Here is a 57,671-nt window from a genome sequence, read left to right on the forward strand (position 1 = left end):
ACGGTTTCAGGTGCTATTGATTTGCGTACTACCGGCTCGTTAGATTTGCGTGGTGATTTATTTTTAGATCAGCATGTAACGTGGTCTAGCAGCGGTAAAATTTATGGCCGTGGCAATGCCATACATCTTGGTGGCTCTTTGAGCTTGCCAACGGATACGATTGTACAATTTATTGATGATACCGTTATTGACGGGCATGGCCATATATTAACGCTCGGCGCCCATGCACAGCTGTTGCTCGCTTCTGACGTTTCGTTGACGCTCAAAAATATGACACTCAAAACAACACGCAACAGCTCCAATATTCCTATCATTCGTTGTTTTGACCAAAAGGGGCATGTGACGCTAGACAACGTTGAGCTGGCCCTGGCAGATGACTTTCCGTTCAGGACAGGTCGTATGTTTTTTAATAACGATGTTATGGTGACCGGTACGTTATGTTTTATTTATCAATCAGTGATGCAAAGTTATGTTGCACCACAATCGCTTTTAACGTTCGATCCTGGTACTACGCTTTATTACTACCCAAGTTCAACAGATAAAGACTTGATTCAGCTTAAAGATAAATCTTCAGGAATTTATTTGAAGGGCAGTGCAACAACGCTGCAAGCCACACACACGGGCATGCGTTTGAGCAAGGGTCGCTTCTGGCTTGACAATAAAGTAACGTTAAGCACGTGTGCAGCAACAGTTGCTAATGGCTTTACGCAACTTACTACCGCAAGCTATGGTACGTATGTGAATTCGGTAGATTGGAGTCCTGATGGTAGATATTTGGCCGTTGGTGGCTTTGGCCCAACGAATGGTAATGAGTTTCAAATTTACCGTTTCAACGGCTCAACGCTTACGTACGTTACTGGTGATAACTGGACTGGTGGTGGTACTGAAGTGTGGCGTGTGCGCTGGCATCCAAGTGGAAGATTTGTAGGTGCTGTTGGTGATGCAACTAACGACGTGAGAATTTACAGTTTTAATGGCACAACGCTTACTACCATTGCTGCAACTGATCTTACCGCAACCGATAACGTTAAAGGAATTGCTTGGAGCCCGTCGGGAGAGTATGTTTTGTTTGGGTCTACCAATGATGCAACAATTGAACAGTTGCAGGTTTACCGATTTGATGGTCAAAAATTAACATTTATTGATGGTAATGGAATTGGGCAGGGTAATGTTAGAGGTCTTTCGTGGCACCCAAGTGCGCGCTTTTTTTGTTCTAGCGGGAGCGCGGGGCCAAGTACTGAAACGCGTACTTATAGTTTTAACGGATCAACACTAACATTGATTCAAGCAACCAATGCTGGACAATCTGGTCGTTCTGCCGAATTTACTCAAGATGGTTTGTATTTTTCTGAAACGATCAATCAAATTGGTGGTGGTGATTCACGATTGAACATACTTTCTGTTAATCCTGGAGGTTCCTTTTCTCTCGTTGCAAGCATTATTTATAGTGGCAATAATGATAGTTTTCTTGAAGCCCGTTGGAGCCCCGATGGGCAGTATTTGGTGGGTGGTGGAACAACGCCAAGTAATGGCAATGAGCTTAAATTTTATCAGTTTATGCGGCCAGGAACATTAACTGAAATTGCCAGTTATAATTTTGGAACATCAATTAATGGCGTTGCATGGAGCCATGATGGAAAGTATATTGCCATTGGTGGAGAGGGGCCTGACGGTGGGCATGATGAGATAGAAGTCTGGAACGTTTCGTATCGTTTTGACACAACAACTCAAGCACTCACCAACGGTTTAATTTTAGGCAACTCAAAACTTGGTTCAAGCTTTGATTTGGATACGTACGTTTTGAGTGATGCTACGGTGAACCTGGCAGGACAGTTATTTTACGACTCAACAAGTTAGAAAACAAAAAAAAAGTAGAAAGTAGTAAAAAGAAAAAAGGGGAGTAGTAATGAAGCGACTTATCAAATTATTAGTTGTGCTTATGTTGTGCTCAACGCAGGTGTGTGCAACAAGTTTAAATGGTACGGCAAGTATTGTGTATCAAGACAAGCATTATGTTTTTCGTAATTTTAACACGGCAAAAGGCTATGTTCGCTTAAACAACGGCTTTACTATTTTGGCTGGCCAGTCGGCAGGGCTGGACACATTTGTAACCGTTTCAGGCGCTATAGATTTGCGCACTACCGGTTCGCTGGATTTACGTGGTGATTTATTTTTAGACGCTCATGTAACGTGGTCAAGCAGCGGTAAAATTTATGGGCGTGGTAACACAATACATCTTGGTGGCCCTTTGAACTTGCCAGCTGATACTATTTTGCAATTTATTGATGATACCATTATTGATGGCGATGGCCATGCGTTAACGCTTGGGGCGCATGCGCAGCTTTTGCTTGCTTCTGACGTTTCGTTAACACTTAAAAATATGACCATTCAAACAACGCGCAACAGTGCACACATTCCCATCATTCGTTGCTTTGACCAAAAAGGTCATGTGACATTGGACAATGTTGAGTTGGCGTTGGCAGATGATTTTGCGTTCAGAACTGGCCGCATGTTTTTTAATAACGATGTAGTGGTAACTGGGACTTCTTGTTTTGTGTATCAATCGGTTATGCAAAGTTATGTTGTGCCACATTCGCTTTTAACGTTCGATCCAGGCACTACGCTGTATTACTACCCAAGCTCGACGGACAAAGATTTGGTTCAGCTGCAAGACAAATCTTCGGGAATTTATTTGAACGGTGCTGCAACAACGTTGCAAACAACGCACACGGGCATGCAGCTGACCAAGGGCCGCTTCTGGCTGGACAACAAAATTACCTTGAGTACACGAGCAAATACTGTTGCCAACGGTTTTGTGCAACTCACAACCGCAAGTTATGGCACGCGCGTGCGCTCAGTTGATTGGAGCCCTGATGGTAGATATTTGGCTGTTGGGGGCTTTGGGCCAACTAATGGTATGGAATTTCAAATTTACCGATTCAACGGTTCAACACTTACCTACGTTACCGGTGATAACTGGACTGGTGCTGGCGTGGAAGTGTGGCGAGTGCGTTGGCATCCTCATGGTCGTTTTGTTGCGGCTGTTGGTGATGCAACAAACGATGTGAGAGTTTATAGTTTTGATGGTACAACGTTGGTAACTCTTGACGTAACTGATTTGACATCAGCTGGTGAAGTAAAGGGGCTGGCTTGGCATCCATCGGGTAATTATGTGGCGTGTGGTATTGACGATGATTTGCCATCGACCGAGTTACAGCTTTATAGTTTTAATGGTACCACCTTAACATTTGTTGATGGTGTTGATATGGGTGCTTCGTTTGGGCGGGCTAATGGTTTGGGATGGCATCCAAATGGTATTTACCTTGGAGTATGTGGAACAGCTACGAGTTTTAATGAAACGAGAACGTTTCTTTTTAATGGCAGCACTCTTACGTCTATTGATGATCGCAATCTTGGTGCAGATGGTCAGTCGCTTGAATTTTCGCCCGATGGATTGTTTTTTGCTACTGCTTTGAGTAATGGTGGCCATACAACAAGTCGTTTCAACATGCAGCAGATTAATCCTGGTGGTAGTTTTCTTAATCAAAATACAACAACGTATAATTCCTCCGCTGATATGTCGACTTTTGAAATACGCTGGAGTCCCGATGGGCAGTATTTGGTTGCTTGTGGTACGGGGCCCGATGATGGCAATGAGCTAAAACTTTATCAGTTTACACGTCCAAGTACAGTAACTCAGGTTGCCAGCTACAATTATGGAACATCAATTAACGGTGTTGCGTGGAGTCGTGATGGTAAATATATAGCCATTGGTGGCAATGGGCCCGCTGGTGGGCACGACGAAATTGAAGTATGGACGGTGTCATACCGTTTCGACACAACAACACAAGCACTGACTAACGGCATTTCGCTTGGTAACTCAGTTCTTGGTTCAACGTTTGACTTGGATACCTACGTGCTGAGCGGGGCTACGCTGAATTTGGCTGGACAGTTATTTTACGACTCAACAAGTTAGAAAGTAAAAAATAAAAAATTTAGAAAAAAGAGTAAAAAAGTAGAAAGTAGAAAGTAAAAAAAGGGAGTAGCAATGAAGCGATTTTTAAAATTATTAGTGGTGCTTGCGTTGTGCCCAACGCTGGTACGTGCAACGAGTTTGAACGGTACCGCAAGCATTGTGTACCAAGACAAGCATTATGTCTTTCGTAATTTTAATACGGCAAAAGGCTATGTCCGCTTGAACAATGGTTTTACTATTTTGGCTGGCCAGTCTGCCGGTTTGGATACCTTTGTGACCGTTTCTGGCGCTATCGATTTACGCACTACCGGCTCGCTCGATTTGCGTGGTGATTTATTTTTAGACGCTCATGTAACGTGGTCAAGTAGTGGCAAAATTTATGGCCGTGGCAATGCCATACATCTTAGTGGCCCTTTGAGCTTGCCAACCGATACTATTGTACAATTTATTGACGATACCGTTATTGACGGTCATGGTAACACGTTAACGCTTGGTGCGCATGCACAATTGTTGCTTGCTTCAGATGTTTCGCTAACGCTCAAAAATATGACCATTCAAACAACGCGCAACAGCTCCAATATTCCCATCATTCGTTGTTTTGACCAAAAGGGGCATGTGACACTTGATAACGTTGAGCTGGCGTTGGCAGATGATTTTCCGTTTAGGACCGGTCGCATGTTTTTTAATAATGACGTCATAGTGACCGGTACGTCATGTTTTATTTATCAATCGTGGATGCAAAGCTATGTTCTGCCACATTCGCTTTTGACCTTCGATCCAGGCACTACGCTGTATTACTACCCAAGTTCAACAACAAAAAGTTTGATTCAGCAGCAAGACAAATCGGCAGGAATTTATTTGAACGGCAGTTCAACGACGTTGCAAACAACGCATACCGGCATGCGCTTGAGTAAGGGTCGCTTCTGGTTGGATAACAAAGTAACGGTCAGTACACGAGCAAGCACCGTTGCGAATGGCTTTGTGCAACTTATAACAGCAAGTTATGGCAGCCGTGTGCGTTCGGTAGATTGGAGCCCAGATGGTAGATATTTGGCTGTTGGTGGTACTGGCCCAACAAATGGTATGGAATTTCAAATTTACCGTTTCAATGGCTCAACGCTGACGTACGTTACCGGTGATAACTGGACTGGTGGTGGGGCAGAAGTGTGGCGTGTTCGTTGGCACCCAAATGGTCGCTTTGTCGCAGCTGTTGGTGAAGCAACCAACGATGTAAGAATATATAGTTTTGATGGTACAGCGCTTACAACGCTTGACGTGACAGACCTTACAACGAGTGGGCAAGTGCGAGGTGTTGCTTGGAGTCCTTCTGGAGACTTTCTTTTGTTTGGTATTGATAATGATAATCCTTCTGATGAAATTCAAGTTTATCGATTTGATGGTAACTCGTTAACATTTGTTGATAGTGCGGATATGAATGTGACTTCAGCTTCAGCTCGCGGTCTTTCGTGGCATCCCAGTGGCAAGTTCTTTTGTGTTTCTGGCAATGCGGGAGCGCTGAGTACTGAAACGCGTGTGTATAGTTTTAATGGAACTTCTATTTCTATTGTTCAGGCATCAAATGCTGGGCAATCTGGACGTTCTGCTGAATTCAGTCAGGATGGGCTTTATTTTGCGATAGCAATGAACATGATAAGCGGAGGGGATTCGCGGCTGACGATGTGTTCATTTACAGGAGCCTCATTTAGTGTTGTGCAGGATATTGTTTACAGTGGTGGCAATGATAATTTTCTTGAAGTCCGTTGGAGCCCTGATGGGCAGTATTTGGTGGGTGGGGGAAAATCGCCAACCGATGGCAATGAGCTTAAATTTTATCAGTTCACGCGGCCAGGAACATTAACTGAAATTGCCAGCTACGACTACGGAACATCAATTAATGGTGTTGCGTGGAGCAACGATGGTAAATATATTGCCATTGGTGGTGAAACTTCTACTGGTGGCCACGACGAGATAGAAGTCTGGACCGTTTCGTATCGTTTTGACACAACAACTCAAGCATTGACAAACGGTCTTGTGCTTGGCAATTCAACTGCTGGTTCTTCGTTTGATTTGGATACCTACGTTCTGAGTGATGCCACCATTAATTTGGCAGGCCAGCTGATGTACGACTCAACAAGTTAGAAAAAAATTTAGAGAATAAAAAAAGAGAAAGTAGAAAGTAGAAAAAAGGAGTAGTAATGAACCGTTTTGTAAAATTATTAGCGGTGCTTGTGTTGTGCCCAACGCTCGCGCAAGCAACAAGTTTAACAGGCACGGTAACGCAAGTTTATCAAGATAAACATTATGTGTTTCGTAATTTTAATACGGCAAAAGGCTTTGTTCGCTTGAACAACGGCTTTACTATTTTGGCCGGCCAGTCTGCAGCATTGGACACGTTTGTAACCGTTTCAGGTGCTATTGATTTGCGCACTACCGGTTCGTTGGATTTACGTGGAGATTTATTTTTAGACGCTCATGTAACGTGGTCAAGCAGCGGCAAAATTTATGGGCGAGGCAACACAATTCATTTGGGCGGTCCATTGAGCTTGCCAACGGACACGGTTTTAGAATTTATTGACGATACCATTGTTGATGGCGATGGGCACACGTTAACACTTGGTGCGCATGCGCAGCTCTTGCTTGCTTCAGATGTTTCGTTGACGCTGAAAAATATGACTATTCAAACAACGCGCAACAGTTCACACATTCCTATCATTCGTTGCTTTGACCAAAAAGGACATGTGACATTAGACAATGTTGAATTAGCGCTAGCAGATGATTTTGCGTTTAGAACCGGGCGCATGTTTTTTAATAACGATGTTATAGTTACCGGTACTTCCTGTTTTATTTATCAATCGTGGATGCAAAGTTATGTTGGGCCTCAGTCATTATTGACTTTTGATCCGAATACAACGTTGTACTACTATCCAAGTACGCCGGACAAAGATTTAATACAGCTGCAAAGCAAATCTGCGGGTATTTATTTGAAAGGCTCTGCTACAACGTTGCAGGCTACGCATACTGGTATGCGTTTGAGTAAGGGGCGATTGTGGTTGGACAACAAAGTGACGGTGAGCACGCGAGCAAATACCGATGCCAGTGCTTTTACTCAGGTAGCAACCGCTTCATATGGTACGCAAGTTGATTCGATTGATTGGAGCAAAGACGGTAGATATTTGGCTGTTGGTGGGGTTGGCCCAACAAATGGTAACGAATTTCAAATTTACAAATTTAACGGGTCGTCGTTAACGTATGTTACTGGTGACAATTGGACCGGTGGGGGCGCGGAAGTTTATATGGTTCGTTGGCATCCAAATGGCCAATTAGTTGTTGCCGTGGGTGATGCAACTAACGATGTACGTATTTATAGGTTTGACGGAACAACCCTCACTACCATCGCTGCGATAAGTTTGACAACTGTTGGTTTTGTAAAATGTGTTGAATGGCATCCATCTGGAGAATACCTTTTGTTTGGTATTGATCAAGATGAGTTTAGTGATGAGTTACGAATTTATTCTTTTAAAGCAAACAAGTTAACATTTTTAGATAGCGATGATATGGGTACTTCGGGAGGGCCTGGGTTATATCCAAGGGTAAATGATTGCGCCTGGCATCCGAGAGGTTTTCATTTTATGATTGCGTGTTCAAATCAGGTTGATTTAGATCAAGCCCGATTATACAGTTTTAATGGCTCATCAATTACTCTTGTTTCTTCGCAAGATAATGGGAATGCTGCCGTTAGTACAGAATTTATGCCAGATGGTTCGCATTTTGTGTTGGCACAAGTTAATGCTGCTGCTACTGCTTATGTCATCAATATGTTTAGATTTAACACAACATCATTTACTCTTGTTGATACTCTGACATACGGAGGAAAGCCTTATGTTCGTTGGAGCCCTGATGGACAAAATTTAGTTGCTGGAGGAGCGTTTCCAAGTAGTGGTGGCGAATTGAAATTGTATCAATTTACAAGGCCTAGTACTCTGACTGAAGTAACAAGTTACGATTACGGGGCAGGTGCTTCCATTAATAGTGTTGCTTGGAGTAGAGATAGTAAATATATAGCGATTGGCGGGGATACTCCTGGTGCTGGGCACGATGAGATTGAGGTTTATTCAGTTTATTATCGTTTTGATACATCAACACAAGCATTAACCAACGGTCTGATTTTAGGCAAATCTGCCTCTGGTGCAACATTCGATTTGGATACGTATGTCTTAAGTGGTGCCACCGTTAACTTGGCAGGGCAGCTGATGTACGATTCAACAAGTTAGTTATAATTTATTATTGAGAATAATGATCAGCTCTTGGTGCGAAAGATATAAAAACGTGAGCAGACCAGCAAGTATGAGCAAATGACGAATAATTTTATTGCGATAACTTTTTATGTGCATAGTATCTTCATTAATCATGAAGGTAAAAAACGTGCCAAGAGCTGAGACTAAAAAAATAAGCCAGTAGGGGTTTGGGTTAGCTATAATGCGATACAAAAGATAGGTTGGAATTGTTTGGTAGTAGGTATAAGGCGCAAAAAAATAAGCAAAAATGTTTGTTGCCACTGCCAGCGACCAGAAAAATGGTTCGGTAAAAATGGGGCGGTTGGTGATAATTCTTAGCGGAAAACCGAGTAAGCGCTGGCCGTGTGCGCCCGGAATGCACAGCACATACGCGCTCCAAATGAGTAATGCGAGCAAGGTGCCCTGCTTGGGGCCGTGAGTTGCAATCAGATAGAAAGAACCAAAAGAGATAAATGTAATGAGTGCAATGTATTTAAGATAAGAAATTTTACTTTTTTCCATCTTTTAACCCCAACATCTTCTCTTTTTAGTAAATGGCCTGAGGCCTGTCCCTCGATACATTTTTTCGCTTCGCTCAAAAACACTCCCCCTGCGCCCTACGTGGCTTCGGAGGACAGGTCGGGGTGAGCGGGATGGCTCACGGCTCTATTTTTTGTATATTTCATTTAAGAAACTGGCCCGCCAGTCGAAGCTACAAGTGCGTAAGCACGCAGAGCGTAGACTGGTGGAGCTAACCGGGATCGAACCGGTGACCTCATGAATGCCATTCATGCACTCTACCAACTGAGCTATAGCCCCAAAACCATTTTTCATTTAAAGTGTAAGAGAAGTCAGAAAAAATCGCAAGTAGTTTTTCCTAAAAGGACCGCATGAAGAACGTTTTTTCATTTTTAAATGATCTAAAAATTTTGGTGCCAATCATACAACGTATCAAGCAGGCTGGTGGAGTGGCGTATTTGGTGGGAGGGAGTGTGCGAGATTTAGTACTCGACTTGCCCGTAAAAGATATTGATATTGAAGTGCATGCATTAGCTCTTGAGCAGCTGGAAAAGGTGCTGGAGCAGTTTGGTAAAACAGAGCTTGTTGGCAAGCAATTTGGTGTGCTGCGCATCTCGCAGTTAAATGTCGACTGGTCGCTGCCGCGCACCGACAGTGTGGGTCGCAAGCCGGAGGTCGTAATAAATCCTAACATGGATATTAAGCAGGCATTGCGCCGGCGTGATGTAACCATGAATGCCATGGCCATCGATTTAAACGAGTTGGCTGACCATTTTGATGCGTTGCAAAAAAAATCTGAATCTGGTGCTAGGTATGATGCGTTGTTTACGATAATTGATCCGTATCACGGGCTTGAAGATATGGCCAATAAACGTTTGCGTGCGGTAGATAAAGATCTCTTTTTAGAAGATCCGTTGCGCTTTTTTAGAGTGATGCAATTTCTTGGACGCTTTGAAATGCAACCAGATGCTGAATTGCAGGAGATTTGCCGGGTCATGGTTTTGCACGATGCAGTCACGTCCTTCGACCCTTCGCCCTTCGACAAGCTCAGGGAGGGCGGGTCAGGGCAGGCGGGAAGGGCCTTTAGTCCCGAGCATCCTGAGCTTGTCGAAGGACGAGGGATCAGGATGACCGGGTTGGCACGTGAGCGCATTTTTGAAGAGATAAAAAAATTATTGCTCAAAGCGCGTCGCCCTTCGCTTGGCTTTCGTTGGTTGGCAAGTCTTGGTCGGCTTAAAGAGCTTTTCCCTGAGTTGTATGCGCTGATTGGCGTTGCCCAACGTCCAGACTTTCATCCGGAGGGTGATGTGTTTGAACACACCATGCAAGCGCTTGATGCTGCCGCTGTGCTGCATGATTATCAAGCAACCGAAAACATGTCGGCTGAAGATGAAAAATTAATGATCATGTTGGCAACGTTGTGCCACGATTTGGGCAAAGCAGTAACAACTGATGAAAATCTTTCATGCCATGGCCATGACGATGCCGGTGAGCCGTTGGCATATGAATTATTAAAGCGTGTGACAGACAATGTGTTTTTACTTAAAGCTGTGTGCAAGCTGGTGCGTAATCACATGCGGCCGTTTACGCTTGCGCGCGACAAGTCTTCACCAAGAGCGTACAAGCGTTTGGCGCTAGCCTTGGCGCCAGAATTAAGTATGCGTCAAATCGCATTGTTGGCACTGGCCGACACGCGCGGACGTAACGCGGCTTCGCACGAGCCGTTGACTGAGTTCATTCAAGAGTATGATGATTTTTTGGAGGCAAGTGCTCGGGCACGGGTAACGCATGCACCAGAAAAGCCGGTGTTGTTGGGTAGGCATTTACTTGGTCTTGTGCCACCAGGGCCAGCAATGGGAGCGTTGCTTGACGCTGCATATCAGATTCAAATTGATGAAGGGATTACTGATGTTGAAGAGCTCAAGCGGCGGGTACTAAATCAGTAGTTATTCCAAAAACTTGCCGCCGGTTTCAGTTGTCATAGCTTTCATGCGTGTTTTTTCGGTGGTGCTAAGCTCGTCACCAAAAACATTGAGCCACACTTCTATGCCGCTTTTGACAATGAAATCTTTCATGCGTTCAATAGCGGCAACAATCCATTCTTTTGGATTGCCAAAAACGCCACCGCCAATCAGCGTTAAAACGACGTTCTTTTTGTTTTTGTATGCAGCTGCTCTGATGGTGCCTTCGTATGCAGCATTCAAAATTGTTTGCGCCCAAGCATCAGCAATTGCGCTGCGTGTGTTGGTAGCGTAAAAGTTTACGCCGGCCGTAAAAACTTGGTTGATTATGGGTAGAGGATCTTGCAGAACAACCTGATTATTGGGGAAATTGACGATGTGCCCAAATGTTGCTTGAGTTTCGCCGTGAAAACCAATTTTCATCTTTTTTAAATCTTCGTTAGTTGGGTTGGTGCCAGCTGCAACAGCGTTGTGTAACAAAACGTAACCGCCTTGTGTCATGCCAATGGTGTCCATGAGATCGGAAAGAAAATTAACTTGACGGGCAGGGGCATTGCCTTGCCACCAGTTTTCACTTGGTGCAGTTTCATTGCCTGGGTAAAAAGCATAATAACGGCGCAAGATTAAACCTGGCGTTGCTGAAATTGAAGCGAAGGGGCCTTGGGTATGGTCGCTTTCATAACCCTGCAGTGTGTGCGCATTCATGTCTGTAACGGCAGTTGGTGAGCCTTCAATTGTTTCTAAGCCATTAAAATTTGATGCGACTTGAAAGACGGTGTCTTGGTTTTTTGGCTCGCCCTGCAAGCCTTGAATATCTGCACGAATGCCGTACATGACTGAGAACGTGCCTTTTCGCTGTGTCATTGTTGTAATGTCGCGAGCATCAATAGCTGCTGTTGCTGCGCGCAAAGCGCCAATTGAAAGTTGCTCGAAATAACCGCACTGATATTTTTTGCCAGCATTATTCTTGATAAAATAAATTTGTTGGCCGTTTTTTGTTTCTGAAGAAAGAGCTGTTTTATAAAAACCATGTCTAAAATCGGTTTCTGAAATGCCCATAACGTCTTGAAAAAATTGAGCACGGGGGCGAATGGCATACGCAGGATTACGAGTTGGCTGGGCAACCAGCGGTGTTGCTGCAGGCGTAGCCACAGAAAGTGTTGCAAGATTTTGTGTTAACACTGCCAGCTTGCTTTTGAGAGCACCAAGTGTGCTCGTGAGCTGACCCAGCGTTGCAGCATGTAAAAAAGAAAAGGGCAGTATGCTAAAAAAGCATACTGCCAACAAGATATTTTTTTGTTTAAGCATGCCGCTTATTTCTTTTTAATGAGGCTCTTCAAGCGAAGCTTGGCATATTTTTTAGCCGCACGACGCAAAATACCGTAGCTTTTAAGTTGAGCAACCATGCGATCAAGAAAGTCTGTGCCGCCTCGTTTGTACTCAGCCAAATCACTTTCTTGAATTTGGAGCCCAAAGAAGTTTGTTGAAGGTTTTGCTACGTGGCCTTCTTTTTCTTGAACAAAAATCAGTCTCACACCAAAAGGGTCGCGGATAGAAAATTCGCGCATGCCGTTATCAACAGACTTGAGTTCAGTGACTATGGTGATCTTCTTTTTTTTGCAGCGATCGTAGTATTTTTCAATACCGGTTTTAAGTTCAATGTACAAACCAACGCTGCGGCTTGCGCATCGTTTGATGAAGCTGAAGTCCGCCAGTTCTTCAACGTGCGGTGCGCGCAACTGGAGCATGCACTTCCCCTTTTTAAGGCGTGCACAAAACAGCGCGCTTGGATCATCTTTTTTTGTTTCAAGGTACGTAACGTCAAAAGCAAGCTTTTCAGTATAAAACTTAACAGCTTTTTCAACAGACTCTACAACAATAATTAATTCTCCAGACTTCATCATACTACTTCCTATTTTTTAGAACCTAGCACTTTTTCTTACGCAACAGCGGGTGTTCTTTCTGCTGCAGCAATTTTTTTTGCTAGTCTGCTAATTTTGCGTGAAGCGGTGTTTTTTTTCAAAACGCCTTTGCCCGCAGCGCGTGCAATTGAAGATTCAGCTTGTTTGAAAAGTTCGCGTGCCTCACTTACTGAATTGTTAGCCAACGCATCAGCAATTTTACGTGCGGTAGTTTTGAGTGCCGTGCGACGTGCTACGTTTTGTTTACGTTTTTTCTCGTTGGTCAATGCTCTTTTTTTAGCAGACTTGATGTTTGCCATGAAATTATCTCGCTTTGATTAATATGGAATAACTTAAATTACTTTTTCAACTTTTCCGCTTTTTACACATTTTGTGCAAATGCTGCCGCGATGTACGTTACGCTCGCCTTTAAATGTGTAGCGCATGGTGTGAACGTTTGGATAGAGCCAACGTCCTGTTCTGTTGTTTGCGTTACTGACGTTGTTAGCAGTGCGTGGACGCTTGTCGCATGCCATACAAATATTTGCCATAGCTTTGATGTCCTTACCTTAAAATAATATTATGCTTATATTCAATTAAAATATGCAATAAAATATACAACCATACTAAACAGTCTAGCAAAAACCTGATTTTTTTAAAGAATTTATAAAAATTGACCTTAATTCGTTATTCCAAATAGAAACTATTAATTAAGGCCTCTTTATTTTTCGCTAAAAAGTGTGGGTTTCTCGTGGTTGAATGCCCAAAAGCTCATAAACTTCCTGAGCCAGCAGGGTCTCTTTTTCAAGCAACGTTTCTGCCAGGAGCTCAAGTTTGTCCTTGTTATCAGTGAGCAACTGGCTACCTTTATCGTAGCATTGCTGCATAATTTTTTCAACTTCGCGGTCTATGCGCTCTGCGGTCTTTTCAGAAAATTCCTTAATATTCTGCATGTCGCGACCCAGGTACGGGTGTTCTTGAGAAAGATTGTAATCAATTGGTCCCAGTTCAGACATACCAAAGCGACGCACCATAGAGCGGGCAATTTTACTTGCTTGTTCAAGATCGTTAGAAACGCCACTGGTTTGATCGTTAAAAATCATCTTTTCAGCCAACAAGCCGCCAAAGCAGACAACAATGCGTGCTAACATTTCGCTGCTTGTTTGTGAATATTTGTCTCGTTCAGGTAGTGACCAAGAAACCCCCAGCGCGCGGCCGCGAGGAATAATGGTGACTTTGTGGAACGGATCGGTTTCAACCGGTTGTAACAAGTTGAGCAACGTATGGCCGGCTTCGTGGTATGCCGTCATTTTCTTTTCTTTGTCGGTAAAGATTAAGGTTTTGCGTTCGGCGCCCAGCAATATTTTGTCGCGTGCCTTTTCAAAGTTTGCCGTTTGAACAGTGGTCTCATTAGTTTTTGAAGCCAGTAGGGCTGCTTCATTAATGAGGTTTTCTAGGTCAGCTCCGCTAAAGCCTGGGGTGCCACGTGCAATTTTTTCTAAACTAACGCTTGGATCAAGTTTAATTTTTTTTGCGTGTACTTCCAAGATTTCTTTTCTGCTCTTCAGATCTGGGTAGGGTACTTCAACAATACGGTCGAAGCGGCCAGGACGTAAGAGTGCTTTGTCTAAAACGTCGGGGCGGTTGGTTGCTGCAACAACAATTACTTGGCCGTGTTCGGTGCTAAAGCCGTCCATTTCAGCCAGGAGTTGGTTGAGTGTTTGCTCGCGCTCGTCGTTACCGCCGCCAAGGCCAATACCTCGTTGACGGCCAACTGCGTCAATTTCGTCAATAAAGACTATGCAAGGAGCATGTTGGCGGGCCTGTGTAAACAGGTCACGCACGCGAGAAGCGCCCACGCCCACAAAAACTTCTACAAAGTCTGAGCCGCTGATGCTAAAGAATGGGCAGCTTGCTTCACCAGCTACTGCTTTTGCCAGGAGAGTTTTACCGTTACCGGGAGCGCCGCTCAGCAATACGCCCCGAGGAATTTTGGCACCAAGTTTTTCAAACCGTTCAGGGTTTTTTAAGAACGAAACAATATCATGCAGATCTTCTTTGGCCTCTTCAATGCCGGCAACATCTTTAAAGGTAGTAGTGATCGTGTTTGGCGAAAAGAAGCGGGCTTTGCTTTTGCCAACGCTAAAGATTTTGCCCCCACCACCGCCGCCACCACCTTGGCTTTGACGGAAGTAGAAGAAGAACATGAGCAAGAAGATTAACGGAAGCAAGGCAAAGAAATAGTAGCCCCAAGTGTTTCTGTCTCGTGGAAACACTTCAACATTTACGTTGTGTTTGTTGAGCAGATCCCAGAAATGTGCTGTTGGTGCAACGTAGCCAATAAAACGTTTGCCGTCTTGATATTCGCCTTGAACATACTGATCTTGGATTTTTAATGTCTTAATGTCGTTCTGCTCAATATGTGTCAAAATTTTTGAATAAGAAACGGTTTCCAAATCTCGGTTCATGCTGTTGTACCAAAACAGATACAGCATGCCCAAGCTCAAAAGTGCAATTAACAGCCACAAAGCATTAGGGCCTTTGCCAGGAAGTCGCGGAGGCATTGACTTGAATGGGCCTTGCTTTTTATTTTTACTCATAGGTTCACCTGTTTTAAAGCGTTCATATTTTAAAAGACATATAATGAATCAGATTTGACTCATCGCTATTTTAATCAAGAAATGTACTTTAGCCTAGAGTTTACTTAAATTAAGCCGTTTTTATTACATTTGATACAAAGAAGTGTTGGTCCAAGCGGGAAAGCTTTTGGGAAAATTGTCGTGCGTGAGGACTCGAATATTTCTGCTGTCACAATTAAATGTAGCAATTTGGGGGATCTTTTTTCCTGTTTCTTCATTTTTAATGTCGTAGGTAAAGGCTATGTAGTGTCCGCACGTTGACCATGTTGGATCAATTTTGTCGCCAGGTCCAAAGGTAAGTTGTTTTTCTACAATTCTGTCTTCGTGCAATTGCATAGAAAACAGTTGAAAGTTTTTGTTAATGTAGCGTGTATAAACAAGCGCATTTTTCTTGGCGTTATAAGCCGGTGCAGCGCAGTATGATTGGCCGTTGGTTAAGCGGCGAATTTTGTTGGTTTCTCTATTGAGATGGTACAGTTGTGGATTGCCCGTTTGAAAATCTGAACAAAAAACAAGCCCGCCGTTTGGCAGCAAGCAGGGCGACGAGTTGTTGCCGTTGTTGTGAGTTAATTGTTTAAAGACTCGTTTTTTTAATTGTGCGCATAGACGTTGGTCGTACAGATAAATTTCTGAGTTGTCGCTGTTGGCAGACATGCACAATGCTACTTGCGTACCGTCTGGCGAAAATGATGGCTGCATATTCAAGCCGTTGTATGCGCAGATATTGTGTTGTTGCTTGCTGGCCATATTAAAAGCCATGAGTCTGCTGCGTGTTTGCGTAAATTGAGAATAAAACAACATTGGTTCTTGTGAATGCCATGACGGTGCCACATTGAGCGTGTTGCGCGTAATCAGGTCTTTTTCACTTTTGCAAGCGTAGTCGGCAACGCAAATAATTTTTTGTTTTGATGATAATTGTTTGCAAAATGCAAGCGTGCTGAGTGCTACGCTTGGTTTACCGGTTAATGCTGGCACCAGGTCGTTGCCAATAATGTGCCCTTCATGAACCAGTGATTCACTGCTGTGTGGGTACGTTTTTTTGAACACCGTTGTGTCTGAGCTAGTATCTTTAACGTGGACATAAATGGTTTTATCTTTTTTTTCTTTCAACAATAAACACAGCGAAATACCCTGATCAAAAAGTTTTTTGAGCGCGCGTTTGTTGGGCCGCTGAGAAGAAGTTTTTAAATCAACATCAAGTTGGTCGGTAAATTCAAGATCAAACTTTATCATCTGCCCAATTTTTGCGACCGTTGGATTTTTCTTTTGGCACAACGCTAAGCACTTGATGGTGCTGTACTTTTTTGCTTTAGCAGTAAAGTTTTTTTCTTGTGCTGCGCTGCATGAACCAACAAGAAAAGCTAGCAAGAAGATTGTTTTGAACATAGAAATCCTTTAATGCGTGGAAACAACTACTGCCTGAAATTGACGGTAAATTTCTTTCCCCACAGATGTCGATGAAATTTAAACTGTTGCGCGACGCGTACAATGCTGAGATCGTAAACTAAAATTTCAGAACGTTGCAATAGTTCGAATTTTTCAACTGAACCTTGCTTGCCAACAACAAACATGAGCGAACATTCTGTACCTTTGGGTACGCCAATGGGTGGTTGCCACAGTTTGGAAATAGTTCGTTGGATACTTTTTTGATACGCCCGTGCTTGCTCGTCCTGGTGGTCGCCATAAACTAAATGAATTGGTTCCCCCCTGCGCTCTTCGTGCTTGCGCACTTGTAGCTCCGGAGGGCAGGCTTGTTCTTGTTGAGCTGTAACAGGTACAGGGACAGGAATTGGTGCCGGAATAGGCTTAGGAGCTTGTACGATTTTCTTTGGTTCAGGTTCTTTTTTTGCGACAGGTTTTATTTCTTTTTTTGGCAGCTCTTTTTGCAGTGTTGTTGGCTTTAGTTTGGGCGTAGGCTTGGGTTTTGGTTCAGGAGCTTTTTTTTGTTCAATTACTTTTGAAATTTCTTCAATTTTTTTTGCCTGTACAATTGGTTTTTGAACAACTGGTTGTGTGACTTGTTGTTTAGTTGGGTCTACAAACGGCACTGCCTGCATACTTTTGTAAGCAGTATGGCTTGCTTTTTTTGAATGAGCGCCGAGCACAAGAAATTTTTTGTGAATAACGCTATCGCCCGGGCCAAGGTAGCAAACCAAAATTATTGCCACATGAACGGCGAGCGATATAAGAAAATGACGACTGGTCAGTGAATTATTCATACCTACTTGATGTTTTATTTTCCGGTTGATGGTTGTGTTGACATGGCAACGTACTTAACGCCCGCTTGTTTTAAGTTGTCTACAATTTCTATAACATTGCCATACGAAACCGTTTGATCGGCGCGCACGTAAATGGGCGTGTCATCTTTGCCTTCAAGTGCTTTTTGTACGGTTGTTACCAGCTCTTCTTTTTTTACCGGATAGCTGTTGAAGTATAACTCATTTTTTTTGTTGAGCGTGACTACCAGTTCTTGTTGGTTACCCGCCTCTTTGCTTTTGCCTTGTGGTAGGTTAACTTTAATGCCATTTTGAACCATTGGTGCGGTAACAATAAAAATGATGAGCAGGGTTAAAGCCGTATCAATCAGCGGCGTGAGCGAGATTTCGGGCAGCGTAAGATGGCGACGTTTGGGCTTTTTCATACAAATCCTTCAACAAGCTTACGCAACAAATTGTTGGGTAACTAGCATTAAAAAGAGGTCATGTACATGTTCAAGTTCAACGTCAAGCGAGCGTAATTGGGTTGAAAAATAGTGAAACGCAATCATAGCTGGTATTGCTACTACCAAGCCTGCCAACGTGGTTAATAATGCTGCTGCAATGCCGGGTGCTACCACAGAAATGTCGGCTGCTTTTTCTTGACTGATGCTTACAAAAGAATGAATGAGACCCCAGATGGTGCCAAACAAACCAATCAGTGGAGAGGCAGTAGCACTGGTTGCCAAAATTGGCAAGTATGCTTCTTCTTCATGCAAAATGTTACCAACTTCTTGTGCCAAAAAGAGTTCAAAGCGCTCAAGTTCTTTTGGTGATAAGCGTGGAGCTGCGTCGCTGGGTTGCGTTGGGTGTTGTTTTTTTTCTACAATGTTTTTGAGTTGCAGAAGACCGTGTTCCAAAAATTTGCCGCCCGCACATTTTTTAAATTCATGAGCAAGTGTTGCCAAATCTTGTAAATTTTTTGCTTGTTTTATACGGCGCATCAGCGCGTTCATGAGTTTTTTTTGTTCTATAAAGAGCATTGTTTTATAAATAACAATTGCGATACAAACGATAGAAAGAATAAAGAGGCCGAGCAAGATAACATATTTGCTAATCCAGTCGGAAATGCCGATCAAATGCCAGATTGGTGATTTGAAAATATTGAACATAGACATCCTTTTTTTGTTCTCACTTTTTTGTTAGCCAACAATAATAAATTAATGGGCAAATGTACAGGATCTGATTATACGGAAAAAAGAAGATGAGGGGAAGTGTTAAACCGATTCGTCAGTGAGTGAGCCGGCTACTTCAACCCGTGCATCGCTTAAAATGTATGCAGAAAGATTGGCAGTGCTGCCTTCGCTTGTTTTGCCAAACGTGAGACCATTGGTAAGCGCCTGCGTTGTTGTTTCAAAGCGGTAAAAAACTTGATGTACTTCTATTTCATCGTGCCCTACTGCTCCTGAAACACCCCCCACAGCAATAAAGTTACCATCTTTGCTCCAGTCAACGCTGTAAGCAATTGCAGTATTGTCAACGCCATAATCAATGCCGGTAAGGTAGGTAAGTGTGGTGCCATTAAAAGAATAAATTTTTACTTCGTTATTAATGCCGGTACCGGTATTGGGGTTTTGTCCACCAATAACCAAATACTGCCCGTCAGGGCTCCAGCAAACTGATTCAATCCGGCTTGCTACGTTAGTTGTATACTCGGCACCGGTAACTGAAGCAAGCGCAGAACCGCTCCATGAAAAAATTTTAAGTTCGTTGGTAGCGCCGCCGGTTCCGCTTGGGTTTTGTACGCCTACCGCTAAAAAGAGATTGTCTGGTCTAAAGGCCATACAAAATGGCCGTGTTGTTGCAATATCGGTGCTCGTTATCTGCGTGAGGGTAGATCCATTAAAGCTGTAGACTTTTAGGTCAGCGGTGCTTGAGTCACCAAAGGCGACAAATCTGCCGTCTGAAGTCCACGCAAGTGTTTCGCCAACAAGTGCGCCGCCAAGGCTAATGGTGGTAAGCGTTGCTACCGTTGCTCCATTGAACGAGAGAATTCTAAGGTTGTTTGAACCTGCTGTATTGGCTGCAAAACCAATAAATTGTTCGGATGGGTGCCAAGCGATAGTCATAACACCAACTGTTGCGCTGTCGGCTACATAATCTTGGCCGGCAATGAGTGAAAGAGTTGTTCCGCTGAAGCGATACACTTGAAGTTCAAAACCGGTAGCGCCTGTTGGGTCAAAGCCGCCAATAGCAATAAATTTACCCGAAGGGCTCCAGGCCACAGTGTTTAATGTTGCACCAAAGTCAACACTAGTTACTAATGCTAATGTTGAGCCGTTCCAGCTAAAAATCTGAAGCTCATTGGCGTTAGTTGGCCCAACCCCGCCAACGGCCAAAAATCTGTTGTCATGGCGCCAGCTAACACTTCTGACCGAGGTGCCAAAGGTATCGATATCTTTTTGTGTAATGCCTAACAGCGTCGTGTTGGCCCGTGTACTGATGGTTACGTGGTTATCCAACCACAAGCTGCCTCTAGAAATTTGCATGCCGGTGTGCGTTGTTTGAAGTGTTGCATTGTTAAAATAAAGACCGGATGTTTTGTCTTCCAAACGAATTAAATCTTTTTGGCTTGAGCTTGGGTTGTAATAAAGTGTTGTGTTCGGGTCAAATGTTAACAGAGCGCCCGACGTGATGTAGCTTGCTTTAATTGAGCGGTACACAAAGCATGAAGTGCCGGTTAGCCGCACGTCGTTGTGAATAAAAAAACGACCAGTTCTAAAATCAAAGTCTTCAGACAGTGATAGCACGACATTGTCTAGGGCCAAGCGACTTGTTTCATTGAGTGCTCTGATGCACGGTCGCGTAAATGGCGAGCGTGTTGTTTGAATGGTCATATTGCGTAGCGTGAGCGTAACGTCGTGATCAATTAAAAATTGTGAATGTTCGGTAAAGGTGAGTGTATTGCCGCAGCCGTCAATAATAGTATCGGTTCTAAACGTAAACATTTTGTCGCGTGGCAGCACTACGTCGCCTTCAAGAATAATGGTATTGCCGTGTCCGCTGATATCAAAAGCGTTGCTGAATTTTGCTTGTGCAGAAAGTTTTAAATCGCCGTTGAGCGTTACGGTGCTGTTAAATTCAGTTCCCCACATAAAGCCAGAAACTGACGTGATGGTGTCCATAATTACTGCCCCGCGCAGCGGTGCGTTAAAGCCGGCATTGAGGCGTACAAAGCCGGTAACGGTATCATTTTTTGCTGGTGAGTAGGGAGTGCTTTGATACACGAGCGAACTAGTGCCATTAAGACTGACAGCAAAAAGATGTGTTGAAAAAAACTGACCAACAAGCGATAGTAAAAAACATATAAACAAAACAGCCATGGTTATCAGTTCTCTTTTTTAAGTTGATGGATCGTAATTTAATAAACCGTTAAGTTGAACATACGCACCTGCTAACAAAAATACGTCTAAATCTGATGTTGAGCCAAGTGCGGTGTTACCAAAAACTAAGCCATTAGAAAGGGCTTGTGTTGATGTGTCAAAGCGATAAGCAACAGAATAGATATCAACGTCGCCATGACCAACGCTTTCAATGCCGCCAAATGCAAGATATTTGCCATCGCGTGACCACGATACTCCTCTTCCATTGTTATACCCGGTGCTAGCAAGTAATGTTAATGAGTTAGGATTAAATCGGTATATGCCGCCATTTCCTAATGCTATAAATTGGCCATCAGGACTCCACGTAAGCCCTGAGCCAGTTGTAGCACTGACGCCAGCAACAAGATTTAGTGTTGATCCGCTAAAAAGATATACCTCAAACTCTGTGTGGCCTCCTGCAGGCGTAGTCCCAACAAGGGCTACAAATAAACCATTTGGACTCCATTCAATTCGCTCAATACGACTACCAAAATTTACACTATCTTGAAGCGTTAAGGTGCTCACGCCATCAAATCTGAAAACCTGTAGCTCATTACCATTGGTAGGGGTAAAGCCTCCGACAGCAATATGATTGCCACTTGGATGCCAAGCAAGAGAATCTATTACTGAGCCGTAATCAATACTTGCGGCAAGTGTTAAAGATATACCATTAAATCGATATACTTGTAATTCATTACCACTTGTTGGATTTCGTCCTCCAATTGCTAAAAAAAGTCCATTAGGACTCCAGCGAACTTCTTCTAAATGGCCATTTGTTGCATAGATAGTCCTATGAATCAAAGTAAGCGCAGTACCCGAAAAGGTGAAAATGCGAACGCCTTGCAAAGAGCCACTATCAAAATCACCAACTGCCAAATATCTATCGTCGGGACTCCAGTGTACTGATAAAGCACCACTGGTTACCGCTGTTGCACCAGCAACTAATGTTAACGCTCCATTCCCAAATCTATAAACTTGTATGTGGTTACCGCTGAGGGGGTTTTCGCCAACAATTGCCAAATAGCGACCGCTATTGCTCCAGTGCAAACCGCGAATGGCATCGCCGTAGCTAAGCGTGACTATTTGTGTTACCGCGTCAAGATTGGTTGATGCTCGTGTGCTCAAGGTTACCTTGTTGTCCATCCACAATCTGCCTTTAGTTAAGCGCATGCCTGTGTGTGTTGTCTGCAATGTTGTAGCAGAGCCTTTCAGATAAATGCCTGAAGATTTATCTTGAAGCTGAATCAGATCTTTGTTCGTTGAGCTTGGGTAGTAGTAAAGTGTAGTGCCAGGATCGAAGGTTAAGAGTGATTGTGGCGCAACATAACTTTGCATGACTGATTGATAAACAAAACAAGATGTGCCGGTAAAGCGGACGTCGTTATAAAAAAACATGCGACCAGTTCTAAACGGAAAATCGTCGGCTAAATCGAGTGTTACGTTGTCCAGTGTTACATGGCCCTTTTGGTCAAAGCACCGAATGATAGGAATGTTTGGACTGTTGCGCGTTGTTTGAATGTACATATTTTTGAGTGTCAGGCTTACGTTGCTTTCAAGTAAAAGCTGTGCGTGGGGGCTGAAAATTAACGTATTGCCGTGGCCATCGATAGTGCCACTAGAAATGAATTGCCAAATACTGTCTTGCGCGAGTGTTGTTTTGGTTCCCAAATGAATAGTGTTGGTGCGGCCATTAATGCGCCCGCCACTTGAAAAGGTAACGTTGGTGCCAAAATATAAATCACTGCGTACGTTGAGTGAGCCGGTAGTGCGCAAATCCATGCCGCTTGAAACAGTTATAAAAGTGTCTAGCGTTGCCGAAAGGCCCGCTAAAATGGTAAAGCCGTTGTTCAGGCGCACAAAACCGGTGCAGGAGTCGAAATTACGAAAAACATAGTGTGCGTTTTGGTATACCAGCGTGCTGGTGCCGGTTAAGTTTGCGGCTTGCAAGCGTGCTGGTAGCCAGAATGCTGCGAGTGGTAAAAAAATAAGTAAAAATTTTTTTTTCATAATTACCGTATTAACTCACATTGTTATAAAATAACTTGCCGTTCAGTTCAACACGTGCACCGGCCAAGAAAAATACGTCTAGGTCTGAGCTTGAGCCAAGTGTTGAGTTGCCAAAATTAATACCGTTGGTGAGTGCTTGTGTTGATGTATCAAAGCGATAGGCAACTGAGTAAACTTCCATGGTTGCATGTCCAGAACCAGGGGTGTTTCCCGCAAGAGCAATTGATTTTCCGTCCGGTGACCAGGACAGGCTATTAATAATGCTGCCATAATTGATACTGGCTAACAGGCTTAACGATGAAGAGCCATCAAATTTTATAATGTGTAACTCATTACTGTTTGTCGGCGTTGTGCCGCCAATGGCTAAAAAAGTTCCAGAAGGATCCCATGCAACTGTTCTAACGTTACCCGAGCTGCTGCTATAATCATATCCAGCTGCTAGCGTGAGTGAACCACCATAGTAGCTATAAATCTCTAATTCGTTGGTTGTTGAAACACTGGCTCGTCTGCCAAGTGCGATAAAGTTACCAGAAGGATTGAATGCTACTGAGTATTCGGTATCGCTGTCAGTGTTTGAGTCTATGAATTGCAGGCTAGACAAGCTGGTTCCGTCAAATGAGAAAAGTTCTAAAACATAGGTGTTGGGGATTGCTGTTAGCATGTCACTGTATATCAGAATGAGAATGGGTATAAAAAATTTTTTCATTATGTGTTCCTTTTTATTAACCTCCAGCATCACCATAAAAGGCTGCAACAATGATTTTTGTGCTGTCAGGATGCCATGAGACTGAGAGAACAAGGCCGGTTGCATCGTAGCCAACAGAGTCGACCAAGCTTGGCGCTGCTGCACCATTAAAGCGATAAATGTACACTATTCCAGATTGCCCGGTACCAACAGCAATGTATTGACCATTCGGGCTCCATGCTAGGCAATAAATTGATGCTTCTGAAAAAACTGTAGTTGAAAGGAAGGTGAGAGAGGTGCCGTCAAAGCTGTAAATGTCCATGCTTCGATTGGTAAATATGTCAGATATGCCAACAGCCAAGTACCTACCATCAGGACTCCAGCCCAGGCACGAGCCTCCATTCAATGCAAGTGATGTGACGAGTGTTTGTGTGTTTGTTTCAGAGATTTTAAAAATTTTTAGATAATATGTGTTGGCAAAGGGTGGGACGTGATAGGTTAGTGCTAAAAATCGTCGGTTTGGTGACCATGCTATTGCTGGTGCGGTGTCGCCATGATTACCGGTTGTTGCTTGTGTAACGCTGTCAAGCATGGTATTGGCTTGAGTACTGAGTGTTATTTTGTTATCCATCCACAAGCGGCCTTTGGTCAAACGCATGCCGGTGTGTGTTGTTTGCAGTGTGGTAATACTACCGTTCAAATAAATTCCTGAAGATTTATCTTGAAGCTGAATCAAATCTTTGTTGGTTGAGCTTGGATAGTAATACAGTGTGGTGCCTGGGTCGAATGTTAAGAGTGATTTCGGCGTAACATAACTTTGCATCCACGATTGATAAATAAAGCGTGAGGTGCCCGTAAAATGTACATCGTTGTTGATAAACAAGCGTCCTGTTCTAAACGGAAAATCATCAGCACAGGCTAGTGTGACGTTATCAAGTGTCACATGGCCCTTTTGGTCAAAACAGCGAATGATAGGAATGTTGGAACTGTTGCGTGTTGTTTGAATGGTTACATTTTTGAGCGTTAATGAAACGTTAGATTCAAGAAGAAGTTGAGCATGCGGCCCAAAAACAAGCGTGCCGCCGTTGCCGTCAATAATCAAGCTGCTGGTTATTTGCAGCGTAGTAAGTGTTGAGAGCACCAAGCTGTCGCTCATAACCAACGAAAAGTTATTGCCAGCCACATAGCCGCCGCTGGTTATATAAGCATTTGAATTCAAATACAAATCGCCTGCCAATACAAGTTTACCGGTTGACTTGAGGGCAATGTTGCCGCTAACGGGAAGCGGGGTCATGAGCGTGAGCGTTTTGCCAGCGTCAACCGAGATACCTGCTTTGTATAAAATAAGTTTGTTGATAGTGGTAGTTGCTTGAAAGCGCGAGTGGTTAGCAACAATTTGAACAGTGTTGCCAATAGAGTTAATGGCGTTGCTGTTTTGAATAACAAGATTGGTAAATCTGGTGGGGTAGGTATTAATAGCCTTACTGTTGTTGCGCACAAGATTAATGGTGGGGGTAAATGAATTTATGGCATTACTGTTGGTCCGAACGAGTTGTGTAAGAGCTGGGCTTGCAAGAACGTTACTGTTGGTGCGAATGAGTGTTGTGAGTGTTGGTGCGGTAATTGCGTTACTATTATTTTTGAGACCAAATAACAGCGCGTTACTGTCGGTTCTTATTTTTAAGTTGAGTAAGACGTTTAAGTTACTATTGTTTTTAGTAAGGCCTAGCGTGTTGAGAGCGACAATGCTATTACTGTTGTTTTTTACCAATTGTCTTATAGAAGTCAGTGCATTATTTGCCAGCGCATTGCTTGTTTGCCTGATGAGCGTTGTTATTGGGCCAGAAGCATTAATAGCGTTACTGTTGTTATAAACCATGTTGGTTGGTGCTTTGCGTCGCCCGGTCCCCAGCACAACGCCGTTGGTATAACTTTCCGTCCAGCTAGTTGAGGCATTGTTGCCGTATGTATCTACAATTGAGTCGTGCCCCCAGCCGGTAATGCTGGCAACTTTGCCTAAACGTACTTTAGTTGTCGTTTGGTCGTTCATTGCCAAGTGAACGTTACGGTTGGCAAAGTCGAGTGTGCATTGTGCTGTGCTTGAGTAAAAAAAGTATGTGAGCAGTAAAAAAATACTTTTTTTCATAATACTCGTTTTTCCCGAATTAACTCACATTGTTATAAAATAACTTGCCGTTCAGTTCAACGCGTGCGCCGGCCAATAAATATACGTCCAAGTCTGAGCTTGAGCCTTGGGCTGAGTTGCCAAAGACCAGGCCGTTGGTGAGTGCTTGTGTTGTTGTGTCGAAGCGATATGAAACTGTCCATACTTCAAGCTCATCATGACCACCATCTGGCCCTTCGCCACCAATCGCAATGTACTTTCCGTCCCGACTCCACGCAACACCATTAATTGATGTTCCGTAATTATAGCTTGCAACTTGGGTAAGCGTTGCCGGTCGTGTAAACTTATAAAGTTTTAATTCATTACCATCATCTGGCAATGTTCCTCCAGCAACAATATATTGCCCATCAGGGCTCCAACGTGCTTCAAGCAGTGAAATCGGCGTTGTGCTATAGCCAATCGTAACAAGATTACTAACCGAAGAGACGCCATTTACCAAGACCACCGACAGTGAAGATGAAGAACTTCTGGTAAGGGTGTGAGCAAAAAATAATCCTTCAGGAGAAAATTCGACACTCACGCCATCAGTTCCCAAATTTTGCTGATTAAGCAAGGTTATAGTATTGCCGTCAAACCTGAATAAGAAGGTCTCATTTACCCCAGGGCCCTGATTACCCGTCATGGTAAATAATGCGCCATTGGGAAACATTACCCCTCCCGGATGCCAGGAGCAACTATTCACCCGAGCCGACCCAACGACAGTACCATTGTTACGACTCGTAACAAAAACAAGCTTGCTTCCTGTAAACCTATAAAGCCTTAACTCGTCACTTGCTTCATCATTTGCTATACCAAACAACAAATAATCACCCGCAGGACTCCAGGCAAGACCTCTCACTTCCCCAATCGTTGTAAGATCTGTAACGTCAAGCGTTGTAAGCGTTGTGTCATTAAAACTGTAAATTCTCACGTCATTGGTTGCATCGCCAACTGCAGCAACAAAACGTCCGCTTGGATGCCACCGCACCCGCCACACTTCAGCACCACCGCCAGCCCAATCGTCACCGGTAACGTACGTAAGTGTTGCGCCGTTGAAACGGTAAATTTGAAATTCATTACCATTTGTTGGGCCAAAGCCGCCAACGGCCAAATATTTGCCATCTGGGCTCCAATCTACCGATTTTACGCGCGTGCCATAACTTGCAGTCGTAAGTTGAACAAAACCGTTGGCAACAGTAGCCGCTCGCGTACTCAACGTTACTTTGTTATCAAGCCAGAAGCGACCCTTGCTCAAACGCATGCCGGTATGCGTAGTTTGCAACGTTGTTGCAGAGCCTTTCAAATAAATTCCTGCGGATTTGTCTTGCGGCTGAATTAAATCTTTGTCCGTTGAGCTTGGGTAGTAGTAAAGTGTGGTGCCAGGATCGAATGTCAAAAGCGATTGTGGTGCAACATAACTTTGCATTACTGATTGGTAAATAAAGCGTGAGGTGCCGGTAAAGCGCACGTCATTAAAACAAAACATGCGCCCAGTTGTGAAGGGAAAGTCGTCGGCTAAAGCCAATTTAACATTGTCTAACGTCACATGTCCCTTTTGGTCAAAGCAACGAATGATAGGAATGTTTGGACTGTTGCGTGTTGTTTGAATGTTTAAATTTTTGAGCGTTAAAGAAACATTTGATTCGACTAAAAGTTGAGCATGCGGCCCAAAAACAAGCGTGCCGCCGTTGCCATCAATAATCAAGCTGCTGGTTATTTGAAGCGTGGTAAGTGTTGAGAGTACCAAGCTGTCGCTCATCACTAACGACAAGTTATTACCAGCAACATAGCCTCCGCTGGTGATATAAGCGTTAGAGCCTAAATATAAATCGCCTGCCAATGCAATTTTACCGGTGGTGTTGAGGGCGATGTTGCCGTTGACGGGAAGCGGGGTCATGAGCGTGAGTGTTTTGCCGGCGTCAACCGAGATACCTGCTTTGTATAAAATAAGTTTGTTGATAGTGGTAGTTGCTTGAAAGCGCGAGTGGTTTGAAACAATTTGAACAGTGTTGCCAATAAAATTTATAGCATTACTGTTTTGGATATTAAGTGGGGCTACTTGGTTGCGCACGAAGACAATGGCATTACTATTGTTTCTTACCAGCGTTGTGAGTGTTGTGCTGGCGGAAGCAAGGTTATTGATAGCGTTACTATTGTTCACAACTCTGCGTGACAACGCAACCGCGGCGTTACTATTGGCGCGAACTCTGAAATTTAAAGAAATAATGGCGTTACTGTCAGATCTTATGAGCCGAAGCAAGGTATTACTATTTGATCTCACTCTGACTGGCAAAGTAACAATGGTATTACTGTTGCTCAGCTCAAGCCGTGCAAGAGCAGCAATTAAGTTACTGTTGGCTTGCGCAAGAGGTGCAATGCTGGCGATAGTGTTACTATTGTTTTTGTTAAGATTCATTGTTGGGACTAAAAAGTTAATTGCGTTACTGTTATTAACAACCATGTTGGTTGAAGGTTGTCTGCGTCCCGTGCCCAGCTCCACGCCGGCGGTATACGTTTCTGTCCAGCTGGCGGCACTTTTAACAAAACTTTTAATAATAGAATCTTGTGTCCAGCCGGTGACTTGCGAAGCATTGGTGAGTTTAAGCCGTGAAACGGTAACTTGACTCAGCTCGTCAATAATCAATGTTGCATCTTGGTTGGCGAAGTCGAGCGTGCATTGTGCTACGCTTGAGTAAAAAAAGTATGTGAAAACTAAAAAAATACTTTTTTTCATAATTACCATTTTTCCTGAATTAACTCACATTGTTATAAAATAACAGCCCGTTCAGTTCAACGCGCGCGCCTGCCAATAAAAATACGTCAAGGTCTGACGTTGAACCAAGTGTCGAGTTGCCAAAGTTAATGCCGTTGGTCAGTGCTTGTGCGTTTGATTCTGAGGTGTAGTTAACTTGATACACAATTACTTGGCCAGGGTTTGAAGAAAGGCCTGCAGCAAGGTATTTGCCGTCAGGTGTCCAGCGCAGGCTAACAACGTTTGTGCCACCAATAGTAAGTGTATAACGTGAAGTTACCGAAGCGCCATTAAATTCGAATATTCTGATGTTGTTAATTAAGCCATTTTCAGTACCTCCTACGGCAATATACCGGCCGTCTGGTGACCAGTCGAGTGTGTAGTAGATAGTAACGCTGGCAGATGAGTTGAGCGAAGAGGTTGCTAAGCTTTGGGTTGAGCCATTGAAAGAATAGACGGCAAGAATGGGGTCGCTTGTGTTGTTGGTATTGTTCGTTCCCACAGCAAAAAATAACCCATCAGCTCGCCAGTCTAAGTCGTCGGTTATGGGAAAACTGGAAGTAAAGGAAAGCGTGCTGCTGCTTTGTAAGGTTAATGAAGTTTCGTTGAAGCGATAAACGCTTGCTTGCGTGATGGTGAAGGTGGTTGTGTTAAAGTACACCCCGAGGTATCTGCCATCAGGAGACCAACGTATGTGTTTTCCAACGCCAGGGGATCCTTGAGAAAAAGCTGCCGTTGCAACGGCGCTTGTTGACAAAGCTTTGCCGTTAAAACGGTAAACTTGTATGGTGTTTGAAGCATCAGCACCATAGGCGGCCAGATAACATCCACAGGGGCTCCAAGCAACGGTGTGCACTAGGGATGTACTATACGTAACTTGAGAGAGTACGCTGAGGCTTGATCCGTTAAAGCTTAAGACGGTGGCTCTGTTTGTTGGTGCTACTGTACGGCGTTCTGTCAAGGCAATAAAGCGCCCACTGGGGTGCCAGTGTACGCTGCTGCAAGGACTGCTACCGGGAGAGGTTACGACATATGAAGCAACTAACGTTAGCCCAGTGGTAGAGACTTGAAATACTCGTAAGTTTTCATTGTTTGAATTAATAGTGGCTAAAAATCTACCGTCTGGGCTCCAGTCGCATAGAACGAAACTTGAACCACTGATGTTGATAGATGAGGTTTGCGTCAAGCTTGAAAAACGCGTGTTGGTTCCTGTTGAAAGGGTTATTTTGTTGTCCATCCACAAACGGCCCTTAGTCAAGCGCATGCCGGTATGCGTAGTTTGCAACGTTGTTGCAGAGCCTTTTAAGTAAATTCCAGAAGATTTGTCGGTTAGTTGGAATAAATCTTTATCGGTGGTGCTTGGATAATAATAAAGTGCAGAACCCGGATCGAACGTTAACAGTGACTGCGGCATCACATAGCTTTGCATCCACGATTGGTAAACAAAGCGCGAGGTACCGGTAACGCGCGCGTCGTTAAAACAGAATAAACGTCCGGTTCTAAATGGAAAATCGTCGGCAAGAGAAAGATTGACGTTATCAAATGTCACATGGCCTTTTTGATCAAAGCAGCGAATGATAGGAATGTTTGAGCTGTTGCGCGTTGTTTGAATGTTTACATTTTTAAGTGTTAAAGAAACGTTTGATTCAAGAACAATTTGCGCGTGTGGCCCAAAAATAATCGTGCCACCGTTGCCATCAATTACTAAGCTGCTGGTAATTTTGAGAGACGTTAACGTTGAAAGTACTAAACTGTCGCTTAAAACCAGCGAAAAATTATTGCCGCCTAAATCACCGCCGCTGGTTATATAAGCATTTGAATTCAAATACAAATCCCCAGCCAAATTGAGCTTGCCCGTTGAGTTGAGCGCAATGTTACCGCTGAGTGGTAGTGGCGTCATGAGCGTGAGCGTTTTGCCAGCGTTAACCGAGATACCTGCTTTGTATAAAATAAGTTTGTTGATAGTGGTGGTTGCCTGAAAGCGTGAGTGGTTGGAAACAATTTGTACGTTGTTGCCAAAAAAATTAATAGCATTGCTGGTTTGAACATTGAGCGGTGACAGAGTATTTGCAATGTCTGCTGAAAGTTTTACAACTGCACTACTGTTTTGTCTGATAAGAGCCAAGTTGGTAGTAAGATTGTTGTTAAAACGAACAATAGCGCTACTGTTTTGTTTTGCCAGTCTGCTTGCGCTCACAATAACATTACTGTTCCCGCGAACGAGAGCGTAGAGACGTATGATAGCACTACTATTATTTTTTATGCCAAAGTTGAGGGCATTACTGTTAGCATTTTCTAAGCGGTTCAAAAAGACCAAGAGCTGACTGTCTGCACGTGCTAGTGCTTGTAATTTGATAAGAGCGCTACTATCGTTAATGACTCGGCGAGCAAGAGACGCAGTGGCATTACTGTTGTTAAGAGCTAAGACTTGCATGTTTTTGATGGCGTTACTATTGTTGTACACCATGTTGCTTGGTTGTCCGCGTCGCCCGGTACCAATTTCAACACCAGCTGTGTACGTTTCGGTCCACGATGACGGTGTATTGTTGCCATAAACACTGATAATTGAATCTTGAGAAAAACCGGTAATTTGAGAAACTTTACGCAGGCCAACGCGTGCATCTGGTTGTGGATTGAGCACCAAGTTTGAGTTGCGACTTACAAATTTGAGCGCGCTAAAAAGGTTGGTGGGTGTGTATAACAAAGTTGTAATAAAAGCTGCGCAAAACAAGTAAAACGTTGGTAAACGCCTCATCTGTGCTACTCTCTTTTTTTCTCTTTTTTCTGACTCTCTTCCTTTTTTATACAAACCACCGTAGCAAAAGTCTGAGACTTATGCCAGACAAAAGTTATGATTTTTTTTGAGAATAAAAAAGAGTGGCAGAAATTATAAGATTCTTATTTTTATTAAATTTCTGCCGCTCTTTTTTAAAATAGGTAGGGTTTAGTGAGTTGGCAGCTTTGCAAGTTCTTGGGCCAGTGTGACCAGTTTTGCTTTCAGGGCCTCGAGAGAGTCGGTTAAGAGAAAGAGTAAATATGGTGCTTGAAAATCGTGGTAGACATCTGCGACTTTTTGGAGGGCGGTCATGAGCAAGACTTTTCTTGTAGGATCTTGTGCTGGTTTCATGAATTCATTGCCTTGCAATAAGCGTAAGATTTCCTTGCCCAAACTTTCGGGGGCTTTTGTCAGTGTGTGTTTTACTATGATATCAGCTAGTTGCTGTGAATAGAAAAGAGTAGAGAGTAGGGGAGTTTGACCAAAAGTCATATCATTGTTTGGAATGAGAGGGTTGGCGCCTTTTTCTAAAAGTTCTTTGAAAAAACTAAGATCGGCATTTGGGTTGCTGTCTAAAAACCCTTCGTACAAGGTTATAAATTCGTGTAGGGCAGTATTTCCATCATTATCTTGAGTATTCAAGTTTAATGGCGTGTGTTGAGCTTGTGCATGATTCCAAAGTTTTTCAAAGCATTGTTTTACTATCTCTGGAGAAGTAGTACTGGCAGAGCTTCTTGCCAGCATCATCAATGGTGTTTGGTTTTCTGCAGTTTGCTTGTTAACGTCTGGATTTTTGGTAAGAATGGAATCAATAATCGGCAAAACTTCGGGCGTTGGGTTGTGGAGAAGCATATGTAAAAGAGTTTTTTCTTGCTTATCTCCAATGTTTGGGTCGGCGCCTTGTTCGAGCAGATAGTTGACAATATCGAGTTTTTTATTTGACGCTGCAATGTGTAGTGCTGTTCTGCCGCCATTGTTTTGCTGATCAATGAATGCTTTTCTTTGTGCTTTTGGGACTTGTTTTACGATATCTTTGACGAGTTTGAGCTGATTGCGCGTTGCTGCTATTGTCAAGATGGTTTCAGCTCCTTTAGTGGGCTTTTTTGTAAGGTCGAGTCCTGGCGTTTCTATGCAGGTTTTAAAATTATTATAAAGATCAGGGTCTTGTGTATCAAGTTGCGTTTTATAGTCTATTTTTATCAATGTGTCGATTAACGTTTGCAAAAATTGGGCTTGCTCTGCTTCTGTTAGTGGATTTGTATTTTTCGCCGCAGTTGCAGCGGCTGTTGCGAGTGCTTCTGTTTGTGTTGTTGCAGCAGCAGCTCCGTTCATAAGTTCTTGCATTCTTGGGTTGATGTATTTTACACGATCTACTGTATCAGCATCAAATAGAGCATATTCTTTCAATGCTTGTTTAAACGCATCAATTTGTGAAAGTCCTGCTGATGCAGCTCCCCACGCCTGCCCGCCAGCGCCAAACAGTGCCAGCAAAAAACCAACAATAACCTGTTTTTTCATAGCTTCTCCTTTTGTGAAACAAGCAAAAAAAGAGGGCCGGTATTGGCCCCCTCGTATTTTCTGAACAAAGTCTAAGAACTCTGAGTTATTTTTTGCAAGCAACTTAATTTATTTTTGAGCAACCGGTGCTTGATCAGCTGTTTTGAGTTGGAGTGTGATCATTGCTTTTTCTTGATCAATGGTGCTGTTGAAATTTTTAGTATCAACATTGTCGGGCAGATCAACAGTTACCTGCAACTTGCCATCTTTGTACTCAATTTTTTTGGTGCGGTTGTTGACCGTTTGTGAAGAAAAATAGCTTTCTGAATGGTAGCGCCAGCCGCCATTTTTTTGCGCCGTGTTGCTGTCACTTTTTTCTGCCGTGACAATTACGCGGTGCTCGGTCTCCTGCACGTTGAGCTTGATATCGTCGCGTCCAAAACCAGGCAGGCTGATTTCAAGCTTGTAGGTACCGTCTTCTTCTTTTTCCGTTGCGCTAAACTTGCCAGGCAAGTTAAACATTTGGCGCGTTTTTTCGGTTTTGGTTAGACGTCCAATCATACGGTCCAGCCAGCTACCGCTTTTTTTTAGCGAAGCAAAAACGGCGTTTGCTTCATTTTGCAAGTGGCGTACGTGATGTTGGCTACGCGTGCCGGCATCTTTAAGTTTGTCTAAAAGCTCGGCGCTTTGTTTTTTTATTTTGTCAGATTGTTCTTCTATTTTTTTTGCCAAATCATCCAAATTGCTGTCCACAGTTTCTTGCACTTGTTGGCGGTAGCGGGGCAGATCATTAGAAAACCATGAACTCATGTCCCGTTCAAGTTGGTTAAACGACTCATCAAGATATTTAAAAACATCGTAGTGATAACCATATGCATTGTTGCTGCATACCAGTGTTGCAACAAGAAGTAAACCATAACGCTTGTTCATAAAGAGCCTCCTCTTTTTGGTTAAATAATGTTTTTTAAATCTAAAGATTATTGTACCAAAAAGGTGCAAAATTGTGAATAATTTTTTTATCTTCTAAGTCCAAGTGGTGGGGTTATGGTTCTGCTGTTGTGTGGGCTTGGTGGAGGAGTAATGTCGCCGCTTCTGCTGGGGCTTGCAAGTCTTTCTAGGAACTCTCTTTTTGGGCTTGCTGCAAGCACAGAAAAATAATGTAAATCTTGAGTTGCTCCGTTTGATGAGCAGAGCTTTGAGAAGAGTAGAGCTTCAGTATCTCTTTGTTTATAGCCATCGGCAACTTCATGAGGAAGGCGTTGACGGCGATCTTCTTCCAGAGGGCTATAGCCAAGTTCCAAGAGAAATTCGACAAGTTCTACATCTCCCAAGCTTGCGGCTGAGTGCAGAAAAGGGATGTTGTGTTTGCTTGTGCTTCTTTCGATTAAGGTTCCAATTTTTTCGATGAAATGTTCATCAGTTCTAAAGGCTATTTCTGGGTAAAACAACTGAGCTATTGCAAGAGCTCTTTGTGGGTTTTTATTGTTAAAACCGTAAATGAGCGCAAGCTCAAAGGCATTATAGCCGCTTGAGGTTTTGGTTTCTTTGTTGGCATTTTTTTGTAATAAATAACGAACCAACAGATCATAGCCGCGCATGCAGGCAATATGCAATGGTGTAAGATTTTTGTGCGCGGTAGCGTCAAGGTTAAGCTTACATTCTGTAACAAAGGTAGTTATCCACCTAAATTCTCCTTCCCAGCAGGCGTAGTGCAATGGCGTCCAAAGATTGTTTGGATCTTTTTGGTGAATTAAATCTGGAAATATTTCAAGAATTGCTTTGGTTGTTGCAATGTTTCCACACATTGCTGCTTTGCATAGTTTGCCATAAACTCCCATGGGGTTAATTTTTTTCCAGTTTGTCGTTGTATTTTTGGGATAACTGTTTTCTTGGTTGCTTGATGATGATGCAGCGCTATGAGCTTGGCCAACACAAAGTAGTATGACTAAGATTATTTTTCTTAAGGAATGAAACATGAGAACCTCTTATTTTTCAGTTAAACAATGTTCGCCCTTACCCTTCGACAAGCTTACGCCTACGCCCTGCGTGGCTACGGCGCACAGGCAGAGCTAAAGGCCCTCCCCGCCTGCCCTGAGGAACCCGACGTAGCTTTTAGCGAAGACGGGTGTCTCGAAGGGTCGAAGGATTTGAACGGTACCCATTTCGTGCAGATTATCTTGGGGAACTAAGAATGCAAAAAGTTTTTATATTTGTAAAGTTAAAAACGCCAAAAAGTTTAACTCTTGTCAAAAATCTCTTTAAAATTTTTATACAACTCATGAAAGGGCGAGCAGATGAGCGTTGTTTCGGCAACCGTTGCCATAAAGTTGGTGTCGCCTTTCCAGCGAGGTACAATATGCATATGCAAATGACTAGGTATGCCGCCGCCGCCCGTTTCGCCAACATTAATGCCAACGTTAAAGCCGGCACATTTGAGTGCTTCTTGTACAACGTTGAGCGAGAGATTAGTGAGCTCCATTAGTTCTGCGCGTACCGCCGGTTCGAGATCGTTTAAGTTTGCTTTGTGTTCAAGTGGGAGCACCATGAGATGCCCGGCATTGTAGGGATAGTAGTTCATGACCACGGCCGTGTGTTGGCCTCGTTTTAAAATTAAATATTTTTCGTCGTTGTTTTGTGCGAACTGTTCACAAAAAACGCAATTATTTTTAAGTGGCCCGGTGGGCATGTTGGGGTCGGTTTTGGTAACATAACCGTGCCGCCACGGTGCATACAATTTTTCCATACAAAAATTCTCCAAGTGTTGGTGGTACAAAATTTCTTATCAACGTACCGTAACAAAGTTTATGGTCATCATTCAAGGTTGAGTAAAATTTGGAAAATAGCTCCTGTTTTGGTTGCAAGCAGTTGGATATTGCCGCCCAACTGTGTAACAATGTCGTGAACAATTGCCAAGCCAAGTCCCATGTTTTTTTTGTTGCTAGAAACATAAGGCAAGAAAAGCTTATCGCGCATTCCTGCTTCAATGCCCGGGCCATTGTCGGCAATAATGAGCTCCAGCTTGTTGGTCTGTGGCAAAATTTTTGTTTCAATTTTAATCGACTTACTGCTTTCGTTTTTTTCGAGCAAGGCGCGTACGCTGTTGTCCAGCAAGTTAATGAGCACGCGTTTAATTTTTTTTATATCAGTTTTTATGACTGGTGGGCTTTTGAGCAGGCAGGTAAAATGAATGCTGGGGTAGCTGACGCGGTAAAAGCGTAAAATTTCGGTAATAATATCGTTGAGGTCTGCTGTTTCAATGTGCGGGGCAGGCATTGAGGCAAACTCAGAAAAGTGCGCCGCCAAATCTTTGATAATATTAACTTGATGCAAAATGGTTGAGGTGCAATCCATAAAAATTGGTTCGTGTTCAAGTACCGGCCTGTATTTACGCTGGAGCCGCTGGGTTGCCAGTTGAATTGGTGTGAGGGGGTTTTTAATTTCATGTGCAACCTGTTTGGCTGCCTCTTGCCAGGTTTTAATTTTGCTTGCTTTTACAATGTCAGTTAAATCTTCAATGACAATCAACAGCCCTTTTTCTACATTGTTAGGACCGTTGCTGGTGCTAATGGCGGAAAGATGAATCATTAAAATTCTGTTTTCGCCTTTCACATTAAAACTGATTTCTTCAGAAAGAAATGAGCTTTCAGTCTTTGCTAGTTTGCGCGTCAGTTCAATAAATTTTGCTTTCACTTCGTGCCCAAAAAAGTTAACGCGTCTATTTTTAAAACGATTAAGATTTAAGTATTTGGCGACCAGCTCTTTTGCTGCCCGGTTGTTCATGGTGATGCGGGCAAATTTGTTAACAAAAAATACCGAAGCTTTCATATTTTCAAGGATCGCCAACATCTCGGTATTTTTACTTTCAAGTTCTGTGTGTGCCCGGTTAACCGCACTAATCATTTCGTTAAAGCCGTGAGCAAGTGTGTGCAAATCGCTCGATTCATCGCAATTAACATGCACGTCCCAATGCCCGCTTTTTATGCGCTCGGTAGCTTCCAAAAGTTCTTGAATTGGCGTGCTAATGCCGCGGGCCAAGTAAAATGCGCACCAAATTGATAAAAACAAAATGAGCAGCGTGACCAAAATAAATGTAAACAGATAAATATAATAAATGGGGTTGCGCATTGACTGCAGCTGGTAGTAATCATCAAGTGAGTTTTGCATATCAATTAAATGCACGCGCGTGGCTGCGGGGTAGCGGTAGGCAACGCACAGATAGTTTTCGCCAATTTTTTGAACCCAGTACAGCGAGCCAAAAAAATCAAACACGCTGTCTTGGCGGGCTTGGTACTTGTGCAAGCGTGCCAAAAAAGCATCGCGCAGGTGTTTTACACTGCGGTCGTTAAACGTACGGTACAAGCGCCACCGTTCAATTTCTTGGTTCAAGCTGGTGACCAAATGCAACGGCTCTTGTGGCCAGCAGTAGACTGAACACTGTGCAAGAATGGGGCATTGTTCTTGTAAATCTTGGATTGTCTGCTCAAGTTCTTGCTGTGTGGTTGGGTTGTTGGCTGCTACCAACGTGCTGGCGGCTGCCAGTTCTTGGCGCAACGTTTGTGTTTGTGCTTTGTGTAGTTTCATGCCGCTTGCAAGGCCGGTGCTAATGCGCGCGTGGAACCAGTGGTCAATGCTGGTGGTAATAATTTTGCCGGCGGTAAAGAAAACAAAAAATGAAGGAATGACGGAAAAAAAAGTAAACGCAAAGAGTAAGTTGCGCTTAAACGCCGAGCCGGGCAGGCCTTTGTGCCGCTCAATAAAAAGCTTAATGCTTTGCCGAATAATTAGGTACAGCAGTGCCACAATTACAATCACATGAACATTGATGAGTAAAAAAAAGAATGAGCGGTTAATGCCGGCGCCAATCAAGTTGTGTTTGCGTTGCAAAAAAAGCTCGAGCCAGCTGGTGACAAAAAGGGCACCAATGCTGAGCACGATAATGAGAAGGCGGCGTTTGTGTAATGGTTCGTTCATAAAATTTGTGGCTCGGTTTAAAAAAGATTGAGCAGTAAGCTTTTTTCGTAACCACTAAATTTTACTGGAAAACCTGTGAATGGCTATGTTTTAATAAAAAGAAAGAGGGGCTGCGCTTAAAAAAGCGCAGCCCCTCTTGTAGTTATTTCTTGAAAAGAAGATTAATCGAGTTCGTCTAAATTAATTTGGTTTCCGTTGCGGCTATGCTTTGCGCTTGTGCGTGAAGAGCTTGAGCTTGATGATGAGCCATTCCATGGACTATCACCTAAAGCCATTATTGGTTGGTACGCAACATCTGACAAATCTCCTGCTGCCAACATTTCTGCCAACCAATCTTCACGAGAACTCGAACTTGAAGCTGCTGAACTCGATGAGCTTGATGAACTTGAACTCGAGCCTGGGAAAGATGGGCTTGGTGAGGTAAAGTTTGGATCGAGTGGATTTACAAAGATGCTTTCAGTTGGATTGCCACCAATTCCTGGACATGTTCTTTTAAGTAGTGGCCTGCATACAGTACGAATTACTTGTGGTTCTCTATTTTGTTGCGTAAATTCTGTTGCTGCGCGACACAAAGGACATGTGGACGGCAGATACATGTTGAGTTGTGCATCTGCTGCTTGCGTAATGCATGGTGGGCAAAAGTCGTGTCCGCAACCAAGGCTTGCGCATGGAGAGCCTTCTTCGAATGGTTCATAACAAATTGAGCAGTCATCTTCATCAGTTTTTTCAATACTTGTTGCCGCTTGGGGGCCATTGGCTTGTACGTCGTTTAAAAGGCGTGCAAGGGCTCGGTAACCTCTTCTGGTTGCGTTTGCTGCTGGCGTTTCGCCAATAAATTCGCCACTAGTGGTTGCAGCAGAAATGTTTGCGTCAGCTGCAATAAGTTCTCGTACGGTTGCGATATGCCCATATTCTGCTGCGAAATGAAGTGGGGTGGCGCCATGGTTGTCTGTCGCATTAACGTTTGCACCAGAAGCAATAAGGGTTTGCACGCAATTTAAATGGCCAAAGCTGGTAGTAACGATTAGTGGAGTTTCGCCGTTATTATTTGTAGCACTAATATTTGCACCAGCTGCAATAAGTTCTTGTACGCATGGAAGATGGCCGCTGTAAGCAGCCCAATGAAGTGGCGTTTCGCCGTCATTATTTGTTGCATCAACGTTTGCACCAAGCGTTATAAGTTCTTGCAAGCGTGCCAGATTGCCTGTTTGGGCTGCCGTAATAAGTTGGTCAGTGAGAAATTGTTGGGTTCTAGCATCAATAGTGGCACCAGCTGCGATAAGTGCTTGTGCGCATGCAGTACGGTCATGTTCTATTGCAACAAAAAGTGGGCTAAAGCCATTGCAAGCGCGATTAATATCCGAGCCAAGTTCAATAAGTCTGTTTACGTATGCGGTTTGTCCATGTTCTGCTGCAACATAAAGAGCTGTCCATCCGTTACTGTTTGGAGCATTAATATCTGCGCCAGCGCTAATTAGTTCTTGCAAGCGTACCAGATTGTTTGTTCGGGCAGCAGTAATAAGTTGGTCGGTGAGTCTTTGTTGAGTAGCAATGCTTATGGTACCACCAGCTGCTCTGATTCTTTCTGCGCAGGCGGTTTGGCCATGTTCAAGAGCAATAGACAATGCAGTAGAGCCATTGTAAGCGAGATTAACATTTGCGCCACATTCAATAAGTCTGTTTACGCATTCGATGTGACCATATCGAGCTGCAAGAGAAAGTGGCGTAAGGCCATTGCAAGCTAAATTCATGTTAGCACCAGCAGTAATAAGAGCTTGTACGCATGCGGCATGGCCATGTTGAGCTGCCAGATGAAGAGCGGTATAGCCGTCCCCGTTTGTGGTATAAAGAGGCCCGAAATGGCGTGCTTCTGCTATGCATGTGGCATGGCCGTATTGAGCAGCAGTATGGAGCGGGGTGTTGCCATTGTTGTCGATGATGCCTGTCAATGTGGTGTAATTTCTGAGTGCTTGCAAGCATGCGGTATAGCCATGGCGAGCTGCAACGTGAGCTGGCGTAATACCATGACGGTTTTGAATACGAATACTGGCGCCACGTTCAATAAGTAAGTGTATCAATGGAATATTGTGTTGTGCAACGGCTTCATGAAGCGCAGTGGTGTAGATGTTGGCGTTGATATCTGCGCCATATTCAAGAAGGACTTGGGCGCATGCGGTGGAATAGCGGTTGTAAGCTGTCCAGCACAGTGGTGTTCTTGGTTCGCCGTGGAAGCGGTAGTTGTTATAATGTGCTTGATTAAGAACTGCTTCAGGCTCCAATCCAATAAGTCGTTTCGCTTTCCACAACGTTAGGTTACCAAGAGCTTGCCTGAGTTGTTCAGGACTGTCTTGGTTAATAGCTTGGATAATGGGATTTCCTGCAGCGGGTAGTGCGTTGGCAGTTAAAGCCAAGGCAACAAAAAGTGAATAAGCAAGTTTTTTAAACATGATATAACCTCTCGAAATGATATAACCTCTTCAGATAGATTTTTGACTATCTACACTCTTAGTTTATAGAAATATTGTCAATTTGGCAAATGGGCAAGAAGTGCCATTTTTTGTGTTTTGAGGGGCTTTTTATTGCTCATTTCGCTCGTTTTTCAACATTTACTCATTGGTAACGGGGCCGTAGTTTTCTGCGTTGTTCTTATGATATTCTTGGGCAATTAACAGGCGACATAAACCTCTTGCGTAATAAAAAGCGGTGTGGTTATGTCTATCTCGGGCATCAAGAAGTGCGCCTTTTTTTAAAAGTAGGCGTAAGCAGGCAATGCTATTTCTTCGTGTTGCCAGATGGAGAGGTGTTGACTTGTTGTTGTCTTGAGCGTCAATATGTGCGGTGTTCTTGATGAGTATTTGTGCAAGTTGGTTATGATTATTGTTGGCAGCCCAGTGAAGCGGGGTAGCTCCTTGTGCGTCTTGAACATTAACTGTTGCATCAAGAGTTTTAAGTTTTTTTGCTTGCATAAGAATTTGTTGAGTGCATGCGATGTTGCCTTTTTTAGCTGCGTAGTGCAAAGGTGTTTGGTTATTCTTATCAAGAGTGTTAAGAGAAGCGCCATACATAATCAGTAATTCTGCGCAGCGTGGGTCTTTTTCTGGGTCAGTGGCTAAATGAAGAGTTGTTAGTTTGTTTCTGGTTTTAGCATTAACTTTAGCGCCATGTTCAAGAAGCTTTTGCATGCAAAGATGGTTATTGTTTTTAGTTGCCATGTGAAGCGGCATAAGGCCTGTGCATGGGCCAGATAGTGGCTTAAGGTTGGGGTTTGCGCCGCGTTCAAGCAATAAACTTAAAGTAGCTAGGTTGTTATTGTGAACGGCGTAATGAACGGGTGTTAAGCCGTCATTATCGCGTACATCAAGGGAGATATTTTCCTTTTTAAGAAGTTCTTGTACGCATTCGGTATGGTCGTTTTCAACCGCAAGAAGAAGGGCATTAAGGCCTTTGTCTTCTCCATGGTAAGCAACAATGTTGACGTTTGTTCGTGGGTGCGCAAGGAGCATTTTGAGTGCCTTAAGGTTTCCTTTTTTAGCTGCTCTATAAATGGCTTTAGTGCCATTATAGTACATATTATTAGGATCGTTGTTGGGATCTTTTAAAAACTTGGTGAGTTTTTTCAAAAATCTGCTTTCTGTTGCTGGTGGGGTGGCATCAATTTCTGCGATGGCAGAAGAAGATGCTGGCATGGCCTTGGCTGTTAGTGCCAAAGCAATAAAAAATGAACCTATAAGTTTTTTATTAATAATCTTCATAATAACCTCCTGAACATGAGATTAAATAATTGTTATTCAGTATCTTGGCTGTTGCTTTCTGAATCTGCTTGTTCCGGTACAAGTGGGAGCACGCTACTTATTGGTGGTAGCATTTCAACAGGATCTGCGCTTGGGATAGTAGTTGTATCAACCACCGACGAGCTTGGCTGTGTGGTTGTAGAAGTGTCTGCTGATCTAAATACGCGAATTGTTGTTGGTTCGTTATTGTCTCGAGTAAATTCGGTTGCCGTGCGGCATAGAGGGCAGGTTGCTTGTTTTTTGTAATTAGCGCCGATTGTATTTCTTAAATGGTCATTGGTTTCAAGTTCTATGCGCGCTGCATTTTTGATACAATCTTCGTGAAAATCATGACCGCAGTTGAGATGTGCGTATGTTTCATGTTCTTCAAAATCACCAAGGCAGATTGAGCATGTTTCTTTTGAGATACTAGTTGAGGGTTTTTTTTCTGTTTGCGGAATAAAAAGTATAGCAACCGCATGATGATTAAGAGAAGCTGCAAGAATAGCTGGGGTTTGATTATTATTATTTTTTATTGTTGGGTTTGCTCCGCGTTCAAGAAGCATAGTTGTTGCGGTAACGTTGTTAGCTTCTACTGCATGGTGCAGCGCTGTTTCGCCATACTTGTTTTGTGCGTTAATAGTGAGTTTTGGGTCTTCCAACAGCAATTGATAAAGTTCTTGAACGTTATCAACAATTGCCCATTGAAGAGGAGTGAAACCATCTGAGTCAGGAATATTTTGGTTGGCGCCATGGTGCAAAAGTAGCTGTGCGCATGCTGGTGCATTACATTGAATTGCCAGATGAAGAGCTGTAGAGCCGCCTACATTTATTCTTGTGTCACCCTCAAAAGTTTCTGCGTCTTGAGCATCAATAAGAGCGAGGCCACCATTTTGGAGAAGTAATGCTAAACATGTGGTACGGCCTCCTTCTGCTGCCAAATGGACACAGGTTCGTTGTGTTGGAAATGCTCCAGGAGTTGAAACATGAGCACCGCGATTAAGAAGTAATTCTATACATGCTAGATGGCCATTTTGAGCAGCAAGGTGCAGTGCTGTTATATTTATGTATTCCCCTTCTGTTGGTGCTGTTGCAACGTTTGCTTGATTATCTAAGAGAAGCTTTAAACAGTCATACCAACCATTGTTGGCTGCAATGTGAAGTGCTGTTAGTCCCATAGTGTTTTGACAATTGACATCAGCGCCGTGTTCAATAAGTACCTCCGCGCATGGTAGGTGGTTGCCAATGACTGCCAAGGCGAGTGCGGTTAAGCCTGCATTAAGAGATGCGGCGTTAACGTTGGCGCGTGGTTTGGTGTAGCGTTTTTTTAAAACACCCTTTTTCTTTGTTGCCAAAAGGAGCTTAACGCATTCAGTGTGGCCTTTCTCTGCAGCCCAATGAAGTGTATTTTTGCCTTCCCAAAAGATGGTATTAATATCGATTTTTTTATTTTTTTTCAAATACTTTTGAAGTTCTTTTGCATCGCCAGCGCTTGCGTGAACAATAATTTCGGGTAAAACATCAGCATTTTGCAAAGAGTTTGATGCTGGGCTTGATGATGCAGCGGGCAGAACGTTGGTAGTTAGTATAAGCGTCAAAAAAAGCGAACAGGTAAGTATTTTTTTGATGTTTTTCATAATAAACCTCACAATTTTGGGATATGAGCCATTTTTTCGATAGTTATTTCTTTCTTATGTCCAGCCTACAATATATTGTCAAATTGTCAATTTGTACAAAAAATGAGTCTTTTATCAAATAAATACGCTAGGTGCCTAATTTTCATAGAAAATCACCAATTTTCTTAAAAAAGCCCATTTCTAAAGGCTTTCCATTTGTTTATTGCTAAATTTGTGCTAGAATCATTCAGTTTTAAAAACACGATTGTTGTGTACGTACGAAAACTAAACAACCAAATCCCGGTAACGGGGACTCATTGGGGGGTCAAAAATGGTAAACAAAGTTCGTATCGCCATAGCTATGGCATACTGCATTCTTTCTGCTCAATCCGTGACGTTTGCTGCTTTTAATTTGGCGGATTTGGACCAAGAAAATGTTGGCCAAAATCGTGCCAATGAAAAGCAGGGCAACCTTTCACTTTCGCTTCATGAATTTATGGACAATGTTAAAGAGCTTGATTATTACACCGCTAAAAAATTGGCACTGGCAATTCCGGGTACTGGGCGAGAAATTGTCATAGATTGGGGCTTTGGTGGTTCGGGTAGCATGTTCGACCCGTTGCCAACCGTTGAACCGCAAGAGCGTCTGATTAAGACAGATGGTCAGCAAGAGTCGTTGGCTGGGCTTGGTTCTGTGTTGCTTAAAAATGAGCTCTACAAGCGCAGCAAAAGCATTCCATTAATTAAGTGGTTAGTGCAAAGCAAAGTAACGCCCATCAAGCTTTTTACGCTTAAATTAGTGTTGCTCTTTAAAAATGCTTACACAACTGATTCTAGCAAAGTAAAAACAGAAGTTATGCGCTTGTTGGTCAGGCTTATGCTGTCTGAAGAGCTTTACAGCTTTGATCAAGACAAAGCGTTCTCAAGTTATCTGCCAGAAGGTAGTGTAGAAATGCTCAATGGTGTGCTACCAGGTTTGGTAGAATTTGTTAATGAATTGTGGCATGAGCTAATTACCGCAACCCCGAGCGATGGAGCCGATGATGTGCTGAATGTTCAAGCGGTAGTGCTGCACAATCATGCAGCCGCAAAGCAATGCTTGAAGCAGTTTAAGCATTATGAAGGTGCGGCGTTTGAACAAGATGTTACCGGCTTTTTGCAAGGGCAGGGCGTTGAAGTTGTTGATTATGTTGATTTGTCCAAGCTGGGCAACATCAGGCCAATGCTCAATGGTCGTGTAATGTTTAGTCCTATCACGCATTTGGCAGCGGTTACCACGTTTGAAAATGTTCATGAAAATAAGAACTTTAACAAAGAAGTTGGCATAGCGCCTGACGCATTGCACATTGGCACGCTGGTGTTGCACGAAAATAATGGCGTTTATTGGCTCTTGAATGCATCTAATAAGTTAGAATTGGCAGCCACGGCAAAACAGATTACCATCACGCTGGTAAAAGCATTGCGTGCGTATGTTGCCGCAAAGAAACAGCTGTTGAGTGGCACGAGCAAAAAAGCCCGTGCTTATCGCGCAATGTGTGAAAAATATGAAGCGCAATGTGCACAGATTAACGAATTTTTGGCACTGAGCGAAGGTCAAGCATCGCAACTTCGTCTGAATGCTACGTTGCAAGCAATTCAAGATGATGCCAAAAATGCCCATCAGTTGGCTCTTAATGAGCTGAGTCAGGGCATTGCAAAGCTTGATCAAGAAATAGCTAAGAAAAATGCGCTTATCAAGCAGTTTGAAGGCAAAAAAATAGCTGCGCATTTGGCGCACGATGTTCAAGCTTTAAACAAAGAGCGAGAACGCCTGCACGATATGCGCCAAAGTTATGCGCAAGAAGACCCAGCGCAGCTTCTTGAACAAAAAAAACAGGACTTACAAGATTTGTTGGCGTTGGCGGTTAAAAATGAACAGTCAATGAGCAATGAGCTTGCCGAGTGCATTAGCGATCTTAAAAAAGAGATTGCGGCCTTCGACCAAACACAAACGCATCAATGCACGCTTGATCAAAAGATTGCGTTGCGTGAGCGCATTGCGCAGGCCTACGAGCACGAAGCGCATGTGTTGGCCGATGGTCTTGAACTTAAAAAGCAAGAAATGGCATGGCTTGCGGGTATCCGCCGTCGTGTTGAAGAGCTTAAGTTTGCCGGCACGCGTTTGCTGATTGAAAATTATGGCGCAAACTTGCTTGAGCGTGCACAACGCATTCGTACTGATAATAAAAAAGCAATTAAGTTACGCGAGTATCGTGAAGCGTTGCAGGAAGTTGATGCAAAAGATCTTCCAGCAAAAGAACTTGAAAAGCTTGAACAGCTTGAACAACGCGTTGGTTATATGTTCGACCGTTCCGGTTCGCGCTTTTTAACGCGTGCTCTTGAGCATCAGTCTGAGTGGCAAACCTTCTTACAAGACTTTGATGGTTCAGTTGAGCCTTTTGCAAAAATCAAAAATGATCTTTGTGCAAAGCTTGCAACCATTATCAAGCGTTCAGCGCACGTTCAAGAAAACATGCCGGTTTACCGCCAATTGGTTTATCAGCTTCTTCCTGAATTTGGCGCGTGGTTTGACCAGATTGTTTATTAAAAGCGAGGTTATTTATTTATGAAGAAGTTTATTACAATCGTTCTTTTATGTTGTGTTTTGAGCGTTAGTTTGCGGGCAAATACTCAAGCAGACCTTGAAGCGGCTTACACACAGCTTGAAAGTCTTAAACAAGCACAAGCACCAGCGCAAGAGATTGAGCGTGCACAAAAAGCCTTTGATGCTTTGACCAACCAGGCGGGTAGTGAAGCGTTACAAGCCTGCCCGTTTAGTAAAGAAATGAGCATTGATGAACTAAAAGATCGCTTTCTTAAGCTTACTCAGTTTGTAAGTTATGATTCTTTGTCGTACGATGATCAACGTGTGATGGATGCTCTGCTAAGCCGCACGCGTCAGATTTTTGAGTCGTTTGGCCGCGCTGAATATCAAAAATTTGCGGTTACCTGGTATGTTGAAGCCATGCTTAACGCTCAAGAGCAAGCATTATTTATGCTTGAGTTTTTGCGTGTTGGCAGATCTGTTTGTCCAGCTGCGGTGGTAGAAGTACCACTTGATGCACACGAGCATGCTCATGTTGCGCTTGCTATTTTTAGTCAGTTGGTTGAATGGGCGTTTGATAATATTAAACGTTGTAATGACGATTTTGAAACAAAAATAATGCGACATCCTAATGTTTTAGCGTTAGTTTGTGCCAACGTGCCTCAGCGCTTTCAGCCAGTGTGGTGGTTGTTTGATAGATCGGTAGGTGATTTATTTAAAAGGGTAAGCTCTTTCTGGCTTGTCAGGATTGAGTGCATTCCTGCTTTGCAGTTTCATGAATGTTGCCGAGACTTTTTGTTACAGCCAAAAAAAACTGAAGAAATGGTTTATAAGCTAGAAACAGAAATTTATCGAGCTTATACAATGTATGACAAACAGCTGTTGACCAAACAGCTTTTTGAAATTTTTGTTTGCCGACTGAATATGGTAAAAAAAGAACAGTCTTTGACTGCCAATTTTGCAAGCTCTGACCAAAAAATAGATGTGCTTATCAAACACAAAGCGCTTGTTGAAGATGATGTGTATGCAACGCTTTTCCACGATGCAAAGCTACGCAAGGTAGTGGGGCAGTACTATAAAGTGGTTGAAGGTGTTTTATACGACAATTTGGGCACTGTGCAGCTGACGTACGAAATCTATGCATTGACCAAAAAGCTTGTGCGTTTGCAGAGTAAGCAGGGTTTTGTTTCCAAATATTTCTTGGGCTGCTGTTCCAAAGCAAGTTTTGAAGCTGACTTGATTAACGATATGCTGGCAGTAGTGCAAGATGCGGCCTTACTCGTGCAAAAAAATGCCAAAAACACCGTCTTGTCTGGCCAGTTGTTTGAACAGGCCAATGGTTTGCTCGACCATCCCATGATCAAAAAAACATTGGACCGTTACGTTGGTATTCCGGTTGAGAACATTAAAAAGACCGCGCTCAATGTGGTGGGCGCAGTGAGCCCGCTGGTGGCACTTGGTATCTTAAAATTGGTCGCGCCACAGGCCGAGCAAGAAATCAAAAAAGAAGCAGCAACGGTTACCGTTGAAGGGCCGCACATCGCTTCGTATCTTGAAAAGCACCCAGAGGTTTTTGAAAAACTGATTGCGCAGCACCCTGAGTTGGTGGGGCGCCTGGCTGACCAGGTGGCGGCTAAGTTGCCCAGATCATAAAAACGGTGTAAGGTAAGCACCCTTCGAGACGTCCGTCTTCGCTAACGCTTTGCCGGACTCCTCAGGGCAATCGGGGTCTTTCTCCTCCGTTGCTTAATTAGTTTTAAACCACATTGATTCTCATCCTGCCCTCACTGAGAAGCTTGTCCTTCGACAGGCTCAGGATAGGTTTGACTAACTTCGTTCCGTTCTCCCTGAGGAACCCCGCTACGCGGGGTGTCTCGAAGGGTTTTTCCAAGGAAATAAAATTATGCTGCCATTTTACGTTTATATCTTGAAGTGTAGTGATGATTCTTACTATACCGGCCACACTGATGATATTGATAAACGTTTGCATGAACATAAAACAAGCACGTATGATGATTCTTATACTTCCAGTCGGCTGCCATTCAAACTTGTTTTTATGCAAGAATTTGCGACGAGATATGAGGCTTTGGCGGCAGAAAGAAAAATAAAGGGATGGGGAAGAAAGAAAAAAGAAGCTTTGATTGCTGGTGATTGGGAAAAAATTTCGCAGTTGGCTAGCAGGAAAAAGATCTAAAGATGGGCCCTTCGAGACGCCTGTCTTAGCTAAAAGCTTCGTCAGGCTCCTCAGGGAGGACGGAGGAAGTGAGTGCTCGTTATTTTGTTTGTAGGCTATGGTTCTGGCGAAGTGGTAAGTATGTTGAGCAGTCTGCATTTTTTTTATTTCATCCCGCTCGCCCTGAGGAGCTCGAAGAGCGTCTCGAAGGGCTCAGCACCCTGACTTGGTGGGGCGCCTGGCTGACCAGGTGGCGGCTAAGTTGCCCAGATCATAAAAACGGTGTAAGGTAAGCAACAATTAAAGGTCCGACCAGTTAAACCCTTTGTTGTTTACCAAAAATTATGATTTACCACCTAGCCCAAAAATTACAAACAACGTACACGTTTTTTAATCTCTTTCATTACGTCAGCGTTCGCGCTATTGGCGCTTTTCTTTCTGCCGCACTCTTTTCATTAGTTTTTGGCGATTGGTTTATAAAAGCCTGCCGCCAGCACTTTGGTGCCAAAGCGCGGGAGTTCACACCCGAAACGCATCAAAAGAAAAACAATACCCCAACCATGGGTGGGCTTTTTATTTTACTCGTTTTTGTTTTTAACACGTTGCTGTGGAACAAATTAACCAAGCCAAACTTATGGGTTTTTTTGTTGGGCATTATCGGGTTTGGGTGTATTGGCTTTCTTGATGATTGGCAAAAAATTAAAGCCCACAAAGGTTTGTCGGCAAAAGTTAAATTTTTACTTCAACTGAGCATGGCCGTGCTGGTCATGACGGTGTGGTACGTGTGGGCGCAGCCCAACACCGCCGTGTGCATTCCGTTTATAAAAAATATCGACGTTACGCTTGGTTGGTTAATTATTCCCTGGGGCGCTTTCATAATCATTGCCACCAGCAACGCGGTTAACCTGACCGATGGGCTGGATGGTTTGGCAACCGGCCCACTCATTTTTAACTTTGCTGCTTTTGCATTAATTGTGTACCTGGCCGGTCACATGGCTTTTTCAGATTATTTATATATTCCGTTTGCCGGCAGTGCAGAAGTAAGTATTATTGCTGCCAGCCTGGTGGGGGTGTTGCTGGGCTTTTTGTGGTACAATACCTATCCAGCACAAATATTTATGGGAGATGTGGGTTCCCTGGCATTAGGCGCGGGTTTGGCGCTTATGGCACTCATGGCCCGCCAAGAGCTCTTGCTGTTGATTAGCGGCGGAATTTTTGTTCTAGAGACTGTCTCGGTTATTATTCAAGTTTTGTCATTCAAGTTTTTGGGACGACGCATGTTTCGCATGGCGCCAATTCACCACCACTTTGAATTAAAGGGTTGGCAAGAAGCAAAAATTACCGTACGATTTTGGATTATATCAATAATCTTGTGTGTTCTTGCGCTGTTGACATTGAAAATTCGATGAGCCTGCAAAGTGCTGGCAAAACGCCTAAAACCTGCTAGGCTTATCCTGATTTAGTAGTTTTATGTTTTTTTGTAATCTTGAGGTAGTTAAAAAAATATGCCTGAATTAGCCAATAAACTGAGTTCGATAAAGCGTGAGTTTACTGATGCACTTGCACACGTTCAAACCGATAAGCAGGTGGAAGATATTCGACTCGATTTCTTGGGCAAAAAAGGCAAGATAACTGCTCTCATGCTTGAGCTCAAAGAATTGTCGGTTGACCAAAAGCGTGAGTTTGGGCCGTTGCTCAACGCGCTTAAGCAAGAAGTTGAAGCGGCAATAACTCATACCAAAGAAGCGCTGGCCAATCAGCAAGCTCAAGCAGCAATACAAAAACAACAACATTTTGATGTGACTGCTGTTAAGCCCAATCTGCCGCAGGGCTCGTTGCATGTGTATTCACAGATTGTTGCTGAAATTGAAGATATCTTTTTGTCGATGGGCTACCAAGTTCTTGATGGCCCAGAGCTTGAAACTGATGACAATAACTTTACCCATTTAAATATTCCCAAAGATCATCCTGCGCGTGATATGTACGATACCTTTTGGGTAGACGTACCAGGTCTTTTAATGCGCACTCACACTTCGCCCGTGCAGGTTCGTGCTATGCTTTCACACGAGTTGCCCTTGGCAGCATTTGTGCCAGGCCGTGTGTACCGTCACGAAGCGGTAGACGCTTCGCATGACTTTATGTTTATGCAGTGTGAAGGTATTTTGATTGATAAAAATGTTAATCTTTCAAATCTTTTTGCTACCGCACAGGCATTTTTAAAAGCGTTATTTAAAAAAGAAGAATTAGATATTCGCATTCGTCCGGGTTTCTTTCCCTTTGTTGAGCCAGGCATAGAAATTGATATGCGCTGCCCATTTTGTTCAAAAGGGTGCTCCGTTTGTAAAAAATCAACCTGGATGGAAGTCTTTCCCGGCGGTATGATACATCCCAATGTTTTGCGCTCATGTGGCATAGATCCTGAAATTTATTCAGGCTTTGCTTTTGGGTTTGGATTGTCGCGTTTAGCGATGTTGAAATATGGTATCGATGATATTCGCTTATTTCACAGTGGGAAGGTTAAATTTTTAGAGCAATTTTAGGGACGAGAAACTAAAAAAGGTGAGAGTGTAAAGGAGAAGACAATGGGAGTAACAAAAGCCATAATTCCAGCAGGAGGATTGGGCACTAGATTTTTGCCGGCAACAAAAACATCTCCCAAGGAAATGTTGCCAATTCTAGACAAGCCAGCCATTCAGTACATTGCCGAAGAGGGCATTCGCTCTGGCATTAAAAATTTCGTTGTTGTAACCGGCAAAAACAAAAATGTTATTGAAGATCATTTTGATACCAACCCAGAACTCGAAAGTTTCTTGTCTGCGCGCGACAAGGGCCACCTGCTTGATGAGATAAATAAAGTTGTTAACGCGGCGGATTTTATTTATGTTCGCCAAAAAGAACCGCTTGGTTTGGGACATGCCGTGTGGACTGCCCGCCACGTGATTGGCGACGAGCCTATGGCCATCTTTTTGCCTGACGACATTATTGCTGGCAACACGCCTGCCATGGGTCAGTTGATTCAGGTTGCCATGCAAGAAAAATGCAATGTGGTAGCCGTGCAAGAAGTGCCCATGGACCAAGTGAGCCGCTATGGCATTGTTGCAATTCGCAAGCAATTTTCTCCCAACCTTTTTCAAGTTAAAGAACTGGTCGAAAAACCTTCCATTGCCGAAGCTCCATCAAACTTGGCTATTGTTGGTCGCTATGTTCTTTCGCCAAACATCTTTAAAGCACTTGAAGAGCAGCGCATTGGCGCCGGCGGCGAGATTCAGCTGACCGATGCTATTCAAAGCCTGCTCTTTGCTGGCGAAAAGGTTTTTGCCTACAAAGTACAGGGCATGCGGTACGATATTGGTACGCCGTTGGGCTTGCTCAAAGCCAACTTAGATTTTGCGCTTAAGCATCCAAAATATTCTGAACAGATTCTTGAGTATTTAAGAAAGCTGGACAAAGATTTTGTGGTGATGCAGGGCAAGGCTCAGGCGTTGAGCAAAGGGGCGCAGGTAGCGTTGTAATTATTGTTTCTTGACCAAATTCTTGTTGAATTTCTACAATCCGTTAAAGAATAACTCTTTAACGGATTTTTAGTTTCAGGGAGGTTGTCTTGAAAAAGTTGATGTTGGTGCTCAATGTGTTTGTGCTGTTGAACTTTGGTATGCTGTTTTGTGCCGCAAGCGACTCGTTTGACCAACCCGCTACTGAAATTACTTTTGAAGACAAGCCGGGATTTGTCCCGCCCGACAGTATTGATCGCGTGCGGCTGTCCGCCAGCACAGATCGATTGGCCGACGAGTTTGAGCTGGTAAAAAATTCGCCGCTTCAAGCGGTTAAAAATAACGATATCAATGAACTGAGAAGAATTTTGCAAGAACCCAACATGGTTGATCTTGAGGACCGTGAAGAAGTACTGGGCAGGACGGCGTTGCACATTGCTAGCCAGTTTTGCTTGATAGAAATAGTTGAGCTTTTGCTCAATGCTGGGGCTTTAGTAAATATTCAAGACAAGAGTGGCAATACGCCGCTTCACTACGCAGCGGGCTGGGGCTTTGTTGAGATTGTGGCGCTTTTAGTTGAAAAAGGAAAAGCGTGCCAAGACATTATAAATCTCAAAAGAGAAACGCCCGTTATGATTGCATTTCGCAACGGGCGTTATCCACAATTGAGTAAGTATCTAAAAATTTATGAGCATTGTTTTTAACGTGGTTGTCCAGGTGTTTGTTGTGCTTCTTGAGCAGCTCTTGTTAGGCGGCTGAGTGCATCTTGGGCCCGTTGTTGTGCTGCGCCCAGTTCTGCGGCAGATTCTAGTCTTTCAGTTGCTTGGCGCACGCGAGCAGTTGCTGCATCAATGCCTGGTGTAACTCGTTCTGCAGGAACTAGGACATTACTTACTTCTGGATTTACCGTACTTGCCCCAGCTCTAACGGGTGTTTGTGTTGGGCTACTTGATGCTGATATGTCAAGACGAGCTTGTCCTGGGAGTTGACCTGGTGTTGGTTGTTTGACCAAAATCGCCTGTTGTGGTTGTTGTAGTGTTTGTATGGTAGCCGTTTGTGGTTGGGGGCCAGGCGTGATGGTAAATTTTTGTGGTTGTATGCTTTGGCTTTCTGCGGTGATTGGTGGTGCTTGTGGTGTAGTAACTGGTGGCTTTGCCGGTTTTTCTGGCGCTGTTTGAGTAACTCCTGGACCTTGAGCTGGGCGTGGAGGTTTTTGAGGTGCTACGAGTGCTGCTTGTCCTGTTTCTGGGTCTGCTAAGTGGTAGCCAACAAGGCGTGTGCGAACCATCTGAGAGGCTTCTATATCTTTGTTATTGGCTTGTTGTTGTTTTTGTAGTGCTTCTAGTTTTTGCCTATTTTTTTCGGTTGGAGATTTTTTATAAAGTTGTTCTGCTTCTGTTAACTTTTTACCAATCTGTTCGCCTTTGCCAAGGTCTGCATAAAGCTTTGTTTGAAGACGGTTAATTTCTTTTCGCACATTTGGGTCTTTGAGCGTCTCGGAGCTTAGTTTTATGCGTAAATCAGTAAGCTTTTTTTGTGCTGCTTGTTGTTCTTGGATTGTTTTTGCGCTTTCAACTTCTTCTTTTGCTTGTGCTATTTTTTTGATATATGCCATCTGAACATGTTCCATTTGAGTTTTTGGGAGCACTGGTTCTTTAGGCAGCGTACTCATTTCTGGTCGAAAAAATAAATTGGTAGCTTGAGCGCGCAACTTTACCGCTTTTTCAGGGTCAGTTTTTGCTACTGCTTTTGCTTCTTTTTCTAATGCAGCTTTTTGGTAAAGCATTCGTACCATGCTTGGTGCTTTTTGGTCTTCTGCTTTTGCAGCTTTTGCCCATGCTTGTTGTGCTTCATATTTGGCGCCAAAAGGTGGCCTAAAGAACGAGGTTATTTGTGCAACGACCCCTTCTTGTTTGGGCTTAATGTTAAAACCTCTCATTAAATCGTAAGTAGATGGCATTTTGTCTGCGTCTTGGCGTAATGATCTTCTGGGGTCGGTGCTTGGTGTTGGTACTGTCGGCGTGCTTAAATGTGGCGAGCGTGGTGGGGGTTGCGATGTTGGTGGTGTTGGGGTTGGTGGCATGCTTGTGGGTCTATACAGTGGGTTTGGGACTCTTGTCATTGGTTCTGGGCCTCTGCGCACCATGCCGTTAACAGGTAACAATATGCCAAAAAGCATTATGGTTACACTGACCAAAAAATGAGCTTCTTTTTTTAATAGTTTCATGTTGTTTCCATGGTATTGTTTTTGGCAATGTTATTACGTGAGATAAAGATTTATTTTGTTGGTGCTGACGACCAGTTAAGCATACGGCCAACAAAGTTAGTGCGTCCTGAGCCGTTGACATACAGCGATATGCCAAACAGAATGACCGTCAAGCTGACCCAAAAACGGACTTCTTTTTTTAGTGGATTCATACTATTCCCCAACCCTTTAAAACTTTTAGAATGCTTTATATCTTGTCTTTATGATAATAATTTTTGCCTATCCAAAGCAATAGTTTGGCAAAGGGGTTTGGTGGATAGATGGCAACATAAGAAAACGGCGATACATAATAATTATGCATCGCCGTTACTTTTAGGGGAAAAGTTAAAGTACTAGGTTAGAATTTCTTGATACCGCGATAATTCCAATATTCGCTAATTAATTCTGGCGAACCGGAAATACAGATCATGCCATCGCGTTCATCAACCGCAGACTTTGTTTGCTCAAAAGCTTCTTTAAAGTTTGCGCATGCTTTTGCTTTAACGTTCAACTCTTTTGCCATGAGGGCAAGGTCTTGAGCGTCGTGGCAGGCAACTGAGCCAGGGATTGGTACAAAGAAAATTTGGCCGCTGACTTTTTTAAGCAAATAACGAATAAGCTTGATAGCTTCCATGGCATTAATGGCTTTATGCAAACCAATAACAATGCCAAGGCCTTTGAGCGGCTTTTGGTAATGAACCAAACGAATACCCAAGAACAAGTTAGTTAATGCATCCAAGTTGCTAGCATTGTCTAACAAAATGGTTGGTTTTTCTTTATCTAATAATTCAAAGCGACCACGAAGCAGATCGAACTGTTCTGTCCAAAAACCTTTGAGGGTTTTAATTGGGTGCAGTTCTGCGTGACGTTTAGCTTCAAGGGTTGGGCGACCGCGTTGGCCTTTTTGGGTTGCCAAGAGGTTGCCGCGTAAAAATGGTGAAAATTTACCTTTAACATCTTCAACATAAATTTGAGCAATACGTTCCCCAAGGGAAGCTATACGGCCATAAAGTTGTTCAAAAATGTAAGGGAGATTGGCAAGTTTTCTGATTGGCATAGCCCAGAGTGCGCCGTGGGTGTCTATCCAGTTTTTCATTTTTTGAAGGCGAATTTTGCTTTGTTCTGCTGAAATGAACCAGGTGCCTTCTTTTGCTATTTCCAACATTTCAAATGCTGCTTGGTCAAGGTCTGGGCTTAAAAGGCCAACTTGATCTTCAGCGATGCGGGTAATAGCGGCAATTTTTGGTTTAAGAATGTTAGCTGCATCTAATTTTCCGCCGTAACCAACTTCAAAGAGTGCTACATCAACTTTTTCTTCTGCCAAGTTGAGCAATGAAGCCATGAGAATAACTTCATAAGCCGTTGCTTTAATATTGTGCAATTCGGTAGCATTAATAACTTCATTAACGGTATCGGTAAAGGGTTTGTTGCCGATAGGTTGAAAGTCTACAATCATGCGTTCGTTGTAGTTCAAGAAATGGGATGAGTAGGTTGCAGCAACTTTAAAGCCTTCTTCTTTTAAAAGCTTGGCGGCAAAGTGTATGGTCGAACTCTTACCATTTGTTCCACAAACTAAGATAGATTCGGTTTTTGTTGATGGATGGCCAAAGGCTTTATCCAGTTCTTTCATACGATCAAGAGCATCTTGACCATATTCATAGCGAACAAGGCTGTCCAAGTGTTCAACCACTTCGCTATAACTACGGATTTTTCCTAAGGTTGTTGTGCCTTTTTTCTTGGCTCTATCAACGCTTGTTATCATTGTCATGGCATTAGCCTTTCTTTTATTCTCGTAACTATTCTCTTTTTTAAGTTCATTACTATTACTTCTGTCTCTAGATTTCTTCAGACCCTTCCCCCGTCTTCCCTGAGGAGCAACTCGTTGAGTTGCGTCTCGAAGGACCAAAAGTGAGAGGGGATTGTTTTTTTCTGTACTAAAGTACATAATGCTGCAAAGCTAGATCAATTTTGATAATCCAGCTAGTATTTAATTTGAATTTCAAATCTATGGTATAAGTTCAATTTAAAATTTATAGCCATATTTCAAGGATAAGTTATAATTGGCGGATTGTCAAACGCATAATAACCACCTATTCGAACGATTGGTAATTGACAAATGGATACAAATAGTAACAATAAATACTCAAAAAAAATAATATCCTGGCAGGACGAAGCAACAATTTCCCGATTGAAAGAATCTCTTGATCGTGACAGTTTGTCAATTGTGGATTCTGATACGGTTTTGGGTCTTCTTGCCAATCTGAAACAATCAAGTTTTCAGGCATTAAATACCACAAAAGGAGATCGCGGCGATAAGCCGTACTTGGTTTTGATTGGCGGTCTTGACAAGTTGTCACATTTTGTTGATCCATCAACAATAAATCTGCCATTACAGCGGATGCTTTTACAGTGCTGGCCGGGGCCTGTTACGGTCATTTTTAAGGCCAAAAAGGGTCTACCTGCCCACGTGGTGGCTCAAGACGGCACTATTGCCCTGCGTTGCCCACTTTTTGACCCACTTTTGCGCCTTTTGGGCCATTTTGATGGTTTATTTTCAACCAGTGCTAACAAAAGCGGTTGTCCTGTGCCAAGTAGCCTGAGCGCGATTGACAGTGCACTAATGGAGGCTGTTGAGTGGGTAGTTATTGACAAGCAAAGGGCCTCGGGGCAAACTGGGCAGCCATCAACAATTATTGATTGTTCTGGCAATAAAATTCGTGTGGTCAGAGAGGGCGCATATCCTGTTAAGGAGCTTGAGCGATACTATGAATCAGTATTTGAAAAATGATCTATTTTCTCCGCACTTAGTGACCGATGCCTGGCATTTAATTGAAAGTGTCAACGCTATTACCTTACTCACTCACCAAAAGCCAGATGCCGATGGCATGTCAGCGTGCGCTGCAATGTCTGCGTTGCTTGAAAAAATGGGTAAGTCGGTTGAGGTGGTGTATCCATCTGAGCCTGAAGTACCACTCAAGCGCCAGGGTGCAAACGTTTTGGTAAACAAACATAAACAAGAACCCGATTTGTTAATTATGTTTGATACGGCAAACTATGAACGGTTATATTATCCTGCCGCCTTTCACGAAATACCCAGCATTAACATTGACCATCACATCAGCAACAGTATTAAAGCAAGCATTAACTTGATTACCGATCAGGTTTCAAGCACCTGTGAACAGCTTTATTTGTTGTTGCACTGGTGGGGCCAAGAAGTTGATAAATACATGGCTGAATGTTTATTGTTTGGCATGTTGTATGATTGCCAAGTTTTTCATACACAATCTACACGCCCTCGCACGTTGCGTGTTGCTGCCGACCTGATTGATGCCGGTGCCAACTTGTTTGAGCTGATGGGTGAGTTGTTGTTTAACAAAAAGCCAGAAATTATTACCTTGTGGGGCCGGCTGTTAAGTTCGGTTACGTTTGCTCCCAACCGCAAAGCTGCGTGGTCCGTGATTCGACAAAAAGATTTGCAAAGCCTTGGCTTAACGCTGAGTTCTACCGTTGGCTTTAGCAATTTTTTGGCTCAACTTTCTGATATTGATATCACGATTCTGTTTTATGAAGAACAAGATGGTAAAACAAAAGTTTCGCTGCGCTCCAAACAGGCTGACGTTAACAAGTTGGCGGGGCATTTTGGTGGTGGTGGGCACAAAAATGCATCTGGCATTTCACTAAACAGGCCAATTGATGAAGTGGTTAAAGAGGTAACGAGCTACTTGCAATAAAAAAGTTTACAACATCGGGAATAAGCATGATAAAAAAAATTTCAACAGCTCTTTCTATTTCTCTGCTACTGGCAAGTTCTGTGTGGGCAGCAACATTTTCTTTGTCTCCTGAAGAACGTGAAAATATCATAGAACGCGAACTTGACCGGTGCCAAGGACCGCGCCCTTGGCGCTTGTTGTCCAACCAGGAGTATTGCAAGCACATAGCGAAACCAAGGATGGGCGTAACGCCGTTGCATGTTGCGGCAAAAGAAGGCTACACCGAAGTGATTTCTACTCTTGTTCAGCAGGAGTGCAATATCGATGCTGTTGATTGGGGTGG

42 protein-coding genes and 1 tRNA gene (2 of these 43 cut by a window edge) are annotated in these 57,671 nt (G+C 43.4%); 15 read left to right on the forward strand and 28 right to left on the reverse strand.

Translation table 11 applies throughout. The annotated features are described in order from the left end of the window. The 4 genes from K2W90_00785 to K2W90_00800 all read left to right on the forward strand — a co-directional run. Window positions 1-1,857, forward strand: the 3' portion of a protein-coding gene (locus K2W90_00785) for a WD40 repeat domain-containing protein (GenBank protein ID MBY0352883.1). Its footprint begins 204 nt before the window's first position; 1,857 of the gene's 2,061 nt are visible here — the last part of the coding sequence; the start codon falls outside the window, past its left edge; the stop codon is at window positions 1,855-1,857. A 49-nt stretch (window positions 1,858-1,906) separates the two neighbouring features. After that, window positions 1,907-3,976 carry a WD40 repeat domain-containing protein gene (locus tag K2W90_00790; GenBank protein ID MBY0352884.1) on the forward strand — a complete coding sequence of 690 codons (2,070 nt, stop codon included), beginning with the start codon at window positions 1,907-1,909 and terminating at the stop codon, window positions 3,974-3,976. A 72-nt stretch (window positions 3,977-4,048) separates the two neighbouring features. Continuing rightward, window positions 4,049-6,115: a WD40 repeat domain-containing protein gene (locus K2W90_00795; GenBank protein ID MBY0352885.1), complete on the forward strand. Its 2,067-nt coding sequence runs from the start codon at window positions 4,049-4,051 to the stop codon at window positions 6,113-6,115. Between the two features lie 56 nt (window positions 6,116-6,171). Then, the gene (locus K2W90_00800) at window positions 6,172-8,247 is read left to right on the forward strand and encodes a WD40 repeat domain-containing protein (GenBank protein ID MBY0352886.1); all 2,076 of its coding nucleotides are present in this window, start codon (window positions 6,172-6,174) and stop codon (window positions 8,245-8,247) included. Here K2W90_00800 and K2W90_00805 read toward each other — a convergent pair whose 3' ends face one another. After that, window positions 8,248-8,772 carry a hypothetical protein gene (locus K2W90_00805; protein MBY0352887.1) on the reverse strand — a complete coding sequence of 175 codons (525 nt, stop codon included), beginning with the start codon at window positions 8,770-8,772 and terminating at the stop codon, window positions 8,248-8,250. 221 nt (window positions 8,773-8,993) lie between these two features. Next, window positions 8,994-9,069: transfer RNA gene (locus tag K2W90_00810), tRNA-Ala, on the reverse strand. Window positions 9,070-9,140: 71 nt separating this feature from the next. On the opposite strand from K2W90_00810, the gene K2W90_00815 reads away from it, so the two are divergent. Next, on the forward strand, window positions 9,141-10,715 hold the full coding sequence (locus K2W90_00815; GenBank protein MBY0352888.1) for an HD domain-containing protein: 1,575 nt from the start codon (window positions 9,141-9,143) through the stop codon (window positions 10,713-10,715). Here the strand turns inward: K2W90_00815 and K2W90_00820 are convergent, their stop codons facing one another. The 23 genes from K2W90_00820 to K2W90_00930 form a co-directional block, all read right to left on the reverse strand. Further along, complete coding sequence (locus tag K2W90_00820) at window positions 10,716-12,038, reverse strand: hypothetical protein (GenBank protein MBY0352889.1); 1,323 nt, start codon at window positions 12,036-12,038, stop codon at window positions 10,716-10,718. A 5-nt stretch (window positions 12,039-12,043) separates the two neighbouring features. Continuing rightward, window positions 12,044-12,634: a VOC family protein gene (locus K2W90_00825; GenBank protein ID MBY0352890.1), complete on the reverse strand. Its 591-nt coding sequence runs from the start codon at window positions 12,632-12,634 to the stop codon at window positions 12,044-12,046. 35 nt (window positions 12,635-12,669) lie between these two features. Beyond that, window positions 12,670-12,951, reverse strand: coding sequence for a 30S ribosomal protein S20 (rpsT, locus tag K2W90_00830; GenBank protein ID MBY0352891.1), 282 nt, complete (start codon window positions 12,949-12,951; stop codon window positions 12,670-12,672). Window positions 12,952-12,984: 33 nt separating this feature from the next. Beyond that, window positions 12,985-13,182: a 50S ribosomal protein L28 gene (rpmB, locus tag K2W90_00835; protein ID MBY0352892.1), complete on the reverse strand. Its 198-nt coding sequence runs from the start codon at window positions 13,180-13,182 to the stop codon at window positions 12,985-12,987. Between the two features lie 180 nt (window positions 13,183-13,362). After that, window positions 13,363-15,231 carry an ATP-dependent zinc metalloprotease FtsH gene (gene ftsH, locus K2W90_00840; protein MBY0352893.1) on the reverse strand — a complete coding sequence of 623 codons (1,869 nt, stop codon included), beginning with the start codon at window positions 15,229-15,231 and terminating at the stop codon, window positions 13,363-13,365. Between the two features lie 123 nt (window positions 15,232-15,354). Beyond that, window positions 15,355-16,656: a hypothetical protein gene (locus K2W90_00845; GenBank protein ID MBY0352894.1), complete on the reverse strand. Its 1,302-nt coding sequence runs from the start codon at window positions 16,654-16,656 to the stop codon at window positions 15,355-15,357. Between the two features lie 26 nt (window positions 16,657-16,682). Next, window positions 16,683-17,489, reverse strand: a complete 807-nt coding sequence (locus K2W90_00850; GenBank protein ID MBY0352895.1) for a TonB C-terminal domain-containing protein — start codon at window positions 17,487-17,489, stop codon at window positions 16,683-16,685. A 14-nt stretch (window positions 17,490-17,503) separates the two neighbouring features. Then, window positions 17,504-17,911: a biopolymer transporter ExbD gene (locus tag K2W90_00855; GenBank protein ID MBY0352896.1), complete on the reverse strand. Its 408-nt coding sequence runs from the start codon at window positions 17,909-17,911 to the stop codon at window positions 17,504-17,506. A gap of 18 nt (window positions 17,912-17,929) precedes the next feature. Continuing rightward, on the reverse strand, window positions 17,930-18,637 hold the full coding sequence (locus tag K2W90_00860) for a MotA/TolQ/ExbB proton channel family protein (protein MBY0352897.1): 708 nt from the start codon (window positions 18,635-18,637) through the stop codon (window positions 17,930-17,932). A 105-nt stretch (window positions 18,638-18,742) separates the two neighbouring features. Continuing rightward, entirely contained in the window at window positions 18,743-20,848 is a 2,106-nt protein-coding gene (locus tag K2W90_00865) for a hypothetical protein (protein ID MBY0352898.1), read from the reverse strand. Between the two features lie 18 nt (window positions 20,849-20,866). Further along, window positions 20,867-22,894 carry a WD40 repeat domain-containing protein gene (locus K2W90_00870; protein MBY0352899.1) on the reverse strand — a complete coding sequence of 676 codons (2,028 nt, stop codon included), beginning with the start codon at window positions 22,892-22,894 and terminating at the stop codon, window positions 20,867-20,869. 10 nt (window positions 22,895-22,904) lie between these two features. Next, the gene (locus tag K2W90_00875; GenBank protein MBY0352900.1) at window positions 22,905-23,600 is read right to left on the reverse strand and encodes a hypothetical protein; all 696 of its coding nucleotides are present in this window, start codon (window positions 23,598-23,600) and stop codon (window positions 22,905-22,907) included. Between the two features lie 16 nt (window positions 23,601-23,616). Beyond that, on the reverse strand, window positions 23,617-25,725 hold the full coding sequence (locus tag K2W90_00880; protein ID MBY0352901.1) for a hypothetical protein: 2,109 nt from the start codon (window positions 25,723-25,725) through the stop codon (window positions 23,617-23,619). A 19-nt stretch (window positions 25,726-25,744) separates the two neighbouring features. Next, entirely contained in the window at window positions 25,745-28,477 is a 2,733-nt protein-coding gene (locus tag K2W90_00885; protein MBY0352902.1) for a WD40 repeat domain-containing protein, read from the reverse strand. A 19-nt stretch (window positions 28,478-28,496) separates the two neighbouring features. Continuing rightward, window positions 28,497-31,250, reverse strand: a complete 2,754-nt coding sequence (locus tag K2W90_00890) for a lactonase family protein (GenBank protein MBY0352903.1) — start codon at window positions 31,248-31,250, stop codon at window positions 28,497-28,499. A gap of 189 nt (window positions 31,251-31,439) precedes the next feature. Next, on the reverse strand, window positions 31,440-32,789 hold the full coding sequence (locus K2W90_00895; protein MBY0352904.1) for an ankyrin repeat domain-containing protein: 1,350 nt from the start codon (window positions 32,787-32,789) through the stop codon (window positions 31,440-31,442). Between the two features lie 108 nt (window positions 32,790-32,897). After that, window positions 32,898-33,698: an Hsp20/alpha crystallin family protein gene (locus tag K2W90_00900; GenBank protein ID MBY0352905.1), complete on the reverse strand. Its 801-nt coding sequence runs from the start codon at window positions 33,696-33,698 to the stop codon at window positions 32,898-32,900. Between the two features lie 86 nt (window positions 33,699-33,784). Beyond that, window positions 33,785-34,744: an ankyrin repeat domain-containing protein gene (locus K2W90_00905; protein MBY0352906.1), complete on the reverse strand. Its 960-nt coding sequence runs from the start codon at window positions 34,742-34,744 to the stop codon at window positions 33,785-33,787. Window positions 34,745-35,004: 260 nt separating this feature from the next. Further along, window positions 35,005-35,511 carry an HIT domain-containing protein gene (locus K2W90_00910; GenBank protein MBY0352907.1) on the reverse strand — a complete coding sequence of 169 codons (507 nt, stop codon included), beginning with the start codon at window positions 35,509-35,511 and terminating at the stop codon, window positions 35,005-35,007. 68 nt (window positions 35,512-35,579) lie between these two features. Beyond that, entirely contained in the window at window positions 35,580-37,739 is a 2,160-nt protein-coding gene (locus tag K2W90_00915) for a HAMP domain-containing protein (protein MBY0352908.1), read from the reverse strand. 161 nt (window positions 37,740-37,900) lie between these two features. After that, window positions 37,901-40,186, reverse strand: coding sequence for an ankyrin repeat domain-containing protein (locus K2W90_00920; protein MBY0352909.1), 2,286 nt, complete (start codon window positions 40,184-40,186; stop codon window positions 37,901-37,903). 159 nt (window positions 40,187-40,345) lie between these two features. Beyond that, window positions 40,346-41,491 (reverse strand): ankyrin repeat domain-containing protein, encoded by a 1,146-nt coding sequence (locus K2W90_00925; GenBank protein ID MBY0352910.1) that lies wholly within the window; start codon window positions 41,489-41,491, stop codon window positions 40,346-40,348. Window positions 41,492-41,523: 32 nt separating this feature from the next. Continuing rightward, window positions 41,524-43,146 (reverse strand): ankyrin repeat domain-containing protein, encoded by a 1,623-nt coding sequence (locus K2W90_00930; protein MBY0352911.1) that lies wholly within the window; start codon window positions 43,144-43,146, stop codon window positions 41,524-41,526. Window positions 43,147-43,456: 310 nt separating this feature from the next. On the opposite strand from K2W90_00930, the gene K2W90_00935 reads away from it, so the two are divergent. The 7 genes from K2W90_00935 to K2W90_00965 all read left to right on the forward strand — a co-directional run bounded on the left by K2W90_00935 (window position 43,457) and on the right by K2W90_00965 (window position 52,077). Next, complete coding sequence (locus K2W90_00935) at window positions 43,457-45,712, forward strand: hypothetical protein (GenBank protein MBY0352912.1); 2,256 nt, start codon at window positions 43,457-43,459, stop codon at window positions 45,710-45,712. Window positions 45,713-45,730: 18 nt separating this feature from the next. Beyond that, window positions 45,731-47,362: a hypothetical protein gene (locus K2W90_00940; GenBank protein ID MBY0352913.1), complete on the forward strand. Its 1,632-nt coding sequence runs from the start codon at window positions 45,731-45,733 to the stop codon at window positions 47,360-47,362. A 250-nt stretch (window positions 47,363-47,612) separates the two neighbouring features. Further along, entirely contained in the window at window positions 47,613-47,903 is a 291-nt protein-coding gene (locus tag K2W90_00945; GenBank protein MBY0352914.1) for a GIY-YIG nuclease family protein, read from the forward strand. Between the two features lie 323 nt (window positions 47,904-48,226). Continuing rightward, a complete protein-coding gene (gene mraY / locus K2W90_00950) occupies window positions 48,227-49,291 on the forward strand; it encodes a phospho-N-acetylmuramoyl-pentapeptide-transferase (GenBank protein ID MBY0352915.1) in 1,065 nt (354 codons plus the stop codon). Between the two features lie 96 nt (window positions 49,292-49,387). After that, window positions 49,388-50,422 carry a phenylalanine--tRNA ligase subunit alpha gene (locus tag K2W90_00955; protein ID MBY0352916.1) on the forward strand — a complete coding sequence of 345 codons (1,035 nt, stop codon included), beginning with the start codon at window positions 49,388-49,390 and terminating at the stop codon, window positions 50,420-50,422. A 42-nt stretch (window positions 50,423-50,464) separates the two neighbouring features. Next, window positions 50,465-51,394, forward strand: a complete 930-nt coding sequence (galU, locus tag K2W90_00960) for a UTP--glucose-1-phosphate uridylyltransferase GalU (protein ID MBY0352917.1) — start codon at window positions 50,465-50,467, stop codon at window positions 51,392-51,394. A gap of 89 nt (window positions 51,395-51,483) precedes the next feature. Further along, complete coding sequence (locus K2W90_00965) at window positions 51,484-52,077, forward strand: ankyrin repeat domain-containing protein (protein MBY0352918.1); 594 nt, start codon at window positions 51,484-51,486, stop codon at window positions 52,075-52,077. On the opposite strand, the gene K2W90_00970 is transcribed toward K2W90_00965, so the two are convergent. The 3 genes from K2W90_00970 to K2W90_00980 form a co-directional block, all read right to left on the reverse strand. Further along, the gene (locus K2W90_00970) at window positions 52,074-53,600 is read right to left on the reverse strand and encodes a hypothetical protein (protein MBY0352919.1); all 1,527 of its coding nucleotides are present in this window, start codon (window positions 53,598-53,600) and stop codon (window positions 52,074-52,076) included. The genes K2W90_00965 and K2W90_00970 overlap by 4 nt on opposite strands. Window positions 53,601-53,650: 50 nt before the next feature. Continuing rightward, complete coding sequence (locus K2W90_00975; GenBank protein ID MBY0352920.1) at window positions 53,651-53,791, reverse strand: hypothetical protein; 141 nt, start codon at window positions 53,789-53,791, stop codon at window positions 53,651-53,653. Between the two features lie 185 nt (window positions 53,792-53,976). Then, window positions 53,977-55,386, reverse strand: coding sequence for a hypothetical protein (locus tag K2W90_00980; GenBank protein MBY0352921.1), 1,410 nt, complete (start codon window positions 55,384-55,386; stop codon window positions 53,977-53,979). 348 nt (window positions 55,387-55,734) lie between these two features. Here K2W90_00980 and K2W90_00985 point away from each other — a divergent pair, with 348 nt between their 5' ends. The 3 genes in view from K2W90_00985 to K2W90_00995 are tightly spaced (at most 26 nt apart) and all read left to right on the forward strand, a layout consistent with a single transcriptional unit that may run on beyond the window. Then, window positions 55,735-56,406, forward strand: coding sequence for an L-threonylcarbamoyladenylate synthase (locus tag K2W90_00985; GenBank protein ID MBY0352922.1), 672 nt, complete (start codon window positions 55,735-55,737; stop codon window positions 56,404-56,406). Then, the gene (locus K2W90_00990; protein ID MBY0352923.1) at window positions 56,384-57,349 is read left to right on the forward strand and encodes a bifunctional oligoribonuclease/PAP phosphatase NrnA; all 966 of its coding nucleotides are present in this window, start codon (window positions 56,384-56,386) and stop codon (window positions 57,347-57,349) included. Before K2W90_00985 ends, K2W90_00990 begins: the two co-directional genes overlap by 23 nt. Window positions 57,350-57,375: 26 nt before the next feature. After that, window positions 57,376-57,671: the start of an ankyrin repeat domain-containing protein gene (locus K2W90_00995; protein ID MBY0352924.1), read on the forward strand. Its footprint extends 592 nt past the window's final position; only the first 296 of its 888 coding nucleotides appear in the window; it begins with the start codon at window positions 57,376-57,378; the stop codon falls past the right edge of the window.

Source organism: Candidatus Babeliales bacterium, from assembly GCA_019749895.1.
Classification (GTDB): domain Bacteria; phylum Babelota; class Babeliae; order Babelales; family RVW-14; genus AaIE-18.

What these genes read in the sequence shown, in the direction of transcription:
- K2W90_00790 (MBY0352884.1), top strand. Translation starts at nt 1,907, where the DNA reads ATGAAGCGACTTATCAAATTATTAGTTGTGCTTATGTTGTGCTCAACG.
- K2W90_00795 (MBY0352885.1), top strand. Translation starts at nt 4,049, where the DNA reads ATGAAGCGATTTTTAAAATTATTAGTGGTGCTTGCGTTGTGCCCAACG.
- K2W90_00800 (MBY0352886.1), top strand. Translation starts at nt 6,172, where the DNA reads ATGAACCGTTTTGTAAAATTATTAGCGGTGCTTGTGTTGTGCCCAACG.
- K2W90_00805 (MBY0352887.1), bottom strand. Translation starts at nt 8,772, where the DNA reads ATGGAAAAAAGTAAAATTTCTTATCTTAAATACATTGCACTCATTACA.
- K2W90_00815 (MBY0352888.1), top strand. Translation starts at nt 9,141, where the DNA reads ATGAAGAACGTTTTTTCATTTTTAAATGATCTAAAAATTTTGGTGCCA.
- K2W90_00820 (MBY0352889.1), bottom strand. Translation starts at nt 12,038, where the DNA reads ATGCTTAAACAAAAAAATATCTTGTTGGCAGTATGCTTTTTTAGCATA.
- K2W90_00825 (MBY0352890.1), bottom strand. Translation starts at nt 12,634, where the DNA reads ATGATGAAGTCTGGAGAATTAATTATTGTTGTAGAGTCTGTTGAAAAA.
- rpsT (MBY0352891.1), bottom strand. Translation starts at nt 12,951, where the DNA reads ATGGCAAACATCAAGTCTGCTAAAAAAAGAGCATTGACCAACGAGAAA.
- rpmB (MBY0352892.1), bottom strand. Translation starts at nt 13,182, where the DNA reads ATGGCAAATATTTGTATGGCATGCGACAAGCGTCCACGCACTGCTAAC.
- ftsH (MBY0352893.1), bottom strand. Translation starts at nt 15,231, where the DNA reads ATGAGTAAAAATAAAAAGCAAGGCCCATTCAAGTCAATGCCTCCGCGA.
- K2W90_00845 (MBY0352894.1), bottom strand. Translation starts at nt 16,656, where the DNA reads ATGTTCAAAACAATCTTCTTGCTAGCTTTTCTTGTTGGTTCATGCAGC.
- K2W90_00850 (MBY0352895.1), bottom strand. Translation starts at nt 17,489, where the DNA reads ATGAATAATTCACTGACCAGTCGTCATTTTCTTATATCGCTCGCCGTT.
- K2W90_00855 (MBY0352896.1), bottom strand. Translation starts at nt 17,911, where the DNA reads ATGAAAAAGCCCAAACGTCGCCATCTTACGCTGCCCGAAATCTCGCTC.
- K2W90_00860 (MBY0352897.1), bottom strand. Translation starts at nt 18,637, where the DNA reads ATGTTCAATATTTTCAAATCACCAATCTGGCATTTGATCGGCATTTCC.
- K2W90_00865 (MBY0352898.1), bottom strand. Translation starts at nt 20,848, where the DNA reads ATGGCTGTTTTGTTTATATGTTTTTTACTATCGCTTGTTGGTCAGTTT.
- K2W90_00870 (MBY0352899.1), bottom strand. Translation starts at nt 22,894, where the DNA reads ATGAAAAAAAAATTTTTACTTATTTTTTTACCACTCGCAGCATTCTGG.
- K2W90_00875 (MBY0352900.1), bottom strand. Translation starts at nt 23,600, where the DNA reads ATGAAAAAATTTTTTATACCCATTCTCATTCTGATATACAGTGACATG.
- K2W90_00880 (MBY0352901.1), bottom strand. Translation starts at nt 25,725, where the DNA reads ATGAAAAAAAGTATTTTTTTACTGCTCACATACTTTTTTTACTCAAGC.
- K2W90_00885 (MBY0352902.1), bottom strand. Translation starts at nt 28,477, where the DNA reads ATGAAAAAAAGTATTTTTTTAGTTTTCACATACTTTTTTTACTCAAGC.
- K2W90_00890 (MBY0352903.1), bottom strand. Translation starts at nt 31,250, where the DNA reads ATGAGGCGTTTACCAACGTTTTACTTGTTTTGCGCAGCTTTTATTACA.
- K2W90_00895 (MBY0352904.1), bottom strand. Translation starts at nt 32,789, where the DNA reads ATGAAAAAACAGGTTATTGTTGGTTTTTTGCTGGCACTGTTTGGCGCT.
- K2W90_00900 (MBY0352905.1), bottom strand. Translation starts at nt 33,698, where the DNA reads ATGAACAAGCGTTATGGTTTACTTCTTGTTGCAACACTGGTATGCAGC.
- K2W90_00905 (MBY0352906.1), bottom strand. Translation starts at nt 34,744, where the DNA reads ATGTTTCATTCCTTAAGAAAAATAATCTTAGTCATACTACTTTGTGTT.
- K2W90_00910 (MBY0352907.1), bottom strand. Translation starts at nt 35,511, where the DNA reads ATGGAAAAATTGTATGCACCGTGGCGGCACGGTTATGTTACCAAAACC.
- K2W90_00915 (MBY0352908.1), bottom strand. Translation starts at nt 37,739, where the DNA reads ATGAACGAACCATTACACAAACGCCGCCTTCTCATTATCGTGCTCAGC.
- K2W90_00920 (MBY0352909.1), bottom strand. Translation starts at nt 40,186, where the DNA reads ATGTTTAAAAAACTTGCTTATTCACTTTTTGTTGCCTTGGCTTTAACT.
- K2W90_00925 (MBY0352910.1), bottom strand. Translation starts at nt 41,491, where the DNA reads ATGAAGATTATTAATAAAAAACTTATAGGTTCATTTTTTATTGCTTTG.
- K2W90_00930 (MBY0352911.1), bottom strand. Translation starts at nt 43,146, where the DNA reads ATGAAAAACATCAAAAAAATACTTACCTGTTCGCTTTTTTTGACGCTT.
- K2W90_00935 (MBY0352912.1), top strand. Translation starts at nt 43,457, where the DNA reads ATGGTAAACAAAGTTCGTATCGCCATAGCTATGGCATACTGCATTCTT.
- K2W90_00940 (MBY0352913.1), top strand. Translation starts at nt 45,731, where the DNA reads ATGAAGAAGTTTATTACAATCGTTCTTTTATGTTGTGTTTTGAGCGTT.
- K2W90_00945 (MBY0352914.1), top strand. Translation starts at nt 47,613, where the DNA reads ATGCTGCCATTTTACGTTTATATCTTGAAGTGTAGTGATGATTCTTAC.
- mraY (MBY0352915.1), top strand. Translation starts at nt 48,227, where the DNA reads ATGATTTACCACCTAGCCCAAAAATTACAAACAACGTACACGTTTTTT.
- K2W90_00955 (MBY0352916.1), top strand. Translation starts at nt 49,388, where the DNA reads ATGCCTGAATTAGCCAATAAACTGAGTTCGATAAAGCGTGAGTTTACT.
- galU (MBY0352917.1), top strand. Translation starts at nt 50,465, where the DNA reads ATGGGAGTAACAAAAGCCATAATTCCAGCAGGAGGATTGGGCACTAGA.
- K2W90_00970 (MBY0352919.1), bottom strand. Translation starts at nt 53,600, where the DNA reads ATGAAACTATTAAAAAAAGAAGCTCATTTTTTGGTCAGTGTAACCATA.
- K2W90_00975 (MBY0352920.1), bottom strand. Translation starts at nt 53,791, where the DNA reads ATGAATCCACTAAAAAAAGAAGTCCGTTTTTGGGTCAGCTTGACGGTC.
- K2W90_00980 (MBY0352921.1), bottom strand. Translation starts at nt 55,386, where the DNA reads ATGACAATGATAACAAGCGTTGATAGAGCCAAGAAAAAAGGCACAACA.
- K2W90_00985 (MBY0352922.1), top strand. Translation starts at nt 55,735, where the DNA reads ATGGATACAAATAGTAACAATAAATACTCAAAAAAAATAATATCCTGG.
- K2W90_00990 (MBY0352923.1), top strand. Translation starts at nt 56,384, where the DNA reads ATGAATCAGTATTTGAAAAATGATCTATTTTCTCCGCACTTAGTGACC.